This is a genomic window from Anaerococcus sp. C0059F3 (genome assembly GCF_056590475.1).
This window is the reverse complement of record NZ_JBWPWE010000009.1, coordinates 1-57,671: the sequence shown is the minus strand read 5'-3', so window position 1 is coordinate 57,671 and position 57,671 is coordinate 1. Positions and strand designations below refer to the sequence as shown.

Sequence of the window (57,671 nt, the reverse complement as noted above, 5' to 3'; positions counted from 1 at the left end):
CTATCTCAAAATCAACCCACATGCTTTATATAAATGGGTCTATGTTTGCTAGGTTTTCTGAAGCGACAGGCCTGACCTATGATGATTTAAAAACTTGGGATGGATTTTTTGAAGTAGCTGAGAAATTCTACGAATGGTCTGATGGCAAGGCTTTTTGTGCCATGGACTATATTCTAAGGGAAATAGAATTGTCCGCTCTTTCTGAAGATCCTAACCTAAGTCTTCATAATGATGGGGGTTGGTATGATAAGGATAATTTATCTTTTAAAAAGAACTTTGATAAGTTTATGAAATCATTGGTAGAGGGACATATAATTGTATCTGATCTTTATGCCAATACCCAGATGATGACAGGAGAGGTCCCGGCAGGAATCAGTTCATCTGCTGCTGTTTTGTATTATAACGATATAGTAACCTATCCAGATAATACATCTGAGGATATGGACCTTAAGGTCTTGCCTTTGCCAGTAAATAAAAATGAAAATAAATTTGACACCCTAGCAGGGACAGGACTTTGTGCCTATAAGACAAGTGAGGATAAGGCTAAGGCTTGTGCTATATTTGCTAAGTGGATTACAGAAAGCGAAAGAAACCTAGATTTTGTTACAAAAACTGGTTATATGCCAGTAAGACCTGATGCCTTTAAAAAAATTTCATCAATGGATTTTGAAAACAATGACTATAAAGAACTTTATAATAGCCTTTCAAAGATGCAAGAGAACTATAATTTTCTAAGTGAATCTTATGATTATAATAAGGTCTCAAGTTTTTATGGCAAATTAAGGGACAGGCAAAAATCCTTTGTAGAAAGGTACAATAAGGGTGAAGATTTGGATAAACTTATAGAAGAATGTTGGCAAATGCTTATAGGATGATTTAGGAGAAGGTCTTGTTTGGTATATTTAATAAATATCAAAAAAATTCCATGTATAGGAAATTATTTGCCTACATGATAATACTTGCAGGTCTTTTATTGTTTTTTATCGTCATAGCCATGGTCTTATTCGACCAGTATAAAAATGTCAGAAAAACTTATATAAAAAGTCTTGATATACAAATGTCTATGCTAGATAAAGAAATCAATAGTTATTTTGATAAATCAGCCATATCTGCCATGCATTTATCCCAAGAATCAAGGGATTATCTAGAAAATCTATTAGAAGAAGAAGGAGTAAGTTTTGAGGATTTAAGGGATAATCAAAAACTTTTAACCAAGCTTCAAGACAGGATTTTTGAAAATTTAAAAAGCTCTATGCTTTATGCGGATGTTTCAGGTGCCTTCGTCTTGTGGAATACAACTGTAAATTCCCATAATGATGGAGCCCAAAATTCTAGGTCTGGCCTGTATTTGAAACTAGATTCTAGGAGTTTGAATGAGTCTTCTGTTACAGTTTATAGGGGAGACGCTGATGTAGGTAGGAAACATAAGGCCATGCCTCATAGAAAATGGAAATTAGAATATGATATATCTAGGATTCCTAGCTATGCTAAGCTTGCTGAAAATGTAAACAATTCCTTGTATGAGTCATATATGATTAGCAAGGTCTTTGAGCTTGCAGGAACCAACCAAAAAGTAATGCTGATAAGTTTGCCTATAATAGGTGAGGATGGGACAATTTATGGAACATGCGGTTTTGAAGTAGAAGAGATGTTTTTTAAAGAAAAAATAGCCCAGCCAAGTAATTTAAAAAAATTAACTTCAATTTTTTTGCCGGTCGTTGATAAAAATATAGATACTAAAAAGGCTTTAAGTAGCGGAACTGAAGATGGGTATTATTATCTGCCAGAAGATATTCTAGAAATTAAAGATTATTCGAGAGGTTTAAAGGAATTTGCTGGCAAGAAGTCTACCTATATTGGTCTTGAAAGGGAAATATCCTTGATAGAAAATGGTGAAAAATCTATGATTGTTTGTATGATTCCCATGGAAGATTATCGTAAGGATGTCATTAGGAATATTACAAACCTCACTATATCAGTAGTTTTATTTTTATTCTTTGCAATAGTTATAAGTTGGACTTTTACTCGTAGATACATAAGGCCTATTACTGATGGCCTTGCCCTTATTGAAAACCAGGGAAAAATCCTAGATGAGAAATATATGCGTGAAATATCTGAGTCTGGTTTTTATGAAATAAATCAATTTATTAAAACCATCAGGGAAAAAATGCAGGGTAAGCCTATCAAAGGCCTACCAAATTACTTGGAATATAAGTTTAAAAAATTCATTGAAGCAACATCAAGTCTCACTCCTGCAGAGCTAAATGTCTTAGTTCTTTTGATAAAGGGTTATGACGTAGACCAGCTACCTGAAATACTCTACATTAGCAAGAGTACTGCCAAACACCATATTTTAAAAATTTATAAAAAACTAAATGTATCATCCAGGGGAGAATTGCTCCTCTACCTTGACCTAATCAAGGGCTGCGGCATGGTTGATCAGATAATAGGCAATACCAATGAAGAAAAGACCGGGCCAATGAAAAAATAGAATAAAAAAATTAATTAACCAGGTCTTATTTTTACTAGAATGGTAAAGATAGGGGCTGGTTTTTTTGCCTTTATTAGGTTTTTTTCATATAGACCAAAGGTCTATCTTTGTAAAATTCAACAAAGATTGCCTTTTGGTCTATTTATTTTACTAATTTAATGTGATTTAATAAAACTAAGAACAAGGTAAATTAATAAAATTTACTTAAAATAAGAAAAAAATTAGGAGGTAAAAATGGGATTTATAAAGGCATTTACAGGAGCGCTCGGAGGGACTTTTGCAGACCAATGGCTAGATTTTTATAAACCTATGCCAGGGATTTCTGCCACAGCAGGAATATTTCCAGCCCAAGGTCAAGCAACAAACCAAGGTAGAGGTTCAAACACAAGGGCAAGTGAAAATATTATTTCTAATGGATCTAAAATAATTGTTCCAGAAGGCACAGCCCTAATCACTATAGAAGATGGTAAGATAACAGGCATAGTTGCTGAGCCAGGGGGCTTTATTTATTCAAGTGATGAGGCAAATTCTCAATCGATTTTTGCCGGTGATGGGATCATGGGATCTCTTATCCAGTCTACTTGGGAGAAAATTAAATTTGGTGGTCAGCCAGGAGCTGAACAACTTGCATTTTATGTTAACTTAAAGGAAATACCAAACAACCGCTTCGGCACCCAAAGTGAAATCTATTGGGATGATGCCTACTTTGGCACCCAAGTAGGGGCAGTAACCAGGGGAACTTACACAATAAAGATTGTTGATCCTCTATTATTTGTCAAAAACTTCGTCCCACAAAAATACCTAATCAGTGATAAAGAAGTTTTCGATTTTAACGATATGGATAATGGAGCTGTCGAACAGCTATTTAATGAAGTTGTAGGAAGTCTTTCTGCTGCATTTTCTAATTATACAAATGACCCATCCAGAGGAAATAGGATGAGCAAAATCCAAGGCGATCAGATTGGTTTTGCCAAATCCTTAACCCAGGCAGTAGAAGATGCCTACCAATGGAAGACCGATAGGGGCCTTGAAATAATAAAAACTGCTATCCTTGCTATCGAATATGACGAGGATACCAAGAAACTCCTATCCGATGTGAAAAAAGCGGATGCCCTTTCAGGAAGTCGTGGAAATTCTTTCTTCCAACAATCTGTTGCCAGGGGCATGCAAGGAGCTGGGGAAAATGGAGGTGGTGCTGGTATGGCCTTTATGGGTATGGGCATGAATGCTGCAGGTTCTATGGCAGGCGGACTTAACCAGCCAGAAGGATCTAATTCTTACCAACCTAATTTTGGAGTAGGACAAAATATTCCAAACCAAAATCAACAAAACCAACAAACGTCAAATAACGCACAAGTCGATCCAACAGAAAAATTAATTCAAATGAAAAAACTTTTAGATGCAGGAGTTATTAGCCAGGAAGAATTTGATAAGGTTAAATCTAATCTTTTAGGATTCTAAGGAGGAGGCTATGGTAGGCGAAAGAGATAAAAATGAAAACATAAACATTATTAAAGATACAGACCAAGCAAAAGATGGCCAGGTTAAGTGTCCAAAGTGTGGGTCAACTGATATTTCTACAAATACCAAAACTGGAAAGCTTAGGTGCAATTTTTGTAGGCATGAATTTGACCTAGATATGGCAGAGGCAGATGATGAAATATCTAGCCTTGAAGGAAGCAAGTCCCGTAGTGGTGCAGCAGATATAGACCTAGAAGCTAGTAATATCATTACCCTAAAATGTGAAAGTTGTGGGGCTGAGGTAGTTATCGATACAGCAACTTCTACCCAAGCCAGGTGTCATTGGTGCAGAAATACACTTTCAATAAATTCTAAAATTGCTAATGGAGCTGTACCTGACGTAATTTTGCCATTTTCTGTGACTAAGAATGAAGCAAAAGAAGAGATTGAAAATTTTGTTGGTCAAAGAAAGACCTTTGCTCACCCACAATTTATTAAGGAATTTAATGCCGAAAATATATGTGGGGTATATTTTCCATATATGCTTGTTGATATAAACGGCCATATGAAACTTAGCGGCAAGGGAGAAATTTTAACCAATACTAGGACAGTAAAAGATGGTGATGATGAAAAAACCATTTATGATGCTGATCTTTACAGGGTAGGCAGGGACTTTGACATAAGCATTGATGATTTATCAATAGAATCAAGTTTGGATAAACTTGACTATTCTTCAAAGGAAAAGACAACAAATATCATAAATTCAATCATGCCTTTTGATACAGAAAATTGTGTCAAATACAATGCCAACTACCTTAAGGGCTATACATCCGAAAAGAGAGATACCAATATATCTGACCTTAAAAAAATTACAGACGTGTGGGGCTCAGATGTAGCTAGATTTGCCATCAAAGATACCATCGAAGAATATGACAGAGGAGTTAACTGGGAAGAAGAAGAATTTATTGTAAAAGGAGATTCTTGGAAGGCTTCCTATTTGCCGGTTTGGCTTTACTCCTATATGGAAAATAAGGACGATAAACACGTTTTACACTATGTTGCAGTAAATGCAAGGACTAAGGAAACCATGGGATCAGTGCCTATAAATTTCAAAAAACTTTTTATGGCATCAGTCCTTGTGGAAGTTATAAGCTTCTTAATAGCCCTTGTCCTATGGTTCGTTGCAGTTTTTGATATATTTGATGATACAAAGTTTCAAGATTCCAGAAACTTTTTCTGGTTACTCTTAGTTGCTGGCTTCATATATTATTTTAATGTCTACAGCAAATATAGGAACCAGGATGCAAGGCACTCCTATGAGGTTGAAAACAAACACGAAGTGACTAATCTTATAAGCCATGATGAATTTATAAGGCATGAATACGGCCTTAAAAACTCTTGTATTGATGGAGAAAATAGCTGTGAAATCAAGGGAGATAAGATCAAATTTAAGTAAGGAGGGGGCTTATGATAGGCAAAAGGCAAAAAGTTCTTCTTATTTTTCTAGCCTTGGCTTTAGTAGGCTGTGGTAAAGAAAAGCTTGATGAAGAACCTACAAAGATAAGCGAAGAAGAAGGGGAAGAAAAAGCAAAGGATTTGGCAGAAAAATCTGAAGATGAAAATGAAAATCCTAAAGAAAAAACCCTAGCCAAGGAAGAAAGCAATGAAGATTTAAAATTAGTAAAAGAAATAAATTTTAAAAGAAAACCAATAAAGGCTCAGGCCCTAGAAGGAGCAAAGGCAGGTAGTAAGTCAACCCTAGTAGAAGATAGGCAAGTCTTTAAGGATTTTGTAGATGAAAAACAAATGGAAAAGGCCAAGGGTCTCCGCTTTGGTATCCACCTACCAAAAATTTTGCTGGATTCAAAGGATGCGGAACAAGCCAATGAGGAAATAGAAAAGGACCTTGAAGAGTTAAAATCCATGTACAAGGATGCGGACGATTATTCTAAAGATAGCGATGAACCCTTTGTTCATGCAGAGTTTTCAACCTACCAAGACGAAGAAATCCTAAGTGTTTTCATCCATCTCTACAATAATATTGATTCAGGTTTTCAAGTATATAGGGCCTATAATTTTTCAATTAAAGATGGCAAGCGTCTTACAGATGATGAGCTCTTATCCTATTTTGCTATTAGTCCTGACCAGAAATTAGACTTAATGGAAAAAAGCCTAGCGGACTACTATAGTCACATAATTGACCATTATGACAGTTATTTATCAAATCCTTCCTACCAGTATGACATGGGAAATAAAGAAGGTTTTGCCATCAAAGACTTGTGGCAAGATAATTCTAATATATTTTATGTAAATGAAGTAGGTAGACTAATGTTTTTTAGCAAAATCTATTCAGATGCAGGCATAGGGGAAGCAATAGAAATCCAAACCCTAGCTGGACCTAATTATAAAACTAACCGATACTCAGATGACTTTGTAAGGATGGCTACAAAGCTTGGTATAGACCCAGATGATAAAAATGTAAGTGCCTTTATAATCTATATGGGCAGGGCCAATGCAGAAGATACTCTACCTAATGTAATGAGCAAACTATTTGCCTGGCAAGCTTGCTTTGCAGACTATAAAGACCCAAGACTCATCTTAGAAGGCCAGAGAGATCCTTATGATGATAATAGTGCATTTTTAACTGGTAATGACTTTTACCTAGTTGTACCAAAATGGGAGAATGCAGTAGTAAGTCTAAGGTCTGTTGATAAGGGTAATGATGGCAAGGTCACCGAAAAAGATAATGACTTTCTTGATGGGATTTGCCAAAGGTCAACCGTCCTCATTTGCCAGAGCCAAGAAAAAGATATGCCAAGTGTGAAAATCAAAATCGCCTACAGGGATAAGGAAATAGAAAACCTTGTAAGTTTAGATAAAAATGGCCAAATGACTGGTCTTAACCCAGAGATAATAGATGCAAATAAGATTTTAGATTGGGATAAAACAGTCGTAGAATATTCATTCTCAGGACCACTCTACGAAAAAGTCCTATCAATAATGGGAAGAGGATAAGGAGATATTATGAAAATTAAAAAAGTATTTATAGCAAGTATCGCTCTAGCTTCTTTGGTTGCCTGTGGCGATAAAAAAGTTGATGAGAAAGCAAAAGAAGAAACAAAGCTAGAAGAAAAAGAAAGTCAAAATGAAGAAGAAAATTCTACTGAAGACGAAAGCTCAGATGGTGAGATAGCCAAGCTTAAAGAAGGCGAGGAATGGGTCGTGGATGGCCAGTGGAAGCTTGTGGTTAATTCTGTAAAAGTCCTTGAAGGAAGAAATGAATTTGTAGACAAGGACCCAGCAGAAGTCATATGTGTCGACTACTCCTATGAAAATTTAGGATTTGACAATAAAATTCAAGATTTATATCTCTTCCCATCTTCTGTAATTGATGAAAAGGGAGAGATGGCTGAAACATATTCGGCAGTTGAAGACTTAAAATACGCACAAGAAACACCAATAGGAGCAAAAACCGTGGGGGCCCAAGAAGCCTACGCCCTAAACAATGTGAGCGATGCTGTAAAAATCAACTTTGAACAATATGTAGAAACAGAAACAGGCGAGCTAATAAATTACAAGGCCACTATAGAAGCTAAGGTTCAAAAATAAAGGCAAGGCAAAGAAGGAGGAAAGTAGAATACTCTTTAAAACTTTGATATAAAATTGACTAGGTTTTAACCTTAAATAAAAAAATCATCGCCTTATTCAAGTAAGGTGATGATTTTTTTCTATTTATAAGGCCTTAATTATTTCAAAAAGTTCCTTGGCTGATTTTAGTGGGCCATCTGTTTCCATGCCCTCTACTCCAAGTTGGGTTTTGATTTGGCCAACTTTTTTATTGTTTTCATAAAGTTTGTTAAAGTAGGTTTCGATTAGCTTATCGCAAGTATCTTGCTTTTGATAAGGGCCAAATGGGTTGGCAAAGTAGGATTCTACTAGGCCTGTTTCTGTAGTTGTACCCTTGGCAAATCTAGCTCCTCTTTTAAAGATCTTTATTGCTTCTTTTTCGTCATCTAGGATTGAAATTGAGTCTTCACCCTTCTTTAGCTTATCGTAGTTATTTGCATAGAGGAAGAAGTCAACTTCGTAGCCTGCCATAATTTGGCTGTAGTCCGCAACTGGCATGATTAGCCTTGCATTTATCTTATCAGGGTTCATGAAGATGGACCTATCTATTTGCTTAAAGGCATAGCCAGCGTCTAGGTCGTCAAGCCTTACAAAGGCACCGATTTCAGTACCATAGGCCATTACCTTGTCGTCTTTTAGCCTAAATGTTCCCATGTCGTCGAAGATTACAGTCATGTCTTTGATGTAGTCTTTGGCGAGTGTTCTGAAAGCTTCGATAGATTCACTCTTTCCAGCACCAGAGTCACCTAGGATTACAACATTGGCTGATTTTCCATTTTGTAAAACTACATTCACTCCTGCTCCGTGGATTGGAAGGTAGGATTTTTTCATAGAGATGATATTTGAAAGTGTGAGGCACATCTTTTTTAGATAACCAAAGTAGTCTTTCTTGTCTGTATAGTTTACATAGCCAATTAATAGGCCGTTTTTATTTTCATAGAAAACATTTTGGTCCTTAGAATTTTCTCCACCAAATAAGTAAATTGCGTCTGGCCTCTTGGATTGGATTTCCTCCTCATCTGCTAAATCAAATAAGTTTGAAGCAGAGATGCCGTGGGTGATTAGGTCGTGGTGGAAGTAGATATATACTAGGTTGTCACCTACTTTTGCAGGATAACACAAAAATTCATCTGTATCTATATCTAGATCCTTTATTGGATTTTCGAAAACTTCTTCAAAGAAACCATCCCTTTTGTTGGACTTGGTGTAGGTTATATAAGGAGTTTCAATCATTACCTTGGTTATAAATGGAATTTCATTTAAAAACTGTAGGTCTTCTGGATAATCAATTTCAAAATTTTTGACAATTATTGAAGCGTTGGCTCCTGCTGGTACTTGCCTAAAGACCTTTGGAGTCTTGCCTGTGACAGAAAATTCTGCCTTTCTATATATATCAAGGATAAGGTCCTTGAAGTTGATGTTTGAAGAAAGGAAATTTTCAACTTCTATCCCCCTGTCATAGTCGGATTGCTCGATTATAGAATATCTTTCAAGTTTTCTCCAATAATCGTAGATGTCTTCAACAATTCTTATTAGGGCATCTCTTTCCTTGTCTAAATCATGGTACTTGTTAATCTTTTCAGAAATCTCATCAAGGCTCATTACAGTTAAGATTTTGGTAATATCCCTAATCTCTCCTGCAAGGATTTCTATATCGCTTGCCCTAAAAAATTTTTCTAGGTAGGTATAGATTCTTGTTTGGTTTTCCTTGTGGTAGGCTACAAAGGAGCAGATTACATCAAAGAATCCTTGGCTCCTTAATAAGTCATCTGTGTCATTAAAAAAGGCCTTTGAAAAGTTAATCACGGCCTTATTGTTTGATATACTTATATCTTTTTTCATATTAACCTCATTTTATTAATTCTTTTCTATAATAATACTTTACTACAATTTTAGACAAAAACTAATTGAATGAGGACCATATATATAAAAGTTCCAAAAGAAATTGAAAGAAATAGCTTTTTAAATTTTGCATGAAGGATAATAACCGTTGCGCTGGCTATTATTTCAGGAAGCCCATAGGGATAGACCATTAGGTTTATATTTCTGAGGGCAAAGACCACCAAGAGTGGCATGAGGGCAAAAGGAAGGTATTTTCCAAAGTATTTAACTAGGTCAGGAAGTTCTTTTCTAGAGAAAAAGAAAAATGGGGTGGACCTTATTAAAAAAGTTGTAAGTGATGATGCAAGCACGCATAGTAAAATCTTAGTCATTTTTTTCCTCGATTCTATTTCTTAGGCCATAGAGGCTAAGGGCGATTAATAGTAGGGCTGGGATCATAAAATTATTTGGCTTAAAGATTAATAGGGCAATGATTGATAGGGCAAGTCCTAATTTGAGCGGTTTGTGGTTTGGAGTTGAGAAATATTGCTCAACCAAAAGCACAAGGAAAAGTGCTGTAAGGACAAAATCCATTCCCATTGTATTAAAGCTAATTAGGCCTCCAAGGAGGGCGCCAATATAAGAAGCTAGGGCCCAAACCAGGTAATTAATAATTCCAATTGCAAGGAAAAAATCCGCCTTATTCACATCTGATGGTGGTTTTATAGATGTGTCAAGAGCAAAGGTTTCATCAGAAAGGGTTAGGATAAAAAGAAATTTTGATCTGGAATTTTTGTACTCCTTTAATAAACTTACCCCATAAAACATCATTCTGATATTAACCGATAAGGTTAAGATAATAATTGCAATAATAGATACATCAGATTTAAGCAGGGGGAGGATTACAAATTGCATGCTGCCAGCGTACATGGTAAGTGACATTATTGGTGCGAAAAGTGGATTAAAACCAGCTTGGCTAACCATAATGCCGTAGGTGATTCCCAAAAACATATAACCGATTATAACGGGTATAGTATAGGGGAAGGCTTTTTTAAATGCTTTTTTCATTGGCTTTCCTTTCTAACTGAATTTTTTTTGATTTGTATGTAGTATTTACATATACTTTACTTAGCACTTACAAGTGATTCAATAAATTACATATATTTTAACATATATTTTCAAAATGTAAAGGATAGTTTGAAATTAGGCATTTAACTTGTATAATATAGCAGGTTAAATTAGAAAAATGTCCCAAATTTTTATTAAATTGGATAGGAGAAATCATGAAAAACTATGACATTATTGTAGTAGGAGCAGGGGCTGCTGGAGCTTTTCTTGCTTATGAGCTTACAAAATTAGAAACTAAGAAAAAGGTCCTTGTAATTGATGGAGGCCGTAAGGTTCAAAATAGGACTTGCCCTATCACAGAAGGTAAGGTTGACCATTGTATAGGATGTAAACCATGTAATATCATGTACGGCTTTGGTGGTGCAGGTACCCTATCTGATGGTAAATACAATATCACAACTAATTTTGGTGGAGATCTTCACCGCTATGTTGGCGAGAAAAAAGCCATGGAACTTATGGAATATGTTGATAGCGTCCTAATGAGTTTTGATGGTGGGGACGATTTGGAATTATATAGCACAGATAAAAACGACCTTAAGACCAAATGTTTACGCCATGACCTCCATTTATTAGATGCAAAAGTCCGTCATTTTGGTACAGACAGAAACAAGATAATCTTACAAAAAATCTATGATTATGTGAAAGATACAGTAGATTTTGAATTTTCTACTATGGTGGAAGACGTTGATTATGAAAATGGAAAGTACATAGTTAAAACCAATAAGGGCGAGGAATTTTCTGCTGATGATTTAGTTCTTGCGGCAGGAAGGTCTGGATCTAAGTGGATAGGTGATGTTTGCGATAAGTTTGGCATCGAATCTAAGAGAAATAGGGTTGATATTGGGCTTAGGATAGAAGTGCCAGCTGAAGTCTTTAAACACATAACAGATGATGTTTATGAAGCTAAAATAATGTATCAAACCAAGCAATACAACGATATTGTAAGAACATTTTGCATGAATCCTTATGGCCACGTTGTAACAGAAAATACCAATGGAATTTTGACAGTAAATGGCCATTCCTTTACAGATCCAAAACTCCAATCACAAAATACCAACTTTGCTCTTTTGGTTACAAATAGGTTTACAGAGCCATTTAAAGATTCAAATGAATATGGTGAATCAATTGCAAAACTATCTAATATGCTGGGCGGAGGAGTCTTGATGCAAAGATTTGGTGACCTTGTAAAAGGCCGTCGTTCATCAGAAAGAAGGATGGAAAAATCTTTCACCAAGCCAACTATGAATGCAACTCCTGGTGACCTTTCTCTTGTTATGCCAAAAAGGCAGCTTGACGATATAATCGAGATGATCTACCAACTAGACAAGATTGCTCCAGGTATGGCAAATGACGATACACTTTTATACGGAATTGAAGTTAAGTTCTACAATTCAGAAATAGAAGTAGATGAAAAATTCGAATCAAAACAAAAGGGACTTTACTGCGTAGGCGACGGTTCAGGTGCGACTCACTCCTTATCCCAAGCCTCTGCGTGCGGTATTGAAGTTGCGAGGGTACTTGCTTAATGAAATACTTTTATGAACAGATAAAAAAAGAAGATGACATAGTTATGAGGGGTGTGATAAACACCCCAGATGACTTTGACGAAAATAAAAAATATCCAAGTGTAATAATTTTTCACGGTTTTGGTGGAGATAGGAATGGTAGTGTAAATTTCAGGATAAACCACGCCAAATACCTCACAGAAAGGGGCTATGTGGTCTTTAGGTTTGATTTTTCAGGTTCTGGTGAATCAGACGGGTCTTTTTATGACATGACTGTAAGTCGTGAAGAAAAAGAACTTGAAATGATCCATGACTTTGCTAAGATGAAATATTATGTAGATAAGGATAGGCTTTATTGGATTGGTCACTCTTTAGGCGGAGTTCTAGCAAGCCTTATGGCATACAAATTAAAACCAAGAGCCATGGCACTTTTAGCCCCTGCTAGCGATATGAATAACAAAGATTATTTGAAGGTCATGGCTAAAACTGTTTTTGAAGGAGAAGTTTCAGGCAAAACCAAGATAGAAAGCAACATGCCCTATGAAAGCTTAATTTCAAAAGTTAAAGAAGCGGATATAGGGGGAGTTAAAATTCATATAAATTTCCTAATAGATTTTATTGTAAAAGATATATATGGGTCAGCAAGCAAATATGAAGGAAATGTTTTAATCATAAGGGGTACAGATGATACTTTAGTATTTAGGGACTCTAATGAAAAACTAAGAGATTCCTATAAAAATGCCAGATATTTTGAAATTGAAGGGGCTGATCACTCCTTTACTAACGAAGATCAGAGGAAAATTCTTTACGAAATGTCCTATAAATTTTTTGAAGAAAATTAATTGCCACGAAAGTGGCTTTTCCTTTGCAAAAAAAGATGAAAAGAGTCAAAAATCAGTTATAATATCAGTATGGAAAAAATACTAATTACCACAAGCTTTGGTCTAGAAAGCCTGGTCAAGTTCCAACTAAGGGATATGGGATATAAAGACTATGAAGTAAGTGATGGATTGATTAGCCTAAAGGGCGATTTATCCGACTTAGCAAAATTAAATATAAACCTAAAACACGCTGATAGGGTCTATTTGGAAGTCGCAAGTTTTAAGGCCATGGAATTTGAAGAGCTTTTTGAAAATGTAAATAAAATTCCTTGGCAGGATATTTTAAATGAAGATAGCAACTTTACTGTAAATGCCAGATCTTATAAGTCAAAATTATTTTCACTAAGGTCGATTCAGTCCATAAGCGAAAAGGCTCTTATAGATAAGTTGAAAAATTACTATAAAAAAACTTTTTTTGAAAAATCAGCTGAGAGAGTTAATATCGAAATAATGATAGAGAAAAATATTGTCAAGGTCTGTTTAGACACATCTGGGGATGGCCTTCACAAAAGAGGCTACAGGGAAGGAACTGTCAAAGCTCCTCTTAGAGAAAACTTGGCAGCAGCTCTTGTTGACCTTTCTTTTTATAATCCAGACAGGTTTTTATTTGACGGATTTTGCGGGTCTGGGACAATTCTCATAGAAGCTGCAAGAATCGCTCGTAATATTGCACCTGGCATCGATAGGGACTTTGATTTTACAAGCTTTAAATTTATGGATCCCAAATATTTTAAGGATGCCAAAAAAGAAGCAATGGAGAGAATCGACTATTCCAAAAAGTTAAATATCCTAGGTTCAGATATATCAGGCAGGGCCATTTCGCTAGCCAAGCAAAACGCTATAAATGCGGGAGTTGGGGAAGATATTTCTTTCATAACCAGAGATTTTGGCTCAGTTGCCCTTGCTGATGACTATGGGGTTTTTATTTCAAACCCACCCTATGGAATGAGGCTATCAGACAATGATCTAGTTGATATTTATAAAAAAATCAACAATAAATTGGCAGGCCTTGATACCTGGTCACTTTATTTTATAACAGCTGACGAGAAATTTGATAGGACCTTTAAGAGAAAAATATCTAAGAAAAGAAAATTATACAATGGTGGCCAAAAGGTAGATTTTTACCAATATTTTGGCAAGAGACCAGATTGAGGAGGACGTCATAACAGAAGCAAACAACAAAAAGAAATCTAGGGCCCTAACCCTATTTATTCTTGTAATAATAGCACTTTATTTAATAGTTACAGTAATATTTACTTTTATAGCCCTACCAAATACCAAGGTAAACGGCAGGGATATTTCCTATGCCTCAAAAGATGAGGCTCTTAGAAAACCTGCTGAACCTTTTACAATCACTGTAGTAGGCAGGGATGAAAGAAAGGCAACAATTGACCTAAGGGAAATTGACTATAGTGCGAGTATTCCAAAATCTGCATCTATAGACCAAAATCCATTTAAATGGCCGCTTGCCTTTGCAAAAATAGCAAACGACGATTTTACATTTGATTATAATGTTAAATACGATGAAGCAAAGCTTGATAAAAACCTAAAAGGGCAGGCCTTATTGACCAATGTGAAAGAACCAGAAAATGCTAGGCTTAAGTACGAAAATGGAGCCTTTAAAATTTTTCCAGAAGTGATGGGAAATAAGGTTGACTTTGGAAAACTCTCAGCAAAAATTAAGGATGCAATCTATAACCACAAAGATGAAATTGTCCTTGATGACAATGATTATATAAATCCAACAGTTAAGAACAATTCCAAGGAACTTGCAGCCCTTCTTGAGGATGGCAAAACCATAGAAGGGATGAAAATAGGTTTTAACTTCAATGGTTTTGACTTTAAACTTGAAGGCGAAAAGCTAATTGATATGTTTGATACAGATAAGGGAAGTTTTGAGCTTAATTACGACAAGTTAACTTCCTATGTCAAAGAAATTGCAGATCAAACTGATACCTACGGAACAAATAGGACTTTTAATGCCACAGGCATTGGCAAAATCACTGTAAACCCAGGAGTTTACGGCTTTATACTTGATGTGCCAGGAACAGTTGATGCTGTATATGAATTAGTTAATGAAAGAAAATCTGGAAATATAGAGCCAGTTTACGAGAGAACTGGATTTAGGAGAGAAGCTGACGGATCTGATATAGGAAACACCTATGTAGAAGTGGACCTTTCCCGTCAATATATGTGGTTTTATTTGGATGGAGAAGTTGTTCTTGAAACTAATATTGTATCAGGTATGCCAAATACTACCAAGTGGGCAACCAATGTTGGAGTTGGTTCAATCCTTTCTAAAGCAGCTAACCAAACCCTAAGGGGAGATGGTTTTGATGGGTCAAGATATGAAACCCCTGTAAAATACTGGATGCCAATAGGTTGGGACGGAGAAGGCTTCCACGATGCACCTTGGAGAGGGGCTTTTGGTGGAGGAATTTATTTCTCAAACGGTAGCCACGGATGTTTAAATATGCCACCAGCTATGGCAGGAAGATTATTTGAACTTGCTCCTCACGGAACTCCAGTAGTAGTTTATGAATCAAGCACAAATTACAGCCCAGCAATGAGCTATTAGGATAAAAAATGATAAAAATAAAAAATGTAACTTATACCTATCCTGGTATAGACGAGGGTAGCCAGGGCAAGACTGCCCTTGATAATCTATCAATAGATATAAATAAGGGGGACTTTGTGGCAGTTTTAGGCCACAATGGTTCCGGAAAATCGACTTTGGGTAAGCTTTTAAATGCCCAAATCAAACCTACAAGTGGGGAAATTCTTGTAGATGATATTTCTTCTTCTACTGAAGGAAGTGAATGGGATATTAGGAAGAAATGTTCCATGGTTTTCCAAAACCCTGACAACCAGATGGTTGCAACTACAGTTGAAGAAGAAGTAGCCTTTGGTCCTGAAAACCTAAGGGTAGAACACCCTGAGTTAAGACAAAGAGTTGATAGGGCAATCGAACAGGTAGGCATGTCTAACTTTAAGCACAGAAACCCATCAAACCTATCAGGTGGACAAAAACAAAGAGTGTCAATAGCAGGTGTAATTGCCATGCTATCAGACTATATAATTTTTGACGAGCCGACAGCCATGCTAGATCCACAAGGTAGGAAGGATGTTATTGAGCTAATTAAAAGCTTAAACAAGGACTATGGCAAAACCATAATCTACATCACCCACTACATGGAAGAGGCTGTTCTTGCTGATAAAATTGTAGTTTTAGACAGAGGCAAGAAGGCTCTCGAAGGTAATAGTAGGGAAGTTTTTTCCCAAGTTAAGAAAATGAAAGAACTAGGCCTTACAGTTCCTCAAGTTACAGAAGTAGCCTACGGCCTAAGCCAAAAGGGAATAAAATTTGACAGGCTTCCTTTGACTGTCGAGGAGTTTTTAGAAAGCTTATGAAAATAGAGATAAAAAACGTTGACTATATCTACAACCAGGGCCTACCCAACGAGGTTTATGCCCTAAAAGATATAAATTTAGAAATAAATAGCAGGGAGATAATTGGTCTTATAGGTCAAACGGGATCTGGTAAATCAACACTAGTTCAGCTTTTAAATGGTCTTTTGATTCCAACAAATGGTGATGTTATAATTGACGGTATAAATTCTAAGGAAAAATCTAAGAGAAAGGCAGCCAGATTTAAGGTTGGTCTTGTTTTCCAATATCCAGAAAACCAATTATTTGAAGAAACCATTGCCAAGGACATTGCCTTTGGTCCAAAAAATATGGGCTTAAAGGAAGATGAAATTCACGCAAGAGTAAAGTCGGCCATGGAAAAAGTTGGCCTTGATTATGAAACCTATAAGGATGTTTCACCATTTGAAATTTCTGGTGGCCAGCAAAGAAGGGTGGCTGTAGCGGGGATTTTATCTATGAATCCAAAAGTTTTAGTCCTTGATGAACTAACAGCAGGCCTTGACCCAATAGGGCGCCAGGAAATTTTTAAGGAACTTATGAAAATCTACGAAGCTGATGATGAGCTAAGTATTGTCCTTGTTAGCCACTCTATGGAAGACGTGGCAGAATATGTGGACAGGGTCATAGTTATGAATGGCGGCAAGGTTTATTCAGATAAGTCTACCTTTGATACTTTCACATCAGTAGACCTTGATACTATTGGCCTTGATGTGCCACAGATAACTAAATTTATGAGAGCCTACAAAAAGAAAAATCCAGATGTGGATGAAAAAATCTACACAGTGGACGTTGCTATTAATGAATTATACAAACATTTAGGAGGCAAAAATGACTAATATATCCATAGGTCAATACCTTCCTTTTGATAGTTTTGTCCATAGGCTAGACCCAAGAGTTAAAATCATAGGGGTATTTTTATATATAATTACAATATTTTTTGTAAAAGATTTTATCACTTATATACCTTTTATAGTCCTCTTGATTGCCCTATTGGCCATAGCCAAGATTCCTTTTAAGGCTATTGTAAAGTCTTTAAAACCCTTGATATTTATTATTGTCTTGACAGGTGTAATTAACTTAGTCACAACACCAGGTAAGGAAATTTTCACAATTTGGAAATTTTCCATAACTGAAGAAGGTGTATTTAGGACTGCTTTCACAATCCTAAGGCTGGTTTTAATTATCCTTTCAACATCAGTTCTAACCTACACCACAAGCCCAATGGAATTAACATATGGTCTTGAAAAACTTTTCTCACCAATGAAAAGATTTGGTTTTCCAGCAGGGGAACTTGCAATGATGATTTCAATTTCCCTAAGATTTATACCAACCCTTTTTGATGAGGCAAACAAGATTAAGATGGCCCAAATGGCAAGGGGAGCGGACTTTGAATCTGGAAATATCTTTGATAGGGCAATGTCTATGATCCCACTTTTGGTACCACTTTTTATAAATGCCTTAAAAAGGTCTGGAGATCTTGCAACTGCTATGGAAGCGAGACTTTACAGGATTGGTGAAGAAAGAACAAAACTCAACGAGATTTACATGCACAGGACTGATTGGATTTCTATTATTGGTTTTACAATCTTTTGTGCCATTATAATTGTTTTATACTTCCTATGATAAAAAATGTATTGGTAAATTTGTGTTTTGACGGTAGGGACTTTAAGGGTTACCAATACCAGATAGACCAAAGAACAGTAGAAGAAGAGCTAAAGAAAGCTATCCAAGAGGTGACAGGCGAAGATAATAGGATTATAGCTTGCGGAAGGACAGATGCGGGAGTCCATGCGAGAAGTTTTTATGTAAATTTTCTCACAGCTTCTCATGTAAATCCAAAAGGTTTTGCCTACCATATCCAGCCATATCTTCCAGATGATATTTTGGCCTTATCTTCAGAAGAAGTAGGCCTTGGTTTTCATGCCAGGTTTTCTTGTAAGTCAAAAACTTATAAGTATGTAATCAACCAGGAAAAAAATCCACATCCTATTTATAGGACCTATATGGAAAATATAACCTACAAGCTTGATTATGATAAGCTAAACCAGGGGCTTCAGGTCCTTAAGGGTGACCATGATTTTAGGCTTTTTATGAAGGAAGATAAGGAACTTGAGATAAACACAAATAGAAGGATAGACGATTGTTATTTCAAAAGAGAAGAGAATACGCTAGAGATTTTCTTTAAGGCAGAATCCTTTCTCCATAATCAGGTGAGGATTATGACGGGAAGCTTGATTGAACTTGCCAGAGGGAAAATTTCTCTAGAAGATTTCAAGGCTTATTTTGACCCAGAGTCAAATGTGAGGGCAAATCCAGCCTTAAGTCCAGTTGGGCTTTACCTATGGGAGGTTGAATATTGATTGTAATAGATATTTTTAAGGAGCTAAAGGCTCTTATAATCTTAATATTTTGTGTTTTGTCAGTATTTCTTGTAAAAGAATCCTACATGACAATCCTCTTTGGGGTAATTTCTGTATTTCTTTTTGGACTTAGTTTTTACATCAGGGCCAATGATCTTTTAATAAGTAGAAATATTTTTTACCTAATAATTGCAAGTCTTAATGTATTTACTTTGCTTTTTGTGATACAATATTTAATACAAGGAGATGTATCTTCTAAACTTTTAGAAAAAGTTTTTAGTGTTTTCATAAAGAAAGACCAAACTATTTTATATATAGGATGGCTATTTGCCTTGACATCAGGACTTATAATATTAGAGAAACTAGGCGGTGGTAAGAGTGGACGATAAGAAAATAAAAATAGATGAAGAATTAATCGAAGAAAAACAAGAAAATAAGGAAAAGGCTAATAAGGAAAGCGAAAAGCCAAATCCTTTTAAGTGGCTTGAGGGAGTAAATAAGAGGAATTTGATTTTTGGCTTAGTTGGACTCGTCTTAATTATCCTTGTGATTTTTATGATTTCTTCAAAGAAAAATGCTTCAATCCAAAATGCAGCTACAACTAGTCAAATTGATGAAAACTCTTACAACCAGTCCCGTATTATGAGGGTTGATTTAAACAAGATAAAGTCAATTGACTTTGACCTTGGTTCATCAGATGTTAGAATCCAAAGATCCAATACCAATCCTTATATAGAATACACAGAGCTTTTTAGGGGCGAAGATAATGCCTACAGGCTTGATGTGAGCTTTGAGGAAGGAGTCCTTAAGCTTAAAAACAAGGTTGAGGGCAAGGAACTTTACATGAAGGATAAAATTCCGATAGTTAGGATTTTCCTTCCATCTGAGGGAGGTATAGAAGAAATCAAGGGCACCATAGGTGCTGGCGATGTCAAGATCGATGACCTTGAGGTGAAAAACTTTGACCTAAGGATTAAAAGCGGCAATATCAGTCTTAATAATGGATTTTTCCAAGGTTCTATCAGAAATGAATCAGGATCTATAAATCTAAACAAAAGTGAATTATCAAATACTAAGCTATCAACAGTCGCAGGTGATATTATTATCAAGGAATCAAAGCTAGGCAATAGGCTTGATTTTACCACATCTACAGGTGATATTTTGATTGATGCCAAGGATACCATTGATAATTACAATATAAACGCCTATCTTGAAGTTGGTAATTTTGTCCTAGGAAATATTTCTTACAGGAATATCACAGATGGTTACCTTTCAGACAATAAGGCCAAAAATAACATTGATCTTAGGACAAAAATTGGTGACATTGTCTTTAATAAGGGCGAAGGAGCCAAGGTTGAAAATCAGGAATACCTCACAAATGACTCTAAAGTCAAAGACGATGAAGAAAACGCCCTAGAGAGAAATGTAAAAAAGACTGAAAAAGAGAATAAGAAGCGCAAAGAAAAAGAAAAAGCAGAAGATGAAGAGGATTCAGAAAATATAGATGAAGAATCAGACGAATCTTCAGAAGAGGAAGAAGAAAATAATTAGGTCCTAGGGCTTAATTATTTTTTTTAGGAAAAATATGACAGAAAAAATTACGAGTAATTTAAAAAAATATTTCGGTTTTGACTCTTTTAGGAAGGGGCAAAGGGAAATTATAGAAAAAATCCTAGAGGGAAGAGATGTATTGGGAGTTTTGCCAACAGGAGGAGGCAAGTCTATTTGCTATCAGCTGCCAGCCCTTATGAAAGATGGGATTACTCTTGTAATCTCGCCCTTAATCAGCCTCATGAAAGACCAGGTCGATGCCCTAAGGGAAGATGGAATTGAGGCAAGTTTTATTAATTCAAGCCTTGATTTTGAAACTTATATCGATACTCTAAATGATGTGAGAATGGGAAAAATCAAACTTCTTTATATTTCTCCAGAAAGGCTAGATAATGAGTTTTTTAGGGACTTTTTGAGGGATATTAACCTATCTTTTGTGGCAGTTGATGAGGCCCATTGTATTTCCCAATGGGGCCACGACTTTAGGCCTTCCTATAAATTAATTGCTGACCTTTATAATATTATTGGACCTCATGTTCAAATAGCAGCCTTTACAGCCACAGCCACCAAAGAAGTTAGGGAAGATATCATAAATAATCTGGCCCTTAAAGATCCTTTTGTGAAAGTGACTGGTTTTGACAGGCCAAACTTAAAATTTATTGTAAGAAAACCAAAGGATAAGCTTAGATTTTTAAAAGCCTACCTGGAAGACCGCCAGGGAAAGTCAGGTATAATTTACGCTTCAACCAGAAATAGGGTTGACAAGCTCCAAAGGTATTTGGCAGCCGCAGGCTTTAGTGTGACCAAATACCACGCTGGTCTTAGTGAAGCTGAAAGGAAAAAGGCCCAGGAAGATTTTATTTTTGATAAAAAAGACCTAGTTGTAGCTACAAATGCCTTTGGTATGGGGATTGATAAGTCAAATGTGAACTTTGTTATCCATTATAATATGCCAAAAGATATGGAATCCTACTACCAGGAGGCAGGCCGTTCTGGCAGGGACGGAGAAGATTCTGATTGTATCCTTCTTTATTCTGCCCAAGATATTATTATAAATAAACACCTGATAAACCAAAGCAGTAACCTTGCCTACAGGAAAATCCAACTTGAAAAGCTTCAGACAATTATAAATTACGTCAACACCAATAAGTGCCTTAGGGCTTTTATCCTTGAATATTTTGGCCAAGATTATAAGGGGGACTGCGATTTTTGTTCCAATTGTTTGGATGATATTAAAAAAGAAGATAAGACTATCGATGCTCAAAAAATCCTATCCTGTATCTTTAGGCTCGACCAAAAGTACGGGATAAGTACAGTAGTTGACTGTCTTAAGGGGTCAAAAAATAAAAATGCCAGGGAGAAGGGACTTGAAAATATCTCTACCTATGGCATCATGAAAGAAAAATCCGCCGAAGAGATTAAAGACTTGATTGGAGTCTTGATTGCAGATGGCTATATCAAAGTCGTTGGCCTCGATTATCCAGTCCTTGCTCTTACAGAAAAATCCAAGGATATTTTATTTTCCAAGGTAAGGTTTTATGCAAGAAAGACCGAAGTTAAAAAATCCGTCAAACATAAAGAGCAAGATTTAGCCAGCCAAGCCGACCAAGCTCTGTTTGATAGGCTTAAGAAAGTTAGGCTTGATCTTTCAAAACTAAGAAAAATCCCACCTTTTATAATTTTTTCTGATCAATCCCTAAAGGACATGGCTATAAATAAGCCAAAAAACGAAGAAGAATTCCTGAGAATCAAGGGAGTCGGAGAGAAAAAACTCATCCAATATGGGGATATTTTCATAGCAGAAATCAAGGAATACCTCAGAGATAATTAAAAAATTAAACTTATAAAAATTTTCAAAGAAAAAGTGAGAAAAATTTTTAACTGCCAATAAGTTATTTTTATTTAACTATTGGAGCTGGTAATTTTCTCACTTTTTTTTTATTTTATAAGAGTTGGATTCCCTTGTTTGCAAGGGTTCTTCTTTGGTCGTCTGGCCAGTAGGATACTTGGACTTCACCGATGTGGGCTTTTTGTAAAAAGAACATACAAAGTCTTGATTGGCCTATACCACCACCTATGGTTTGTGGGAGCTTATCGTCAAGGAGCATCCTGTGGTAGTCGTATTTTAGTCTATCAAGGTTGCCAGATTGCTTTAATTGCTCATTTAGCCTAAAGCTATCGACTCTGATACCCATTGAGGAAAGCTCTAGGGCATCATCAAGGACTGGATTGTAGACGATTATATCACCATTTAAAAGCCAGTCATCATAGTCTGGAGCTCTGCCATCGTGTTTTTCACCATTTGATAAGAGGTCGCCAATTTGTAATAAGAATATTGAACCAAATTCTTTTACTGCAAGTCTTTCTCTTTCCTTGGCATCCTTATCTGGATACATATCAAGGAGTTCTTGACTGGTAATAAACCTAATTTGATCTTTTAAGAGTTTACTCCTTGTAGGTATAAGTCCGCAAAGATATTCATCAAGACTTTTCATTGTTCTGTAGATTGTTTCTACAGTTTGTTTAAGGTAGGTTTCGTTTCTATCGTACTTATCGATTATTTTTTCCCAATCCCATTGGTCTACATAAAATGAATGAGTATTGTCAGGCTCTTCGCAAGCTCTGATGGCATTCATATCTGTATATAAACCTTCATGGACTTTGAATTTATATTCCATAAGGGCATATCTCTTCCACTTGGCTAAGGAATGGACAATCTCCATTTCTTCATTATCAGCCTCTGGGAGATTGAAGGAAACAGGTTTCTCCACGCCATTTAGGTTGTCGTTAAGACCTGATTTTTTTGATACAAAAAGAGGTGCAGATACCCTTTTTAAATTTAAATTGTTGGCAAGGTTGATTTGAAAATAATCTTTTATTTCCTTTATTAAAACCTGAGTCCTGTAAAGGTCCTCATTTGACTTGTAAGCTTCTGGTATTACTAATTTCATTATTAATTCTCCATCTTCTATTTTTCGCTATTATTCTTCTATTTTACTTCTTTTATAGAAAAATAAAAATTGTATAAAACTAAAATTTTCTTTTGAAATTACCATAAAAAATAAGGCTTAGAAATAACTTGACTTAAGGGATTTTAACTGTATAACTTATCTAGAAATGGTAGAAATAAATTTTGGATTTATACATACTTATACTAGCCATTTCAAAAAGAACTAGGATAAATGAATAAGCTTGTCACCTGTAGGTGGCTTTTTCTTTGTCCAAAATAAAAAATAGGAGAGATAATGGAAAGTAAATTTAAAGAATTGTTTCAATTTGAAGGCAAAGTTTCTTTCAAAGAAGCCTTCCCACTAGCTTTACAACACGTAATCGCCATGATTGCCGGTTGTGTAGCTCCAGCTTTGATCTTTGCTGATGCAGCAGGCCTTAGCCACGCTGATAGCATTATCCTTGTCCAGATGGCGCTCATAGGTTCAGCCCTTACTTCATTTTTGATGCTTTATCCAATAGGGATTTTGGGTAGTAGATTACCTATGATTTATGGTGTAGCCTTCCCATATGTGCCAACCATGATTGCCCTTTGTGGTCAATTTGAATCACTAGGTCCTGCTGGTATTGTGGCCGTAGTTTTAGGAAGTCAATTAATAGGAGCTATTGTTTCTATAGTATTCGGCCTTGCACTTAAATACATAACACCATTTTTCCCACCACTTGTATCAGGAACTGTAGTTTTGGCTATAGGCCTTACCCTATATCCAGTTGCTATTACAAATATGGGTGGAGCAGGATCAGTTATGGCCCCAGGTTGGGGAGCATGGCAATATTGGCTTGTAGGTATAATCACCCTTCTTGTAAATGTTGGTCTTAACCATTTTGGCAAGGGCATTACCAAACTTGCTTCAGTATTATTTGCCATGGTTGTTGGCTATATCATAGCATTTTTCTTTGATATGGTAGACCTATCACCAGTTAGGGAAGCAGGTTGGTTATCAGTAGCAGCTCCACTTCACTTTGGCATAAAATTTGAACCATCAGCCATAATTTCCTTTGTAATCATCTTTATGGTTACATGTATAGAAGGAATTGGCGATATGTCATCAACCACCATCGGAGGAATGGATAGAAACCCAACAGATGATGAGCTCAGGGGAGGAATTGTAGGTTTTGGTGTGGCAAATGTTATAGGTGCCTTTATAGGATGTCTTCCAACAGCTACATTCTCACAAAACGTTGGCATCGTATCAGTAAATAAGGTTATTAATAGGAGAGTGTTTTTCCAAGCAGGTTTGATTATTCTAGTGGCAGGCTTTATGCCAAAAATATCTTCATTACTAACAACCATCCCAGCACCTGTAGTAGGTGGTGCAACCCTTTCAGTATTTGCAGCCATAACTATGAACGGAATTAGGATGATAACTGAACAGCCACTCACAGTGAGAAATACTTCTATAGTAGGAATCGCCATTGCTATTGGTTTTGGTTTTACAACTATAGTTACAACTGCTGAATCTGCAGGCATAACTTTTATGCCAGAAGCTCTTAAAAATGCAATCGGTGTATCACCAGTAGTCCTTGCGGCTCTCACATCAATTTTGATGAATGTAATGATTCCAGAAACAGATGCCGATAAGAGACAAGAAACAGTCCTTGATGAAGTAATAGCTGATTAAGAAAAATAATATTTTTTAGGCGAGGAAAACCTCGCCTTTTTTATGCTTTATTTTACATAAGTTTTACAAAGATTTAAAATCTTTTGAATAATGACCTAGTATCATAGACTTAAGTTAAAAAACTTAAGGAGATTAAAATGAAAATAACTAATAAGAAGATACTAGCAGCAACACTTTCACTTGGACTTATCCTTGCAGGATGTGGTAAAGATCAAAAGGCCGAAGAAAAGGAAGCTGAAACAACACAAACAGCAGAGGCACCAGCAGAAAAAGAGGCATCAACTGAAACAGCAAATCAAGAAGATTATGATTTCACAGTTGTATCTAGAGAAGAAGGTTCAGGTACAAGAGGTGCTTTCATAGAACTTGTTGGTCTTGAAGAAGAAGTTGATGGCTCTAAGGAAGATATGACAACCCAAGAAGCTATCGTACAAAACTCAACTAACGCTGTTATGCAAACAGTAAGCCAAGATGCTGAAGCTATAGGCTATATTTCCCTAGGATCCCTAAATGATACTGTAAAAGCTCTTAAAATCGAAGGCGTGGAAGCCACCGAAGAAAATATAGTAAATGGCACTTACAAAATTTCTCGCCCATTTAACCTAGCTTTCAAAGAAGCTGAAATAAATGACCTAGCCAAAGACTTTTTAAAATTCTGCCTATCAGAAGAAGCCCAAGCCCTCACCTTAGAAGAAGGCTATGTTCCACTAAAGGATACAGAGAAATATGAACCAGCTAAAGTATCTGGTACCCTCACAGTAGCTGGTTCTACATCTGTAACCCCACTTATGCAAAAAATGGCAGAAAAATACCAGGAACTTAACCCAGACGCCAAGATTGAAATCCAATCAACAGGTTCATCTGCTGGTATAGAAGCAGTAATCGACGGGGCAGCTGATATAGCTATGGCCTCAAGAGAATTAAAAGATGAAGAAAAAGACAAACTTGCCGTAGAAGTAATAGCAACTGACGGTATCGCAGTAGTTGTAAATCCAGCAAGCAAGGTAGAAGACCTAACAATGGACCAACTTAAACAAATCTTTAAGGGCGAGCTAAAAAGTACAAGCGAACTAGGAAAGTAAAATGGGAAAGATAAGAGAAAAAGTTGGCGAAATAATTTTTCTCTTGTCTGCAGTAATGTCCGTATTTCTGATACTACTTATAATCTTCTTCATATTTTCTGAAGGTGTAAAGTTTGTAAATGAATACGGACTTTTAAAATTCGTAACCGGCAAGGTTTGGAAACCAACTGCAGGCAATCCGAGATTTGGAATATATCCAATGATCATAGGATCTTTAATAGTAACCAGCTTATCAACATTAATAGCACTTCCATTTGGCCTTGCAATTTCAATATTTATGGCCTACTATGCAAAAAAATCCTACAAAGGCCTTAAAGCTCTGATGAACCTTATGGCAGCAATTCCATCAGTTGTATATGGCTTTTTTGCAATGATGGTCCTTGTGTCCCTAGTAAAAGATATTTTTCATGTAAAATCAGGTATGAATATGCTAACAGCTTCAATCCTCCTAGCCTTTATGATTTTGCCAACCATGGTAAATATTTCTGAAAACTCCTTAAGGCAAGTCCCTAAGACCTTCATGACAGGGTCTCTCGCCCTTGGGGCAACAAAGGAAGAAACTATCAGGAAAATCCTAGTGCCTTATGCCAGATCTGGTATATTTTCATCAATAATCCTTGCCATAGGTAGGGCCATAGGCGAGACCATGGCAGTTTATCTTGTAATAGGTAACCAACCAGTCATGCCATCTTCAATCTTAAAAGGCGCAAGGACCCTAACTACTAATATCGTCCTAGAAATGGGATATGCATCAGGTACCCATAGACAAGCCCTAATTGCCACAGGCATGGTTTTATTTGTCTTTATCCTAATAATAAATATTGGATTTAATATTATAAGATCTAAAACCGAAGAAAGATTATAGGAGATTTTTATGAGTAAATTTTATAAGGGGCTAATAATGGTTCTAACCCTCCTTGGCTATGCTATGGCGGGGATTATTATTGCCTATATTTTAATCAAGGGCATACCAAATATTAGCCCATCCTTATTTGAAATGAAATATACTACAGAAAATGTTTCCCTCATGCCTGCTCTTATAACAACCTTGATAACCATAGTTTTAACCTTGATAATTGCCCTTCCTGTAGGAATATTTACTGCAATTTATCTTTCAAACTATGCGAAAAATAAATTTCTTATAAAGTCCGTTAGGTTTTCAACTGAAATCCTATCATCAATTCCCTCTATTGTTTATGGTCTTTTTGGTTATTTGTTTTTTGTATCAGGGACAGGCTACGGCCTTGGTATGAAGTATTCCCTCCTAGCAGGATGTTTGACAGTGGCAATCATGGTCCTTCCAACCATAATAAGGACAACTGAGGAGGCGATTTTGACAGTTAACCCTCTACAAGCCCACGCCTCCCTTGCCCTTGGTGCCACAAAGATTCAAACGATTTTTAAGGTCATAATCCCTGATGCCATGGACGGGATTCTTGGAGGAATATTTTTATCAACAGGTAGGATTGTAGGCGAATCAGCCGCCCTAATTTTCACCATGGGGTCAAATACCGATATACCAAAGGGCTTATTTAAGTCTGCAAGGACTATGGCAGTTCACATGTACGTCCTTTCCTCAGAAGGTTTCCATGTTAATGAAGCCTACGCCACAGCAGTCCTCCTCCTAGTCTTTGTTGTCGTAATAAACTTTGTCTCAGCAAAGATTAGTAAAAAAATTGTAAAAGCTTAGGAGAAATAATGGATAATATAAAAGATAAGGGACATTTAGGAGACGACATCTTCAAAAAGGCCCAGCAAATAAATAAGAAAAATAAATCAATAATTGCCCAAAGAAATGTAGAAGATAAGGGTACTGCCATTCTTGTCAAAGACTTAGACCTATGGTATGGAGATTTCAAGGCCCTTAAGAAAATAAATATGGATATTAAAAAGGGCAAGGTGACTGCCTTCATAGGACCTTCTGGTTGTGGTAAGTCTACAACACTTAAGTGTTTTAATAGGATGAATGACCTTGTTGATTCGTGTAAAATAGAAGGTTTAATAGAAATAGAAGGAGCTGACATTTATAAAAAAGACGTGGATGTCGTAAGTCTACGTAGAAATGTCGGCATGGTCTTTCAAGCACCAAACCCTTTCTCTAAGTCAGTTTATGACAATATAACCTATGGGCCAAAACTTTCCGGTATCAAGGATAAGGACACCCTAGATGGGATTGTAGAAAATTCTCTAAAGGCTGCTGCAATTTGGGATGAGGTCAAGGATAAACTAAACCAAAACGCCTTGTCATTTTCAGGTGGCCAGCAACAAAGGATTTGTATAGCGAGAACCCTTTCAGTAAACCCAGAAATAATCTTAATGGACGAGCCTACAAGTGCCCTTGACCCTATATCCACATCTGCCATAGAGGATTTGATGGATCAATTAAAGGAAAAATACACCATTGTAATTGTAACCCACAATATGCAACAGGCAGCGAGGATTTCAGACGAAACAGCCTTCTTCCTTACAGGAGAGGTAATAGAGATGGATCAAACCAAAAAGATTTTTGAAGATCCAGCTGATAAGAGGACTGAAGATTACATTACAGGAAGGTTTGGATAATGAGAACTAGGTTTAATAGTGATTTGGGATCAATCAAGGATATGAGTAAGGAAGTAAGCCAATTAATCCTTATTTCCTATGACAGGATTGACCTATATCTTGATAATAAAAACGATGAAAATTTGGACCATGTCATAGAACTCTATGACGATATAAGAAGGGGAGCATCTGGGATAGAGAGGTTTTGCTTTGAGCTTTTGGCCCTCCAACAACCAGTAGCTAAAGATTTGAGATTATTGCAAATGGAAATAAAACTTGCCTCAACTTTCAAGAGAATAGCAAGCCACTTAAATTCCGTAGCAGAGATTTTAAAATCCTATGGTCTTTCTGAAAAAGAAATAGTTTTTCTTAAAAAATTTATCGAAAATGAAAAAAATATGCTAGAAGATGGTATAGAGGCCTTTATGACCAACAATAAGGATTTAGCCCTTACCACAATAGAAAAAGACCAAATAAATAACGACCTATTTATAGATGCCATTAACTTTGCGGCAGACGAAAATAAAAATGATATGATAGGTCCATTAGAATTATCGAATAAAATTTTACTTTTTAAATATTTTGAAAGGCTTGGCGATAGGCTCGCCAGGGTGGCAGACTTAGCAACGAGGTTATAATGATATATGTAGTTGAAGATGATAGGTCAATTAGAAATTTAGTATCCTATGCACTCACAGAAAAAGGCTATCAAGTAAAGACTTTTGAGGATGGTAGGTCAATAGTAAAGGAAATTAGGGAAAATCCCTGCGAACTTTTACTCTTAGACCTCATGCTTCCAGGCAAAGACGGAGTCACAATCCTAAAAGACCTTAGGGAATTTTCTGATATTCCTGTTATAATTCTTACAGCAAAAACTGATGAATTTGACAAGGTTTTGGGCCTTGAAAGTGGGGCTGATGATTATATAACTAAACCATTTTCTATCCTTGAACTCTTATCAAGGGTCAAGGCTATTTTGCGCCGAGTAAGCAAGGTTGATGCCGATCATCTTACCTACAAAAACCTAAGTATTAATACCAAAAAACGAACAGTCAAGGTTGATGGAGAAAAAATCGACCTTACTTACAAAGAATTTGAAATGCTAAACTTATTTATGGCTAACCTTGGCAATGTCATAACCAGGGAAGATTTCCTCCTAAAAATCTGGGGTTATGACTACCAGGGCGAAACCAGGACAGTTGACGTTCACATAGCAAGCCTAAGATCAAAGCTTAAAGAAGCTGGTTCTTACATTTCAACAGTAAGAAATCTAGGTTATAAATTTGGAGAGATATGAAAAAGCTAACTAAAAAATCATTGATTATTACAACAACCATAGCGACAATCCTTGCTGTGGTTGTTGGTTTTTATACAAGTGAATATAAACTTTGCCTTTTATTTTGGGCGTTTGTAATGGTTTTGTTGGTATCTTCTCACCTTTATATCGACAAAAGATTAGATACCTATGCCAAAGAGATTTCAAAATTTGATAAATACTACGACTTTGACCACATTGGCGAAGATTTTGAAGATGTCGGCAAGATTTACGGCAAGCTCCTTAACAAAAATATCAAACTTGAGAAAAATATTTCAATCCTAAAAAGGCAAATCAAAGAGCTAAAAAATATCACTTCCAATATGGAAGAAGGCTTTATAGTTTTTGATCCAAAGGGCGGGGTAGAACTCATGAATGATTCTGCCAAGGTTTTTCTAAATAAAGACGAGAAGGTTAGGCTTGATAAGCTTATTGACGATAAGGAATATAGGCTCGCCCTTAGGGAAGCTAGGATTTTATCCAGGTCAAAAAGCCTGGCCCTTGATGTAAATTCCTACCACCTAAAGATTTTCATCGATCCAATCTATGACGATGGCAACATGGGCTTTGTAGTAATTATCATTGATTATTCTGAAACTAGGAAGGCAGAGCTTATGAGAAGGGAATTTTCTGCCAATGTAACCCACGAACTAAAAAGCCCACTCACATCTATAAATGGCTATGCAGAGCTCATTGCTACAGGAATTGCAAAAAAAGAAGACGTTAAAAAATTTGCCCAGATAATTTTTGATGAGGGAAATAGGCTCCTTGAAATAATTGACGACATCCTAAGACTATCAAAACTTGATGAAAAAGGACTTGATATAGCCAAATCTTATCTTGATATTAAGGAAGAGATGGATATTATTATCGATAAGTTTAAGCATAATTCAGATAAGAAAAATATAAAAGTCGAAAATAATTTAGCTTCTTTCAGAGTTCACACAGTCAAATCTCTTTTTGTGGATCTTTTATCAAATATTTATGAAAATGCCATTAAATACAACAAGGAAGGCGGCTCTATTGAAATTTCTTCGATTCTTATAGATAGGTCGCTTAGGATTTTTATAAAAGATACTGGCATAGGAATTGCAAGTGCAGACATAAAAAGAGTCTTTGAGAGATTTTTTGTTGTTGATAAATCAAGAGACAGGAAGGTAAAATCAACAGGTCTTGGTCTTTCTATAGTAAAACACATCGCCGATACCCTTGGCTTTAAATTAGACATAGAAAGCAAGCTAGGAGAGGGTTCTACTTTTATAATAGAAGTACCAGTAGATGATTATATATAATTCATATTGAAATATTTCGTTATATTTGATACAATCATAGTAAGAATATAAAAAGGAGACTGAGATGAAGGTAACTATATGTTCATGTGCAAGATGTACAGCCCACGGTAATGAATACTTACACGATTCCGCTGAGCTTGTAAAGAAAGATGTTGAAATTGCTTATGAAGTAGATGGTCTTGGCGACGCGCCAGAAATCGAAATAGTTTATAAGAACATAATGGATGAAGTAGAAAATTCAAAAAGATTATCACCTATTTTAAAAATAGATGACGAGTACATAACCAAAGCTAAACCAGAAGTTCTTATGGAAAAAATGTATGCAACTATCAAAGTTGATAGGGATAAGAGAAGGCAAGAAGCCAATAAATAAGAAAAGATAAAGTTAGTTGAGGTTTTAAATGAAAGAATCGTACATAGATATTTTAAACATAAGAAGGATGGCCTTCGAGGCAATTGCGAAAATTGCCTATGAGAATAGGCCACTGACAGATATAGGCTTAGAAGTATATAATATCCTCCCTGGAGAAGAAGCATCTTACAGGGAAAATATCTTCAGGGAAAGAGCTGTAATGGGCGAAAGACTAAGGATGTGTATAGGTCTTGACGCAAGAACAGCTGACAAAACCGAAGCCATTACACAAGGTCTTGCTGATATGGATGCTGATAGGAGAATCTACCATCCACCATTAGTATCAGTTATCAAAATTGCCTGTGAGGCTTGCCCAGAAAATAAGGTTACAGTTACAGACCAATGCCACGCTTGTATTGGCCACCCATGTGTGAATGTCTGCCCAAAAAACGCAGTAGAATACACAGCTAAGGGTGCTATAATTGATCAAGAAAAATGTATCAAATGTGGCAAGTGCGTTGAAGCTTGCCCATACAATGCTATAAACCATCAAAAAAGACCTTGTGCCGAATCTTGTGGTGTAAAGGCGATTAAATCAGATGAATTAGGTCGTGCATCAATAGATGAAGATAAGTGTGTAGCTTGTGGTAGGTGTATAATAACCTGTCCATTTGGAGCTATATCAGACAAGGGAGAAATTTACCAATTAATCAAGTCTCTCCAATCAGATAGGAAGGTTTATGCTATAGTAGCCCCATCTTTTGTAGGCCAATTTGGTGCAAATGTAAGCCCAAAACAAATCAGGGAAGCTGTCAAAATGCTGGGCTTTGATGATATGATTGAAGTAGGTTTAGGTGCTGACCTTACTACAATGAATGAAGCACATGAATTCTTAGAATCTGTGCCAACAGGCAAAATACCATTTATGGGTACATCTTGCTGCTTCTCATGGAAATCAATGGTTAGAAAGAATTTCCCAGAAATCAACGACAAGATTTCAGAGTCATCTACACCTATGATTTACTCAGGCAAGCAAATGAAAAAACGTGATCCAAACTGCGAAGTAGTGTTCATAGGACCATGTATTTCTAAAAAGCTTGAAGCCCTTGAACCAGAAGTTGCAGAAGTTATTGACTTTGTAATTACCTACGAAGAGCTTTTAGGCATGCTCCTTGCTAAGGGTATAGAGCCAGCTGAAATAGAAGTAGAAGACGATATTATGGATGCTTCTCAAACTGGAAGGTACTACGCTGTAAGTGGTGGTGTTGCCCAAGCGGTTGAAAAGAGAATCCACGAAATCGACCCTGATGTAGTAGTAAATATGGAAAATGCAGAAGGCCTAGCTGACTGTGTGAAACTAGCTAGAATGGCAAAACTTGGCAAGATGAACGGCAAGCTAATCGAGGGAATGGCTTGTATGGGGGGCTGCGTTGGAGGCCCTGGTACAGTTGTTGATATTAGAAAATCAGCCAAGGCTGTAAAGGACTTTTCATCAGCATCAATCTTCAAATCACCAGCAGACAATACAAATATCCCAACAGAAGATAGACCAAACGACAGCGTTTTACAAAAATAAATAATATAGGGGAGCTATAAGCTCCTCTTTTTTGTGTGAAAATGTCCGAGTTTTTTTATATATTTGAAGTATCCTTGATACTGAAAATCGATTGCACAGTTTTATTTCGTATGATAAAATAAAATTAATATATTATTAACAATATTAGAATAAAAATGAGGTAAGTATGGTAAATAAAAAACTTCTAGCAATGCTTGAGGGATCAAAAAAATATTTGTATGTAAATTTACTTTTTCGCTATGTGTCCCTCTTTATGCAAATTGGAATAGTTTGCATATTTAGTCAGGTTATTTCCTTAGTATTTAGACAAAAGATAGGGGAGATTTCCCTAGTGAAAATCATCCTTTATGGGATTTTATTTTTGGCTATAAAACTTTTTTGCCAATATATGGTAACAAGAATTTCTTTTCACTCTACAAAATTTATTAAGGAAAAAATGAGAAAAATCATCTTTGAAAAACTCATGGACGATAGGATAGACTTTGAGGAAAAATTGCCAACATCTGCTATTTTGCAATTAGCTGTGGAGGGAGTAGACCAGTTGGAGATTTATTTCACATCCTATCTACCACAACTTTACTATTCCCTATCATCAGCCCTAATACTTTTTGCCTGTATTTCCTATATAAGCAAAACTGCGGCAATTACCCTTCTAATTTGCCTACCCCTAATCCCAGTTTCTATAATCCTAATCCAAAAAATTGCCAAAAAACTTTTGGGTTCTTATTGGACATCCTATATGAGCCTTGCTGATATATTTCTAGAAAATCTTGAGGGCCTTAATGAATTAAAATCTTACGGAGCTGATTCTTATAGGCAAGACTTGATGGATGATTTTGCCGAAAAATTTAGAAAAGCGACTATGAGAGTCCTAGTCATGCAGCTAAATTCAACATCCGTCATGGATATAATAGCCTATGGTGGAGCTGCCGCTGGTATCGGGGTTGCCCTTGTGGAATTTAGCCAAAGAGATATAAATATTTTTGGCCTTGTTTTTATAAGTCTTTTAGCTGCGGAATTTTTCCTTCCATTAAGACTTCTCGGATCATATTTCCATATAGCTATGAATGGTATTGCAGCTTCAAACAAACTCATGGTCCTAATTGATAGCCTTGATAGGGACTTGGGAAGAGAAAGCTTAGAAGGTGAAAAAATTGATCTTAGCTTTGATAATTTGAATTTCTCCTATGATGGTGGGAGACAAATCCTAGATAATATTAATATTGAAATAAAAAATGGAGAACTCGTTAGTCTTGTCGGCCTAAGTGGGTCTGGAAAATCAACAATAGCTAAGTTAATCAAGGACCCAGGCCTTTCCTTTGATGGAAAAATCCTCATAAATGGGCTTGAAAAAAATTCCTACGATCCAAAAAGCCTTAACAAAAAAATTATAAATGTAGATTTTGATGGCAAGGTCTTTAAGGGAAGCGTCAGGGAAAATTTGAAAATTGCAGGAGAAAATTTGACTGACGAGCAAATGCTAGATGCCTTAAAAAAGGTCAATTTATATGAATATTTCAAAGACCAGGCAAGCCTTGATACAGAGATTTTAGAAAATGCGTCAAACCTTTCTGGAGGTCAAAGACAGCGACTTGTCCTCGCCAGGGCCTTTTTGTTTGATGGGCTTTTGTATATTTTTGATGAGGCGACAAGCAATATTGACGGGCCAAACGAGGCAAAAATTATGGATATAATCCAAAAACTCGCCAAGAAAAAGGCAGTTTTAATCATTTCCCATAAGCTAATAAATTTAGTTAATAGCGATAGGATTTATTTCTTAGAAGACGGCAAAATTCAAATATCCGGCACCCACGCCTACCTATATGAAAATTCTAAGTCTTATAAAAACATCTTTGATAAACAAGAAGAGCTTTGCTCTTATGCAAAGGGGGTAAGCTATGAAAACTAGGAGATCTGGTCTTACAATAATGAAAAATATGATAGGCCTTGTTGGCGAATTAAAACCAGTTATGGCCATAGCCATCATTATAGGCAGCCTTGGCCACCTTTGTGCAAGTTTTGTAACAATTCTTGCAGGCTACGGGATTTTGTCGAATTATCAAAACGACGGAAAAACTATTTTTATAATCAAATTAATGGTGGTTTTTGCCATTCTAAGAGGGATTTTCCACTATATCGAGCAATATGCCAACCACTATTTGGCCTTCAAAATTTTAGCCAAAATCAGACACCTTGTCTTTAAAAAAATGAGGAGCCTCGCCCCAGCTAAACTAGCTGGCAAGGACAAGGGCAATCTCATAAGCTTGATTACATCAGATATAGAATTGCTAGAAGTTTTCTACGCCCACACAATTTCACCAATCGGAATTGCCATAACTTACTTAATTATAATGGAAATATTCCTAGGAAGTTTTTCTATCTACCAAGCCATCTTAGCCCTTTTAGCCTATGTTGCAATTGGCCTAATAAGCTCTATGATAATAGGCAGGAAAAATTCTAGCCTGGGCCTTGATCTTAGGAATAAAACTGGAGATTTAAACTCTTTTGTCCTTGAAACTATAAGAAATATGGATGAGGTTAAGCAATTTGACCTAAAAGATAGGCAGGTTTCTATCCTTAGGAAAAAATCTAGGAAATTAAGAACAACTGCCAACAAACTTGATCAAATAAGAGCAGGTTCCGAAGCCTTAATTGGAGGCCTTATCCTAGGATTTTCCTTTGCAATGCTTCTTTTATCACTCTTACTTTATAAAAATAATATCGTTGATCTAAAGGGCTTTATAATTCCAACCATAGCCATGTTTTCAAGCTTTGGTCCATTCGTTGCCCTTTCTAACCTTGGCAACATCCTCTCCCACACCCTTGCAAGTGGGGACAGGGTCCTAGATCTTTTAGAAGAAGAACCGATTGTTGACGAAGTTTTGGGAGATAATAACAAGGAAGATTTTGAATCTGCAGAAATAGACAAGATTTCCTTTGCCTATGAAAATGAAAAAATCCTCGAAGATTTTTCTTTGAATTTTGCAAAGGGCAAGATTTTTGGACTTTATGGCAAAAGTGGGTCTGGAAAATCAACTCTACTAAGACTTTTGATAAGATTTTGGGATGTGGACCAGGGAGAGATAAGAATAAATAACGAAAATATCAAGGAAATCCCAAGCGAAAAACTAAGAAAAATGCAAAGTCTTCTTGGCCAAGACACCTATATTTTCAATATCAGCCTAAAGGATAATATAAGACTTGCAAAACTTGATGCAACAGATACAGAAATAATAGAGGCGGCAAAAAAAGCTTCTATCCACGATTTTATAAGTTCCCTAAAAGACGGTTATGAAACCAGGGCTGGAGAATTAGGATCGACCTTATCAGCTGGGGAGAGACAGAGAATTGGCATAGCTAGAGCCTTTCTTCATGACTCTGACCTCATGCTTTTTGATGAACCAACAAGTAATCTCGATATTCTAAACGAAGCAAGCATCCTAAAATCAATCAAAAAAGAGAGCCAGGATAAGACAGTTATTCTCGTAAGCCACTCCCTATCAAGCTTATCTATAGCCGATGAGAAAATTCAAATCAAAGGAAAGAGAAATTCCTAAAACCATATATTTGTAAATGGGACATTTTTTAGATATAATATAGGAAAGTCTTTATAAGAGAGGAAATTTATGGGTCAAACTACTTTGATGCTCATGATAATAACCATCATCTCAAAGGTCTTCGGATTTTTAAGAGAAGGGGTGATGGCTTATTACATTGGAGCAGGTGATCTAAAAAGTGTATATACAACAGCCAACACCCTGCCTGTAGTTGTATCAAACTTCGTGGCAATGGGTATTATTTCAGGTTTTATACCTATATATAACAAAGCAAAAAACGAAGAGGGCGAGGAAGCCGCAGAGGAATTTACTTCAAATGTATTTAATATTTTGATGCGCTTTGCCCTTGGTGCGGTAATTTTTGGTATAGTTTTTGCAAGACCTTTTTCTAAAATCCTAAGCCCTGACCTTGAGGGGGAATGGCTAGACCTTGCGACAAACTACACAAGAATAATGATGTTTGCAGTCTTTGCCTATCTTTATTCTGCGATTTTTAGGGGATATCTAAACTTAAAGGGCAATTTCTTTGATCCTGCTATAACTGGGATCTTGATGAATATTGTCATTATAATTTTCACAGTCCTTACAGGTATCACAGGCAATCCTTATTTGTTGATTGTAGGAGCTCTTTTGGGAAATGTTTTGCAATACATCCTATTTCCAAAAGCCGTAAGACAAGCAGGCTATGAACACAAAAGAATTGTAGATATCCATAACAAGTATGTCAAAAGCCTGATGATTGTGGCAGTGCCAATAATTATCTCATCTGCCGCTGGCGAACTTTCTATAATTGCAGACAACTCTATGGCGTCTTACTTTTTCGGCAAGGCTGCCATTTCAAAATTGTTTTATTCAAAAACCATGCTCACCCTAATCACAGGAGTAATTACAGTTTCTGTCACAACAGCTATTTTCCCCAAAATTGCCCACCTGGGCCAGGCGGGAGAGATAGGAAAGATGAAATCATCAATCTCATCTGCTATTGTCACATCCATGAGCCTTGTAATTCCTGCCACCATCGGCATGATGGTCCTATCAGGACCAATAATTGAGCTTGTTTTTGAAAGAAGGGCCTTCACAAGCGAAGATACAATAATCGTTGCGAGCCTCTTGTCAGCCTACGCTCCTTATATCATTTTCCAATCCATTACAGATGTTGTGGATAGGGGATTCTATGCGGTTGGCGATAGCAAAACTCCAGTTATTATCGTTGTAATCCAACAAGTTTTGAATATCGTCTTAAACTTTGTTTTGATCAAGTATTTTGACATCAAGGGTCTAGCTTATGCAACAGTTGTCTCAACTGCCATTGGGTCAATGATGATGATTTATAAATTTAGGGATAATTTTGGGTCTTTTAATTTCAAATCGACCTTAATATCCCTAGGGAAAATCGCCCTAGCAACAGGTCTTATGGCCTTTTTGGCAGATGTCACATACACCATGCTCGCTGGTAAAATTTCCCATATAATCGCTCTTTTCGGAGCCATTATTGTGGCAGGCCTTGTTTATATTTTGCTAATTTTACTAGCCAGGATTCCAGAAGTCATGGACCTAGTTAACCAAATCTACCACAAGTTTTTTGACAAAAAAGAGGAATCAAAGAGGGTAGCAAAGAGAAATAGAAAAAATAGATACTAAAAAAGATGGCGAGAAATCTTGCCATCTTTTTATATTTTCATAATGGTATTTTTCATAAAAATCGAAACAATTTTGGAGAAATTTTCTAGACTCGTAATCCTACAAAAATCAGCCCCATAAATCAGTTTGCCATTTTCTATATCTTCATCTTCTCCTGTAAAGACACCCAATACAGAGATTTCCTCGTTTTTTATATTCCTAATCTCCTTGGCAGTATCCTTCACAGCCACATCCCCGACATACTGTTCCTTCTCAAGGAGTTTTACCGTATTTATATTGGCCTTTTCGTCATTTGGTCTCCCGTCTGAAAGGATTATTACAATGTGTTTTTCATTGTCCTTAGTCTTGTCAATTAATTCATTTAAAACCTTAAAGGCAAGTCCGTCCCTGTTTGATCCAGAGGCAAAATATTTGAAAATCTCCTTGTTGTTGTGTTTTTCGTTGTAATCCCTAAAAAGATTGAAAACAGTATGATCACGTAGAGTCGAAAAGGACATGACCCTAATAGGTATGCCCACTTCATCCATGGCATTTTCTATGATGTAGGCTTGGTTTGCGATAATTTCCTGCCTATTTCTCTGGCTGGCTGAGGAATCCAGAAGCAGATCGACCTTGAAAGTCGAAACGTCGTCATTTTCTACATTATCAAAAATATTAAAATCCTTAAGGACGCTGGCCTTCCGAGCCTTTGTAGAGTCTACAATCCCGTAGGCCTTAGATACTTCAGAAAAATCTTCGTAATTTGCTATAGAATTTTTAATAGTCTGGGCAAGTTCCTTGATGGAACGATTGTTGATGGCGAGATTTTTTTCAATATAATCCTTATTTTTCTCAAAAACCTCGTCCCTATTTTTCTTATAAAATTTTGCATTTGGACTATCTGTGTAAACTCCCTTGGTAAAATACAAAAATTTCCCAGAATGAACCCCGGTTGCGAGTTTTTTCTCAAGGGACTTGACCCTCATTTCCGGAAAAACCGACTTGCCATAGAAGTCTTCAATAAATTCATTTGTTCCATGGTAGCCTTCCTTATCAGCATTTAAGAGGATTAGGTGCCTATCCATATCCTTATTTTTTTCTTCTAGGTAGATATTTCCCGTAAACTCAGCCGAACCAATGTTAAACTGGTCCTTTATAAAGTCATCAGAAAAGTCGAAATCCTTGGCATCCTTCTTTGAATTTTTAAAGTCCTTGGGTTTTTTATCCTTAATCATCTCTTTAAGGAGGGATTCATTTTCCCTAGACTTTTCAAAAGTGAAATAGGTCTTAAAAACCCCGTTTAATTTCTCAATGAGTTTGCCTGTATCAAGTTCATAAATCTTAAAAATATCCCTATAAATTGTCCTGAAAAACGGACCCTCAGTGATAGGTTTGCCTAAGATTTGCCCATAATAGGCCTTTTCGATTTGCTCTTTTAAGTCGTCCGCCTCGTGGAAATTGTATTTTCTTAGGGCTTTTTTTGCAAAATCTTTCCTCAAAGAATCTATAACCAGATTGTCCTTGGCAAGACTCTTGTAGGCAATATCTTCCATCAAGAGATTGGCAATAAAGGAAAATTCTGGGAAAAAGGGACTTTCGGACCTCAAATATTCAAAATATGAATCCAAAACATCAAAATCAAAGGTCTTAATTACAAAACCCCTGGTCATATTTTTATAAACTTGGTCCATGGGATAGGATTTTTGGGGAAGAAAGTCGTATTTTTCCGCAAAATCCCAGATGATGTTATATTCTCTTATCTTGTCAAAATTCTCACTCATCAAAGACACTCTCGTCTATTTTTTCAGGAATTTTTGTCTTTATCAAATCAAGGACAAGGTCTCTTTCAAACTGGTCAAAAGACTTATTCACCAGACCCATTTTGATAGCGTCAAATGGATTAAGGCCGATTTTCATAGTTTCAATAGCCCCGATTAGGCCCCTAAGGTCCACAGATTTTGTTGAAATTTCATTGTTTTCGCTTTTTAATTGTAGAGAAATAAACATATCAATCAAAGCTTGTCTATATTTTTCCTTGAGGGTTGGGAAATTATCCTTAAGGAGCAAATCAAGATTGGCTTTGGTAATATTTGGCACATTTATAATCATAAACCTTGATGCCAAAGCCTCGTTAAGCTCACGAGTGCCAACATAACCGTAGTTCATAGTTCCAATAAATCTGGTGTTTGGATCGAGATTTATCTTGTCAAAACCAGATATATCAATAATTCTCCTGTGGTCAAGACTTGCGTGTAGGACAGAAATCGCCTCGTTTTTTGCCATATTGATCTCATCTAAAATCGCAAAACCACCATTAATAGCAGCTTCATAAATTGGCCCCTTCCTAAAAGTCACCTCACCATTTTTGAAAGTATCAGCTCCTATTAGGGAAGCAAAGTCAGTATTGACATGGAAGGAAACATTGTAAGTTGGTCTTTTAAAAAGATAGGAAAGGTTTGAAGCAAGGACGTTTTTGCCAGTCGCCTTAGCCCCTGTAAGGAGGATATTCTTCCCCGCCAAAAGGGCGGCAATTGCCTGTTCTAAGACATCTTTCCCATAGTATTTATACTCTGGCCTTATAATCCTGTCGTTATTTTCAAGGCCATTTTTTTGTCTATATTCTTCTAAAAGGGCAATCAAATTCTCATTAATGCCCTGGTCTTTTAAATAATTAATCATTTTTCACCTCGACCTTATTATACATTTTGGATAAAAAAATTCATTAAGGAGAAAAACCAATAATTTATAAAATTTTGTAAAAGCTTGCAATATACTTGAAATATCAAAGAAAAGTCTTCCTTTTATCCGCTTTATGATGTATAATTAAATAAGAAATGTCTATCTATAATAGTGAAATAAATAATTATAAATCTGATGTGAAAAAAAGGAGGATAAAATGAAAAAAATGAGAAAGTTTATGGCACTTTTGATAGCCACAGTCATGATGGCATCAAATATTGCCCCGGCTTTTGCGACTGGTCTAAGTGTAGATACAAGAGGAGATTATATAAATTCTCCACAACCAGTAGAACCAGCCAAGCCTAAGGAAAATGAAACATCAGCAGATCTTATAAAGAATCCTGACCAACCAAAGATATACACAATCAGGACAGATTTTAAGGTTAAACGTGGGGATGATTTAATCACAAGTTACCAGCCTTACATCGCTTCTGTTGGTGATGAAGATTACACCTACAAAAATGAAGAAGGCGATAAAAGAAAAACACTAACTGTTGAGGAAAAGGACAAAGTAAATAAGTCTGTGTATTATCCAGAACTTGATGGTTATACTAGTGCTACAACAATATCCCCTATCACTTATGACTTTATAAAAGATAAGGCTAAAAATAAGACTATCGAAGGTAGAAAGAAAGCAAGAAACCCTGAAAGCAATGGATATGAATATAAGGCAAATTGGGATTATATTTATAAACCAACTGAAAGTATAGTTAAAGTTAGACACCTCTTCCAAGACATAAAAGACAAAACAAAGTTTGGTCCTAAAGAAGGTGAGACTGAAATTAGGGAAACTTATCAAAAAGGCCTAACTGGAACTAGCTTAAAAATCCAACCCCTACCAGCAGACGATATAAAAGGATATGAGCCAGAAAGAATAAATGTTACAACCCAAGTTCCTGAAAATTCTAAAGATTTTTATGTTGAATTAAGGTATAAAATTGCTCATTATAATATAAATTTCGACACTGGTGAAGGTACACCTATACCAGCTCGTACTGTTTTTTATAATCAGGTAATTCCAAGTATCTTGCAATCAGAAATACCTAAGAAGGACGGAGGAATATTCCAAGGCTGGAAGCCATCTGTTGATTTAAAAACAAAGGCTGGAAAAGAATTTAAGGCAAATGAAATAATTACAGTTGGAACGGGCGGGGCTAACGAAAAACTTGATAATGATTTAATCATGCCAGCAAGTAATCTTACCTTCACAGCAGTTTGGAAGGACAAAGAAAAGGCAGACTACGCTGTCCAATTCTGGGCAGAAAAGGCAGACCACGCCGATGATGCAGGACTAGAAAAATACGACTATATCGGCACTCGTGTCTATAAACAAAAAGACACAGGTTCGAGACCGGACTTGGACAATGAACCTGTAAAAGACATCGTCTTTCCAGACCTAGACCAAGCTCGTCTAAATAAGATATGGGGCGGCGCAAGATTTAATCGTGGGAATGATCTTTATCTAAACAAGTTCTATGTTTACAATAAAGATTTAACAGGCAAAGAAAATGCGGACCCTGGAGATCCAAGTTTAGTTAAGTCTGTTGATTCAACAGGTAAGACTGTTTACAATATCTATTACGATAGACAAGTCTATGACCTATACTTCACGAAGTCTAATGCTCAACCTGCTGCAAATACCTTCTACCCTGAAATTTGGGGATATGATGAAGCTAAAGGCGAGGTAGTGAAGAAGGGCGGTCCCGGCAATCCTTACCACTACAAAGCGAGATTCAACCAGCTAATGCTTGGCTGGCCAAACGACGCAATGCAAACTAAGGGCTTTACCCCTGGCTATCAATCCTTTGGCTGGGGACCAAACTATAATACACCAAATTGGCCAGGTTACTTAGATACACCTCCTTATAGGTTAAATGCCGATGAGTTCTTAGACATGCCAAACTACATTAGGTGGGGCGGCTATACGAAAAAGATAGATAAGGGTGATGGATCAAGCATAGATTTAAATTGGTCCGATTATAAAATTCTTTCCTTTGGTATAAATCAGGCCGAAGGCTCTATGCCTCACCACATGGACTTTTGGATGGACGGCTTTAAGCCGGGTGAAACAATTATTCGCTACGACCTATACAGGTTTAAGGCAGATACCAATTCTGAATCTTATAGGCCTAAATACCCTAAGGTTCAAGGTTTTACTGGTAAGGGAGATAAAGAACCAGCGGAATTTCTTGATTCGGATGGCGTAGATGATAAAAACGACGAGCGTGCAGAAGTAACCCCATTCCCTACTAAGACCTATACAGCGTTGGGGGATGAACTTCCTCTAGGCAAGATGAAATTTATTAATTTCTTCTTTAGCGATATTGATGAATTTGGCGATCCATTGACTGATGAAGATGGTGAACCTTTAGTTAAACCATTTGAAAAAAATGGCTACCTTAAGTTTGAATACACTCGTAACAAGTATCAACTAAGGTTTAACAACGACCCATCAGTGATTAAGGGCGATAGTGAATTTAATAAAACAAACTCAATAGATACTTTCTACGAATTTCCACTAAAGGCCCTAAGCCCTGATGTGGATACGAAAGAAAGTTACAATACAGACAAACCTGCCAACTTATTGGATAATCCAGAAAAGCTACAAGAATTAAAGCTTACTGATTTAATATTTACAGATCCAAAAGATGGCAAATTAAAAGTTAAGAGACCAGACAATCTTTCAGACCAAATGGTCTTTAAGGGCTGGGCACTAGACCCTGCCGGTTCAAAGCTTATTTGGGAGAACCCAGGCGAGAAAATGCCTAACCACCCAGTCAACCTCTTTGCTAAGTGGGGCGAACCAGACTACAAGTGGAAGGTAACTTTCGACCCGAACGGTGGAAAGCTAAGCTCAATTGACGAAACAAAAGTAACTCAAAAACGCAAAACAATACAAGAAGGAGACATAGGTAAAGAAGAAAAAAATACCTATGCTAAAAAAGAAGCCAATGATGGCGACAAGCAAAACTTTACCGTTATCCAAAGGCAAAAGCTTGTAGAACCTATAGCACCTACAAAAAAAGGATACGACTTCCTCGGATGGGAATTTGTAAGGTATAAAAAAGATTCAAATGGAATAGAAACTAATGAAGTTGACACAACTTACTATGATAAATACAAAGTTCCAGAACTTTACGCCTTTGGAAATGATGTTGTATCAAATCTTTACCTTAAAGCCATCTGGATACCAGCTGAAACAACCGATGTGAAATCCTACCACCATTTCCTAGATGAAAATTATAAAGAATTAGATAACGAAGAAAAGGTATTGGATATTCAAACTTTAGAAGAAAAAAGAATAGGCTCTTACCTAGCAGTAGTAGGCAGCAGGCAAAATGCTGAAAGAATACTTGTTCCTAGAGATGAATGGGATGCACTTAAGAAACTAAACACTACTGAAATAGAAGGTTCTATGACCTATGAGGAATATACCGAACTTGATAAGGATAATCCTAGGGTAAACTCATACAGACAACAAATAAAAGTTGAGCCAGAAAAAATCAAGGATTCCAGCGGAAACCTAGTTGATAATCCTAAGGTTAAAAACAATGTCTTCCATTTCTTCTACAGACCTTTTAGGACTAGAAAGTACAAGGTTAATTATGTAAATGAGAAATATAAGAAAGATGTTGAGAAAAAATTAGCTACTATTAAAAATGAAACCCAAGGGAAATATAATAGTGTTAATGGCCGTGATGACCTTAATAATTATGAAAAAACAGAAGAATATAAAAATATACAAAAATCTAATAGAGAAGCTTTCCAAAAATTTATAGAACCTTATTCTATAATAAGCAAGGATAACGTAGAAAACGGCAAGCGTGATTTTGATGCTAGAAACTTTGTAGAAATACCTGGATGGAAACTTGTATCAAAACCTCAACAACAACTATTCTTTGATCATGATGATAAGACAGGCGCCTTCTTAGGTATCAATGAAAGTAATTTTGATGAGATTGTTTTCTATTATAAGGACGTAAGGGTAATTGAAGTTGATGTAAAGAAAGAACCACCAAAAGGTTATGTGAGAGTAACCTATAAGGCAGAAAAGGGTGGATCCTTTACTGATAAGGACGGAAAATCTGTAAAAGAACTCCACTACGATGTAATCAAGGGACTAAAATCGGATTACCTACCTGAACCAAAAGCTCTACAAGAAAACGAAACTAAAGAAGAAGGCAAGTACTACATCACTCCAGATGATGGTAAAAACTTCATAAAATGGGACGATGAACCTACTTTAAACCTAAACACCATAATAGATAAGGCGCATACCTTCAAAGCCTACTTTGATTGGTCAGGCTTGGTAGTTAAAGAACTTGTTAGAACAGAAGCCTTTAAAGATCCTCAAGGTAAATGGACAAATGACTTTGCACCTACAATTGAAGAACTTAAAAAACAAATTAAGTGGGTAAATAAAAACAATGAAGAAGTAGACCTACCTGCTGGCACTAAAGTTAAAATTGTAGATGAAAACGACCCTTCAAAAGAATTAACACAAGATGATATTGATAAAAAATTAGAGGAACTTAATAAGTCTGATACAGATGAACTAGTAAGGACAGTTAAATTTAAGGCCTTAGTTAAGTTTAAGGATGAAAAAGATACTAAGGAACTTGACATACCTGTGAAGGTTTATAAAAACGTCTACGAAGCCCTAACTGGCACCGAAAAACCACTATTCTTAAAAGAAGCTGAAAAGCTAGACGCTAAAGATGGAGGTTTAAAGGATATTACAGGGTCCTATGTAAAAGTAACAGTAAATCCGTCAGGCAAGCCTGGCAATAAGGATTCTAAAGTCTACTATGTAAATCCAAAGGCATGGGTGAATATACCAAAGATAGATATATCTAAAGATGCTAAAAAACTAGGCTTTACAAATTGGACAGCTGATAAGGAAGCACAAAATGAAGAAAGCAAAGAAAAAGGTAAGTTTGACTTTGCTAAACGTCATAAGTTTATAGAAGATACTGTCATATCCCCAAGCTTTTCTGAAGATGTAGTAGAACAAACAGATCCAAGTAAGAAACCAGATGTACCAGCAAACTTTGTTAAAGTAATTGTAACAACAAAAGAGGACGGTACTGAAAAAGCTAGCAATGAAAGTAAATTTGAAAGAACTTTCTGGGTCAACCCAGAAATCGAAGTAAGCCTACCTATTGTAAATCCAACAGGCAAGACTGAGATAGTTGACGGTAAACAAAAAGCCTGGACCTTTAATGGATGGAAATCAGATGAAAATCCAGAAAGAACTTGGACAGATTCAATCAAGGCACAATTTATAAATGAAACAACAATTTCAGCTAAATATGACCAAGTTAAATATATAATTCCATATGATCCAGATGAGCCAATTACAAGACCAGAAGGTTATGTGAGGGTTAAATTTGAAGCGGAAAAGGGTCTAACTTTAGAAAAGCCTAAGTACTACTATGTCAAGAAAAACTCAGGTGTAAAACTTTCTGATATTAAATCTGATCCTAAGATGGGATATCCTGAAGTTGTACCAAGCACTGGCTATAAATTTGCTAAGTGGGATAAGGGAGATGATACTCCTATAGATCAAGCTGATATAACAGTAACAGCTAAAGCTACAGGGCTTGGAAATGTTATTCCAGAGAAAAAAGAAGATGGAACTCCAAATGAAAAACCAGAAGGCTACAAGGAAGTTACATTTGTAGTTAAAACTGGTGACGAAGCCAAGGGATCTATAGATGGAGTTGTAAAATTCTATGTAAACCCAACTGAGTATGTCAAAATCAATCCACCAGCAACAAAGGCCAACACAGGTTTTGAATTTGGTGCTTGGGATAAGGATGCAACAATCCCTACAGTCTATGATAAGGATACAACAATCACAGGATCCTTTAATGGACTCAAAGATGTAGTTCCAAAGACAAATCCAGATGGTACAGAAAATAAAAAACCAGCTGGATACAAGAAAGTCGAATTTGTAATTGATCCAGCCACAGGCGGCAAGATTGTAGATAAAGAAGTTACAGTCTACTATGTAAATCCAGCTAAAGAAGTAACAATCCCACAACCAAAAACCAAAGCTGACACAGGCTACGTCTTTGAAAAGTGGGATCAAGATACTGTTACAACTCCTAAGAAATATGTTGATGACACTACAGTTAAAGGAAACTTCAAAAATCTTGAAGATATTATCCCATCAAATGATGGCAGTGGTAATAAAAATCCTAAACCAGAAGGCTATGTCACAGTCACTTTTGACAAGGGAGACTATGGTAAATCTATAACTGGACAAACTGTTTACTATGTAAATCCAAAGGCTAATAAAACATTAGCTGATATTACAGAAAAACCAATAGTTACTCCTACTACAGGTCATGAATTTGAAAAATGGGATAAGGTTGATAGTGAAGCTATAATAGAAGACATAACAGTTACTGCAAAATATAAAAACTTTGACGATGTTATTCCTGAAAAAAATGACCAAGGCCAACTCAATACGGTACCACTAGATTACATTAGGGTTATCTTTGATACAACTACTGAGGGAAAAATAAAAGGTACAAGTGAAACACAAAAGGTTGTTTTTGTAAAACCAAATACAGCTGTTGTATTAAAGGGATATGAACCAAAAGTTGAAGGAAATGCAGGAAATGTATTCTCTGGCTGGGACGTAAACTTAAGTAAATCTACTATTTACGATAATGGTGATAAAATCACAGCTCTGTATAATGACTTAGAAGATATTAGCACAACAGAAAAACCAGACTATGTCAAAGTTGAATTTAGAACAGATGATACAAAAGGAACCCTAAAAGGAAATACAAATCTTTGGGTTAAACCTGGTAAAGATATAACTTTACCAACCCCTGATGTTACACCTAAACCTGGTCATAAATTTAAAGAATGGGATAAGCCATTATCAGTTAAATTTAATGCTGGTGCTACAACATATGTAATAAATGCACAATATGATGATGCAAATAATATTATTCCAGAAAAAAATGATAACGGAACTACAAATCAAAAACCAGCAGGCTATGTGAAAGTTACCTTTAGAGCAGATGCTAATGGCAAGCTCGAAGGCAATAAAGAAGTAATAACATACTTTGTAAATCCTGATGCAGGAGTTAAGATTGTTGATACAGTAAAAGACCGTGATAAAGAGATTGCGGTTCCTAAGACTATTCCAGATTCAAACTATGTATTTGATAAGTGGTATGAAAGACTCGATAAAACAAATCCAATTAAGACTGAAAAAGAGTATGTAGCTAGATTCAAATCAGGAAAAATTACTCTAACCTATGATGCTAATGGAGGAAGTGGAACACCACCAGAACCTATCGAAGTGAGCTATGGCACAAAGGTAAGACTTGCATCTGCAGCTGGATTAAGTAAAAAAGATGCTAGCTTTAAAGGCTGGAAACTAGATGGAGATGATAAGATATATCAACCTGGTGACCTAGTAGAACTTAAAAAAGCTAGGACTGCCACAGCCCAATGGACAGATGATAAAAATATAATTCCATACAATCCAGATGAACCTATATCAAGACCAGATGACACTTATGTGAGGGTAAGCTTTAAGGCAGAAGATGGATTAAAATTAGAAAATGTCAAATATTACTATGTCAAGAAAAATGCAGGTATAAAACTTGGAAATCCTGCCCTTAAAAAACCAAAAATTAAAGAAGAAACTGGTTATAAGTTTGACAAATGGGATAAGGAAGATAGCCTTGAAATCGAAGCTGATGATATTGTAGTGACAGCAAAGGCAACAAAGCTTGACAATGTTATTCCAGAAAAAGATAAAAATGGAAATAACAATACTAAGCCAGAAGGCTACAAGGAAGTTACATTTGTAGTTAAAACTGAAGATGCAGCCAAGGGAGAAATTCAAGGGGTTGCAAAATTCTACGTAAAACCAAATGAATACCTAACAATAAACCCACCAAAAACAAAGGCAAACACAGGTTTTAAATTTGGAGCTTGGGATAAGGATGCAACAATCCCTACAGTCTATGATAAGGATATAACAATCACAGGATCCTTTAATGGACTCAAAGATGTAATTCCAAAGACAAAGACAGATGAATCTGAAAAACCAGCTGGCTATGTGACAGTTACATTTGAGATAAAACCAGCCACAGGCGGCAAAATTGTTGATGGGGAAACTAAGACTTACTTTGTAAAACCAAGTACAGAAGTAACTATTTCTCAACCAAAAACCCAAGCTGAGACAGGCTATGAATTTGAATCTTGGAATAAAGATACTACTAAGCCAAATATCTATACAGAGGACACAATAGTTAAGGGTTCTTTCAAAACTCTTAAAGATATTATCCCAGCAACAAAGAATGATGGAACAACAAACGCCAAACCAGAAGGCTATGTAAGAGTCACTTTTGACAAGGGCGACCATGGTAAATCTATAACTGGACAAACTGTTTATTATGTAAATCCAAAAGCTGGCAAGACTTTAGCTGACATTACAGAGAAGCCAATAGTAACACCAGATACTGGTTGGAAAGCTGATGGTTGGAATAAGGCAGAAAATGCTGAAATAAAAACTGACTTAAGTGTAAGTGCCAAATATACACCTATTGATGATGTAATCCAAAAGACAGCTGACGATGATAGGCAAAAGCCAGATGGTTATATCAAGGTCACCTTTGATACTACTAATAAGGGTAAGATTAAGAATACATCTATGATTACCAAAGCAGTATTCTTTGTAAATCCAAATAAGGCTATAGTATTAAAGGATAAGGCCCCTAAAGTAGTTGAAAAGACAGGATATACATTTGCTAGATGGGATACATCTATCGACCAGGCTATCCAGTATCAAGACGAAACAATTATTACAGCCCTTTATAACGAGCCAGGAGACATATCTACTACAGAAGTAGATGGTTTTGTGAAAGTTATATTTGATAAAGGTGCTAATGGGGACTTAGATGGAACCAAAGAATATTGGATTAGACCAGGAAAAGATATAAATATTCCTGCTCCAAAGGTAATTCCAAATGTGGGATATAAGCAAAATCCTGATAATCCTTGGGATAGATCATTAACAGTAAATGCTAGTAAAGGACAAGATCCTATAACAATTACTGCTAAATATGAAGCTCTTCATGATATCATTCCTCAAAAAAATACCGATGGTTCTGACAAACCAAATGGTTATGTAAAAGTAACTCTTGACTCAGACCACGGCAAGTTAGAAGGAGAAACAGTCTACTATGTAAACCCAACTAAAAAAGTAAAATTATATCCTAATATAAGCTTTAAGCCAGACCTGGGTTATACTACCAAAGGCGGAACTTGGAACGATGATAGAATAGATAAAGAAGCTATATATGATCAAGATGCAACTTTAAAATTCACATTCAAAGAACTTGATGATGTGATTCCATCTGTTGATGTTAATGGTGAGAATGTTCCAAAGCCAGATGGCTATGTACAAGTAAAACTTATACCAACAAACAATGCAACAGAAGAGACTAGGGAAGAGAAAGTTTATTGGGTTAATCCAACCAAGGAAGTTACCCTACCTAGCACTAATCCAACCGGCAAAGAAGTTGAATATAAAGGAAAAAATTATACATTTAATTTCAAGGGTTGGCAAGTAACAACGGGTGAAATCACTCCATTTATCGAAAAAGATAAACCTATCAAAAAGACCTTTACTCAAGATACAGAGATCACAGCTAAGTACAATGTCAATTACGAGAATTTGATAGCAGCTCCAAAGCCTAAAAAAGATGTGATTACTCCGATTGATACTGTTCCAGAAGCAAAGGATTTAATCGAAAATATACCAGAAAGTGCTAACGATCCACTACCAGATGGCACAAAGATAAAATATACAGATGATGGAGAGCCAAAGGTAAATAAGGAAGGCGAAACCATTGCCAAGGTTAAAATCGAATATCCAGGTGGAAAGACTGTTGTAGTTGAAGTGCCAATCACAGTTACTGACAATATCGTTGAGCAGTATGGTAAGGAAAAACCACCTGTGCCAGGTGATTATGTCGAAGTAATTGTAGATGCAACTAAAGATGCTACTAGCAACACCTACTTTAAGAGAACTTTCTGGGTGAAGAAGGGTGCTAAAGTTACTATTCCAGTACAAAAACCAAATGGAAAGACAAAGATAGATAATAATGGAGTAAAAACCTCTTACAGTTTTGATAAGTGGGTAGATGAAGAAAATAAAAAGTCATATGATAATGAAATCACAGATAAATTTACAAACAATGTAACTACAATAAAAGCCACCTATAAGGCTGGAGAAAACATTAAACCAGAACCTAAAAAGGTTATATATGTAGATAAGGGTAAGTATTCAGAACCAAATCCTAAAGATTTTATCAAAAATCACTATGATGATAATGATCCAAACAATAAGAAGAACCTTCCACCAGGAACTATGTATGGATTTAAGGAAGGAACAGAGCCTAAAACTGACCAAGTCGGAGACGGCAAAACAATTGTAGTTGTGACCTACCCTAACGGAGAAAAGAAGGAAGTAGAAGTTTCTTATAAGGTGATAGACGACGTAGTTGAGCAAGAACCAGGACAAGAAAGACCAAATGTTCCTGATAAGTATGTTGAGGTAAAGGTAGTAGCAACCGATAAGTCAAATGAAAACTACACCAGGACATTCTGGGTAAATCCTGATAATAAAGTTACCCTACCTATAGAAGAAAAAGACTATCCAACAGGTGCTGTTATAGAAAAAGGTGTAAGCAAATGGGTATTTACTGGATGGGATAGACCTTTAGATGGTAGATTTGTAGAAGAAACCACTATCGAAGCCAAGTACATTAAATATCAAAGCCCAGCCCCATTTGGAGTTAGCGATACTATTGTAACCTACCAAGGCAAAAAATTTGATAAGGTTGATTACAAAGACTACATCACAGCTATAACTGTTAAAGATGGCTCAGGTAATGAACAAAAGATTGAAAAAACTGACTTTGAAATCGATGATGTTCCAGATGGAATAACTGGAGAAGAAGAAATTGACGAAGGTCAAAACTTTAAAGAAAAAACTGTGACTGTCAAAATAAGGTTGACAGATGGCTCTAATATAGTGAAAGAAGTACCAGTTAATGTTAGGATTTACAGAAACCTAATCAAAGTTACTGATGATAGTGAGAGACCAGATGCTCCAGCAAATTATGTCCAAGTAGTAGTTGACCCTACTGATAGGAATGAAAATCCTAATAAGGAAATTTACTATGTAAACCCAGAAGTACAAGTTCAAATACCTGGTATGGAAATTAAACCAAATTCAGGCGTATTTAAGAACTGGACTGAGGGAAATAAGGTATTTGATTTCACTAAAAAATATCTATTTAGTGATGCCCTAACCTATATCAAGGCAAACTACTATGATGATGTGATTGAACAAGTTGGAGATAAGGTACCTGAAAAACCAGATGATTATGTAAAAGTGATTGTAAGGCGAGATGAAGGTTCAGATAATCCAAAAGAGGACATCTACTGGGTAGTTCCGAATAAGGAAGTAAAACTCCCAGAAGCTGACAGGGCAAGCAAAAAAGACAATGAATTTAATGGCTGGAAGTATGAAGAAGGTGAAGATAAAGATCATCTAACAGAAGATAAGGCCAAAAACTTTAAATTCTTTGATGCAAGCAGTCAGGTAAGTCATATATTTACTAATAAATTGACTGTAATCACTGCAAAATACAAACCATGTGGAACTTGTCCAAATCCAGGAGTAAATCCTCCAGGACCAGTTGACCCAGGCACTATCGTCCCAGATCCTGGCACACCAAATCCTAATGATCCAGATAATAATGACAATCCTGATAATAAGGATAATCCAGACAATAAGGACAATCCGGACAATAAGGATAATCCAAACAATAAGGACAATCCGGACAATAAGGATAATCCGGACAATAAGGATAAGCCAAGCAATAAGGATAACCCAACACAGGGCGATAAGACTGTAAGTATAATTCCAGAAATAAACCAGGAAAAGATTAAAGATACTTTAAATCAAACTGGCGTAAAAATTGGACAGACAGCAGAAAAAGTCTTCGATGCTGTTGGAGTGAAAGTATCCAGCGGAATAGCTTCTACAAAAGCTATAGTAAAAGAAGCTTTCAACCCTAGGACAGGAGTATTCACAAACTACGAAATCTACCTAGGATTGATGGCAGCATCAAGCGTCGGACTATTCTTTACAAGAGAAAAAAAGAATAAAGACGAAGACTAAGACTAAAAGATCGTAAGCTAAGGCTTGCGGTCTTTTTTTGTCTATGTAAGTTAAGACGAGCCTGGGGGGAGATAACTGGTAAATGAGAGGTCATTTATTCATAAGGCCTCTCGTCAAAGCTTCTCTCGCTACGCTTCGAGGTGGTCTGCCGCTCTCGGCCGCTTGGGCAATATTGCCCTCCAAGAGCCGTGCAGGCTTGCTTTTTCTGTCGAGACGGCGGCTGGGGGATTAGGAATATATTTCTTCCTTGACATAGTCCTAAATAAGACTATAATATTAATTACAAATAATTGTTTATTTATTTTAGAGAAAGAGGATTTATGAATTTTGAACTTGATCCAATGGTCTCTATTTTTTCTTTGCTGAGGTGTGCAAATGGCCTTAATAGGGAAAGGGCAAAGTTTTATGGTCTAAGTGATCTTGAGACTATTATCCTTATCCACATTGGCCATATGGCAAATCCTAACCAAAAAGATATTGCAGAAAAACTTGGGGCTCCCAAGCAGACTGTAAATAATATTATCAATAATCTCAAGGAAGATGGCCTGATTGACCTTATTCCAGACGAAAATGATAAGAGGATGAGGATTTTAAGCCTGACCGACAAGGGAGAAAAAATTAGGGATGAGAGATTAAAACCGATTAGCCAATCAAATAAGAGGATGTACGAGAAATTGGGCGATGAGAAGGCAAGGGAGATTAAAAATGCCCTTAAACTTCTTAACGACACAATTAGAGAAGATTTTATGAAGGAGGATGAATGGAAAGTATAAAGGAATTTTACAAGTCCTTTACCTATATCAAAAGGTACTTGGGAGAATTTAAAAAAAATAGAAATATTTCGAGGATTTATACCAGCCTTGAAACCATCTTAGAGCTTGCTATTCCAGCCATTATGGGCATGACCCTTAATGAAGCTGTCAAGGGCCAAGATCTGGGTCTTGCAATCAAATATGGACTATTGATGGTTGTATTATCATTAATTACCATGTTTTGTGGTATGCAGGCAACTAAGAATGCTGGTATTGCCTCATCTGGTATGGGCCGTAATGCAAGGCTTGCCCAGTTTGAAAATATCCAGCGCTTTTCTTTTGAAGATATAGATTATTTTGGGGTCCCTTCGCTTTTGACAAGGTTGTCGTCTGATACCCAACAGATTACTTTTTCAATGTTTGTTTCAACCAGATTTGTAATTAAGACAGTTGCAATGGCTATAGTGGCCTTTGTTTTGGCTCTTAAGTCGAGCCTAAAATTGTCTCTTATATTTTTGATAGCAGTGCCAATTTTGTTTGCCCTTTTGATGGGACTAACAACCTATGCTATCCCAAAATTTAGGAAGGCCCGCTACCAATATGACAAGCTCAACCTAGTTGTAGAGGAAAATCTTAAAAATATGCGTGTGATCAAAGCATTTTTTAGGAAAAAATACGAACTAGACAAGTTTGGCATCCAAAACCAAAAGATGTTTGAATACGCAGATGGATCTCAGGGGCCAATGTCTCTTGTATTTCCCCTTGCCAATGTAGTTTTATTTGCAACTTTTGTGGGCATCACCTATTTTGGTGGGATTGAAATCATCGAAGGCAGGCTCCAAGTTGGAGACCTTGTGGCATTTAATATGTACGCAACCATGCTTCTAGGCGCCTTTATCGGTATGTCCATGGTTTTAACCATGTTTATGTCAGCTTCGCCTGGTATTACTAGGGTTGTTGAAGTAATTAGCAGAAAGCCTTCTATGGATAATGATAAGAAAATCGAAGGCCTAAAATTAGAAGACGGATCAATTGATTTTGACAATGTTTCCTTTAAATATGAGGAAGATTCAGATTCCTACCAGCTTGAAGACATTAATCTTCACATCAAAAGTGGGGAGTCGATTGGTATTTTGGGACCAACAGGATCATCAAAATCAACACTTGTCCAGCTTATTCCAAGACTCTATGATATAAGCGAAGGGTCTCTAAAAGTAGGTGGACATTCGGTAGAAAAATATGACCTAAAAACCTTAAGAGATGATGTGGCAATTGTCCTTCAAAAAAATACCCTATTTTCAGGATCTATTGCAGATAACCTCAAGTGGGGAGATGATGAGGCTTCTATGGAAGAAATTGAGCTTGCAAGTAAGATTTCTCAGGCAGATGATTTTGTAAGAAATCGCCATGATGGCTATGAATCAGTCCTTGGCCAGGGCGGAACAGGCGTTTCTGGTGGGCAAAAACAAAGGCTAACTATTGCCAGAGCACTACTTAAAAAGCCAAAAATCCTTATTATGGATAACTCCACATCTGCAGTTGATACCAAGACAGAAACAGCCATTATCGATGGCATTAACAAATACAACAAGGATTTGACAAAGATAATTATTTCCCAGAGAGTATCTTCATTTAAATATGTGGACAGAATTATAGTTATGAACGAGGGCAAAATCGAAGCGATCGGATCTCACGACGAGCTTTATAAGACCAACAGGGTCTACAGGGAAACCGTTGATATACAAGAGCAAGGAGGTGGAGATAATGAATAATTCTTACAAAATGAATGACAAATCATATAGGAGAAAAGTTTCATTTTCGTCTATAGTAAGGTTCTTATCCTATCTTTTTGCTTATAGGTGGCAGATGATTTTGATTGTAGTCTGCGTAATAGTGTCAGCCCTCACCCAGATTTGGGGAGTAAATATGCTCCAGCCAATTATTGATAACTACATCTTAAAATCTGATGTGGGAGGCTTAAAGAGGGCAAGTCTACAAATGGGGGCAATTTACGCAGTTTCCGCCCTTACTTCCTTTATATATTCAAGGCTCATGGTCAGGGTTGGAGAAAGATCTATTAGGAATATCAGGGTAGAACTTTTTGACAAAGTACAAAAAATGCCAATAGGATTTTTTGACACCAACAAGCACGGTGAGATTATGTCAAGGTTTACTAACGACACAGACGTCCTAAGCCAGGCCTTGGCAAATACAGTCCCAACCATTGTAAGGGCCACAATCATGCTTGTGGGAACAATACTTGTCATGTTTAAATTAAGTTTTAATCTGACACTTACAATGCTTCTTGGTCTATTAATCTTAATTCCAATCCTATCTAGGATTATCTACAAGTCTTCGACATCCTTCAGGGAAGGCCAGGGATATATTTCAAGTTTGCAAGGATTTTCTGAGGAAACTTTGTCTGGACAAAAAGTTGTAAAAGTTTTTTCAAGAGAAGAAAAAATCCTCGACACTTTTAGAAATAAGACTGAAGAGGTGAGGATTGCCTTCACCCGTGCCAATACCTATGCTGGTAGGATGATGCCATTCTTGCTAAATATGGTAAATATTCTCTATGCTGCTATTACAGTTTATGGAGTCTATTTGACAATCCAGGGAGATATGACTGTGGGAGTTTTGGCAGCCTTTTTATCAAATATTAGGCAAATTCAAAATCCTATTGTGAATGTTAGCCAACAGGCCAACGCAGTTTTCCAAGCTATGGCAGGGGCTGATAGGATTTTTGAAATAATTGATATGCCAATACAAAAAGACACTGGTTTTATCGAACTAGTCCACGCTGTGGAAAATGCCGATGGATCTGTGACAGAATGTGACGCCCTAACAGGCCGCTATGCTTGGATGTGGGATGATGGCGATAGGAAACACTACAAGATGCTTGAAGGTAGACTTGAGTTTAAGAATGTAGACTTTTCTTATGACGGCAAAAACCAAATATTAAAGGATATATCATTCTACGCTAATCCTGGCGAAAAGATTGCCTTTGTTGGTTCAACCGGAGCAGGAAAGACTACAATTACCAACGTCATCACCAGGTTTTATGAAATTGACAATGGTTCTATAATGGTCGACGGAATTGACATAAGAGATATTAAAAAAGATGCCCTAAGGCGTGCTTTTGGTATGGTTCTCCAAGAAGTAAACCTCTTTACAGACACAATTGAGGGCAATATCAAGTATGGCAGACTAAGGGCAAGCGATGAAGAAGTCAAGGCTGCAGCTAGGCTTTCTGGTGCAGATTCCTTTATAAAAAGACTGCCAGAAAAATATGACACCGAAATCCACGGTGATGGCTCAAGCCTATCAGATGGACAAAACCAGCTGATTTCAATATCAAGGGCTGCTATCGCAGAACCTCCAATGCTTATACTTGACGAAGCGACCTCGTCCATTGATACTGCCACAGAAAAAGATGTTACAGAAGCGATGGATAAGCTAATGACAGGGTCAACTTCGATTGTAATAGCCCACAGGCTTTCAACTATCCAAAACTCTGACGTAATCATGGTTATGGAAGACGGCAGGATAATAGAACGTGGCAACCACGACAAATTAATAAAAGAAAAAGGCACCTACTGGCAACTTTATACCGGTAAGTTGGAACTAGATTAAATTACAACCTCTCATTCCTATTGTACTGACCCCCAAAAGTTGGACTTAAAAATCAACTAATGGAGGTCAGTTTTTTAATGGCAAAATACAGCACAGAA

At 36.5% G+C, this 57,671-nt stretch carries 40 protein-coding genes (1 of these 40 running past the window's edge); 34 read left to right on the top strand and 6 right to left on the bottom strand.

Going from position 1 to position 57,671, the window contains the following annotated elements; genetic code table 11:
• The 6 genes from AC1EJ5_RS07000 to AC1EJ5_RS06975 form a co-directional block, all read left to right on the top strand.
• Nucleotides 1-875: the 3' portion of an ABC transporter substrate-binding protein gene (locus AC1EJ5_RS07000; RefSeq protein WP_223417815.1), read on the top strand. 445 nt of this gene lie to the left of the window's left edge; the window shows 875 of its 1,320 coding nt (coding positions 446-1,320); its start codon lies off the left edge, out of view; the stop codon is at nt 873-875.
• Between the two features lie 14 nt (nt 876-889).
• Nucleotides 890-2,491, top strand: coding sequence for a helix-turn-helix transcriptional regulator (locus tag AC1EJ5_RS06995; RefSeq protein WP_479815387.1), 1,602 nt, complete (start codon nt 890-892; stop codon nt 2,489-2,491).
• A 234-nt stretch (nt 2,492-2,725) separates the two neighbouring features.
• The gene (locus AC1EJ5_RS06990) at nt 2,726-3,952 is read left to right on the top strand and encodes an SPFH domain-containing protein (protein WP_479815385.1); all 1,227 of its coding nucleotides are present in this window, start codon (nt 2,726-2,728) and stop codon (nt 3,950-3,952) included.
• Between the two features lie 10 nt (nt 3,953-3,962).
• Complete coding sequence (locus tag AC1EJ5_RS06985) at nt 3,963-5,408, top strand: TFIIB-type zinc ribbon-containing protein (RefSeq protein WP_479815383.1); 1,446 nt, start codon at nt 3,963-3,965, stop codon at nt 5,406-5,408.
• A gap of 11 nt (nt 5,409-5,419) precedes the next feature.
• A complete protein-coding gene (locus AC1EJ5_RS06980; protein WP_479815381.1) occupies nt 5,420-6,967 on the top strand; it encodes a hypothetical protein in 1,548 nt (515 codons plus the stop codon).
• Between the two features lie 9 nt (nt 6,968-6,976).
• Complete coding sequence (locus AC1EJ5_RS06975) at nt 6,977-7,561, top strand: hypothetical protein (protein WP_479815379.1); 585 nt, start codon at nt 6,977-6,979, stop codon at nt 7,559-7,561.
• Nucleotides 7,562-7,684: 123 nt separating this feature from the next.
• On the opposite strand, the gene AC1EJ5_RS06970 is transcribed toward AC1EJ5_RS06975, so the two are convergent.
• The 3 genes from AC1EJ5_RS06970 to AC1EJ5_RS06960 are packed head-to-tail and all read right to left on the bottom strand — an operon-like array spanning nt 7,685 to nt 10,468.
• A complete protein-coding gene (locus tag AC1EJ5_RS06970; RefSeq protein WP_479815377.1) occupies nt 7,685-9,421 on the bottom strand; it encodes a phosphoenolpyruvate carboxykinase in 1,737 nt (578 codons plus the stop codon).
• Nucleotides 9,422-9,471: 50 nt separating this feature from the next.
• Nucleotides 9,472-9,792: a branched-chain amino acid transporter permease gene (locus AC1EJ5_RS06965; protein ID WP_223417806.1), complete on the bottom strand. Its 321-nt coding sequence runs from the start codon at nt 9,790-9,792 to the stop codon at nt 9,472-9,474.
• On the bottom strand, nt 9,785-10,468 hold the full coding sequence (locus AC1EJ5_RS06960; RefSeq protein ID WP_308748908.1) for an AzlC family ABC transporter permease: 684 nt from the start codon (nt 10,466-10,468) through the stop codon (nt 9,785-9,787). The genes AC1EJ5_RS06965 and AC1EJ5_RS06960 overlap by 8 nt, the downstream gene beginning before the upstream one ends.
• 215 nt (nt 10,469-10,683) lie before the next feature.
• Here AC1EJ5_RS06960 and AC1EJ5_RS06955 point away from each other — a divergent pair, with 215 nt between their 5' ends.
• The 11 genes from AC1EJ5_RS06955 (at nt 10,684) to recQ (ending at nt 22,085) form a co-directional block, all read left to right on the top strand.
• Entirely contained in the window at nt 10,684-12,054 is a 1,371-nt protein-coding gene (locus AC1EJ5_RS06955; RefSeq protein WP_311479772.1) for an NAD(P)/FAD-dependent oxidoreductase, read from the top strand.
• The gene (locus tag AC1EJ5_RS06950; RefSeq protein WP_223417803.1) at nt 12,054-12,875 is read left to right on the top strand and encodes an alpha/beta hydrolase family protein; all 822 of its coding nucleotides are present in this window, start codon (nt 12,054-12,056) and stop codon (nt 12,873-12,875) included. The genes AC1EJ5_RS06955 and AC1EJ5_RS06950 overlap by 1 nt, the downstream gene beginning before the upstream one ends.
• A 69-nt stretch (nt 12,876-12,944) precedes the next feature.
• Complete coding sequence (locus AC1EJ5_RS06945; RefSeq protein WP_223417801.1) at nt 12,945-14,066, top strand: THUMP domain-containing class I SAM-dependent RNA methyltransferase; 1,122 nt, start codon at nt 12,945-12,947, stop codon at nt 14,064-14,066.
• The gene (locus AC1EJ5_RS06940) at nt 14,047-15,492 is read left to right on the top strand and encodes a L,D-transpeptidase family protein (RefSeq protein WP_223417799.1); all 1,446 of its coding nucleotides are present in this window, start codon (nt 14,047-14,049) and stop codon (nt 15,490-15,492) included. The genes AC1EJ5_RS06945 and AC1EJ5_RS06940 overlap by 20 nt, the downstream gene beginning before the upstream one ends.
• 8 nt (nt 15,493-15,500) lie before the next feature.
• On the top strand, nt 15,501-16,325 hold the full coding sequence (locus tag AC1EJ5_RS06935; protein ID WP_223417797.1) for an energy-coupling factor transporter ATPase: 825 nt from the start codon (nt 15,501-15,503) through the stop codon (nt 16,323-16,325).
• On the top strand, nt 16,322-17,179 hold the full coding sequence (locus tag AC1EJ5_RS06930; RefSeq protein WP_223417795.1) for an energy-coupling factor transporter ATPase: 858 nt from the start codon (nt 16,322-16,324) through the stop codon (nt 17,177-17,179). Before AC1EJ5_RS06935 ends, AC1EJ5_RS06930 begins: the two co-directional genes overlap by 4 nt.
• Nucleotides 17,172-17,966, top strand: coding sequence for an energy-coupling factor transporter transmembrane component T family protein (locus tag AC1EJ5_RS06925; RefSeq protein WP_223417793.1), 795 nt, complete (start codon nt 17,172-17,174; stop codon nt 17,964-17,966). The genes AC1EJ5_RS06930 and AC1EJ5_RS06925 overlap by 8 nt, the downstream gene beginning before the upstream one ends.
• 11 nt (nt 17,967-17,977) lie before the next feature.
• A complete protein-coding gene (truA, locus tag AC1EJ5_RS06920; RefSeq protein ID WP_479815373.1) occupies nt 17,978-18,703 on the top strand; it encodes a tRNA pseudouridine(38-40) synthase TruA in 726 nt (241 codons plus the stop codon).
• A complete protein-coding gene (locus tag AC1EJ5_RS06915) occupies nt 18,700-19,092 on the top strand; it encodes a hypothetical protein (RefSeq protein WP_223417791.1) in 393 nt (130 codons plus the stop codon). The genes truA and AC1EJ5_RS06915 overlap by 4 nt, the downstream gene beginning before the upstream one ends.
• Nucleotides 19,082-20,254 carry a DUF4097 family beta strand repeat-containing protein gene (locus tag AC1EJ5_RS06910; RefSeq protein ID WP_479815371.1) on the top strand — a complete coding sequence of 391 codons (1,173 nt, stop codon included), beginning with the start codon at nt 19,082-19,084 and terminating at the stop codon, nt 20,252-20,254. Before AC1EJ5_RS06915 ends, AC1EJ5_RS06910 begins: the two co-directional genes overlap by 11 nt.
• A 34-nt stretch (nt 20,255-20,288) precedes the next feature.
• Nucleotides 20,289-22,085 (top strand): DNA helicase RecQ, encoded by a 1,797-nt coding sequence (recQ, locus tag AC1EJ5_RS06905; protein WP_479815369.1) that lies wholly within the window; start codon nt 20,289-20,291, stop codon nt 22,083-22,085.
• Between the two features lie 112 nt (nt 22,086-22,197).
• Here the strand turns inward: recQ and asnA are convergent, their stop codons facing one another.
• Nucleotides 22,198-23,205, bottom strand: coding sequence for an aspartate--ammonia ligase (gene asnA, locus AC1EJ5_RS06900; RefSeq protein ID WP_479815367.1), 1,008 nt, complete (start codon nt 23,203-23,205; stop codon nt 22,198-22,200).
• A 294-nt stretch (nt 23,206-23,499) separates the two neighbouring features.
• Between asnA and AC1EJ5_RS06895 the strand changes: the two genes are divergently transcribed.
• From AC1EJ5_RS06895 to murJ, 13 genes are all read left to right on the top strand, one after another.
• The gene (locus tag AC1EJ5_RS06895) at nt 23,500-24,885 is read left to right on the top strand and encodes a uracil-xanthine permease family protein (protein WP_479815365.1); all 1,386 of its coding nucleotides are present in this window, start codon (nt 23,500-23,502) and stop codon (nt 24,883-24,885) included.
• 137 nt (nt 24,886-25,022) lie between these two features.
• On the top strand, nt 25,023-25,967 hold the full coding sequence (locus AC1EJ5_RS06890; RefSeq protein ID WP_479815363.1) for a substrate-binding domain-containing protein: 945 nt from the start codon (nt 25,023-25,025) through the stop codon (nt 25,965-25,967).
• 1 nt (nt 25,968) lies between these two features.
• Nucleotides 25,969-26,832 carry a phosphate ABC transporter permease subunit PstC gene (gene pstC, locus AC1EJ5_RS06885; RefSeq protein WP_479815361.1) on the top strand — a complete coding sequence of 288 codons (864 nt, stop codon included), beginning with the start codon at nt 25,969-25,971 and terminating at the stop codon, nt 26,830-26,832.
• 9 nt (nt 26,833-26,841) lie between these two features.
• A complete protein-coding gene (gene pstA, locus AC1EJ5_RS06880; RefSeq protein ID WP_308748920.1) occupies nt 26,842-27,657 on the top strand; it encodes a phosphate ABC transporter permease PstA in 816 nt (271 codons plus the stop codon).
• A gap of 8 nt (nt 27,658-27,665) precedes the next feature.
• Nucleotides 27,666-28,529: a phosphate ABC transporter ATP-binding protein PstB gene (gene pstB, locus AC1EJ5_RS06875; protein ID WP_479815359.1), complete on the top strand. Its 864-nt coding sequence runs from the start codon at nt 27,666-27,668 to the stop codon at nt 28,527-28,529.
• Nucleotides 28,529-29,146: a PhoU domain-containing protein gene (locus AC1EJ5_RS06870; RefSeq protein ID WP_348937596.1), complete on the top strand. Its 618-nt coding sequence runs from the start codon at nt 28,529-28,531 to the stop codon at nt 29,144-29,146. Before pstB ends, AC1EJ5_RS06870 begins: the two co-directional genes overlap by 1 nt.
• Nucleotides 29,146-29,805 carry a response regulator transcription factor gene (locus tag AC1EJ5_RS06865; protein ID WP_223417778.1) on the top strand — a complete coding sequence of 220 codons (660 nt, stop codon included), beginning with the start codon at nt 29,146-29,148 and terminating at the stop codon, nt 29,803-29,805. Before AC1EJ5_RS06870 ends, AC1EJ5_RS06865 begins: the two co-directional genes overlap by 1 nt.
• Entirely contained in the window at nt 29,802-31,115 is a 1,314-nt protein-coding gene (locus AC1EJ5_RS06860) for a sensor histidine kinase (RefSeq protein WP_308748923.1), read from the top strand. Before AC1EJ5_RS06865 ends, AC1EJ5_RS06860 begins: the two co-directional genes overlap by 4 nt.
• A gap of 64 nt (nt 31,116-31,179) precedes the next feature.
• Complete coding sequence (locus tag AC1EJ5_RS06855; RefSeq protein WP_308748924.1) at nt 31,180-31,488, top strand: hypothetical protein; 309 nt, start codon at nt 31,180-31,182, stop codon at nt 31,486-31,488.
• Nucleotides 31,489-31,516: 28 nt separating this feature from the next.
• On the top strand, nt 31,517-33,043 hold the full coding sequence (locus tag AC1EJ5_RS06850) for a 4Fe-4S dicluster domain-containing protein (protein ID WP_479815356.1): 1,527 nt from the start codon (nt 31,517-31,519) through the stop codon (nt 33,041-33,043).
• 166 nt (nt 33,044-33,209) lie between these two features.
• Nucleotides 33,210-34,952, top strand: a complete 1,743-nt coding sequence (locus AC1EJ5_RS06845) for an ABC transporter ATP-binding protein/permease (protein WP_479815354.1) — start codon at nt 33,210-33,212, stop codon at nt 34,950-34,952.
• Nucleotides 34,942-36,600 carry an amino acid ABC transporter ATP-binding/permease protein gene (locus tag AC1EJ5_RS06840; protein ID WP_479815352.1) on the top strand — a complete coding sequence of 553 codons (1,659 nt, stop codon included), beginning with the start codon at nt 34,942-34,944 and terminating at the stop codon, nt 36,598-36,600. Before AC1EJ5_RS06845 ends, AC1EJ5_RS06840 begins: the two co-directional genes overlap by 11 nt.
• A 69-nt stretch (nt 36,601-36,669) precedes the next feature.
• Nucleotides 36,670-38,241: a murein biosynthesis integral membrane protein MurJ gene (murJ, locus tag AC1EJ5_RS06835; RefSeq protein ID WP_479815350.1), complete on the top strand. Its 1,572-nt coding sequence runs from the start codon at nt 36,670-36,672 to the stop codon at nt 38,239-38,241.
• Between the two features lie 29 nt (nt 38,242-38,270).
• On the opposite strand, the gene AC1EJ5_RS06830 is transcribed toward murJ, so the two are convergent.
• Together AC1EJ5_RS06830 and AC1EJ5_RS06825 are read right to left on the bottom strand one after the other, a co-directional pair.
• On the bottom strand, nt 38,271-40,001 hold the full coding sequence (locus AC1EJ5_RS06830; protein WP_308748929.1) for a vWA domain-containing protein: 1,731 nt from the start codon (nt 39,999-40,001) through the stop codon (nt 38,271-38,273).
• On the bottom strand, nt 39,994-40,899 hold the full coding sequence (locus AC1EJ5_RS06825) for an AAA family ATPase (protein ID WP_223417768.1): 906 nt from the start codon (nt 40,897-40,899) through the stop codon (nt 39,994-39,996). The genes AC1EJ5_RS06830 and AC1EJ5_RS06825 overlap by 8 nt, the downstream gene beginning before the upstream one ends.
• 217 nt (nt 40,900-41,116) lie before the next feature.
• Here AC1EJ5_RS06825 and AC1EJ5_RS06820 point away from each other — a divergent pair, with 217 nt between their 5' ends.
• The 4 genes from AC1EJ5_RS06820 to AC1EJ5_RS06805 all read left to right on the top strand — a co-directional run bounded on the left by AC1EJ5_RS06820 (nt 41,117) and on the right by AC1EJ5_RS06805 (nt 57,573).
• Complete coding sequence (locus tag AC1EJ5_RS06820) at nt 41,117-53,188, top strand: InlB B-repeat-containing protein (protein WP_479815347.1); 12,072 nt, start codon at nt 41,117-41,119, stop codon at nt 53,186-53,188.
• 320 nt (nt 53,189-53,508) lie between these two features.
• Complete coding sequence (locus AC1EJ5_RS06815; RefSeq protein ID WP_479815345.1) at nt 53,509-53,961, top strand: MarR family winged helix-turn-helix transcriptional regulator; 453 nt, start codon at nt 53,509-53,511, stop codon at nt 53,959-53,961.
• Entirely contained in the window at nt 53,949-55,712 is a 1,764-nt protein-coding gene (locus AC1EJ5_RS06810; RefSeq protein WP_348937613.1) for an ABC transporter ATP-binding protein, read from the top strand. Before AC1EJ5_RS06815 ends, AC1EJ5_RS06810 begins: the two co-directional genes overlap by 13 nt.
• Nucleotides 55,705-57,573 (top strand): ABC transporter ATP-binding protein, encoded by a 1,869-nt coding sequence (locus AC1EJ5_RS06805; RefSeq protein ID WP_479815342.1) that lies wholly within the window; start codon nt 55,705-55,707, stop codon nt 57,571-57,573. Before AC1EJ5_RS06810 ends, AC1EJ5_RS06805 begins: the two co-directional genes overlap by 8 nt.
• Nucleotides 57,574-57,671 lie beyond the last annotated feature (98 nt).

Excerpts from the sequence above, each read along its gene's own strand:
- AC1EJ5_RS06990 (WP_479815385.1), top strand. The coding sequence starts at position 2,726 with ATGGGATTTATAAAGGCATTTACAGGAGCGCTCGGAGGGACTTTTGCA.
- AC1EJ5_RS06985 (WP_479815383.1), top strand. The coding sequence starts at position 3,963 with ATGGTAGGCGAAAGAGATAAAAATGAAAACATAAACATTATTAAAGAT.
- AC1EJ5_RS06980 (WP_479815381.1), top strand. The coding sequence starts at position 5,420 with ATGATAGGCAAAAGGCAAAAAGTTCTTCTTATTTTTCTAGCCTTGGCT.
- AC1EJ5_RS06975 (WP_479815379.1), top strand. The coding sequence starts at position 6,977 with ATGAAAATTAAAAAAGTATTTATAGCAAGTATCGCTCTAGCTTCTTTG.
- AC1EJ5_RS06970 (WP_479815377.1), bottom strand. The coding sequence starts at position 9,421 with ATGAAAAAAGATATAAGTATATCAAACAATAAGGCCGTGATTAACTTT.
- AC1EJ5_RS06965 (WP_223417806.1), bottom strand. The coding sequence starts at position 9,792 with ATGACTAAGATTTTACTATGCGTGCTTGCATCATCACTTACAACTTTT.
- AC1EJ5_RS06960 (WP_308748908.1), bottom strand. The coding sequence starts at position 10,468 with ATGAAAAAAGCATTTAAAAAAGCCTTCCCCTATACTATACCCGTTATA.
- AC1EJ5_RS06955 (WP_311479772.1), top strand. The coding sequence starts at position 10,684 with ATGAAAAACTATGACATTATTGTAGTAGGAGCAGGGGCTGCTGGAGCT.
- AC1EJ5_RS06950 (WP_223417803.1), top strand. The coding sequence starts at position 12,054 with ATGAAATACTTTTATGAACAGATAAAAAAAGAAGATGACATAGTTATG.
- AC1EJ5_RS06945 (WP_223417801.1), top strand. The coding sequence starts at position 12,945 with ATGGAAAAAATACTAATTACCACAAGCTTTGGTCTAGAAAGCCTGGTC.
- AC1EJ5_RS06935 (WP_223417797.1), top strand. The coding sequence starts at position 15,501 with ATGATAAAAATAAAAAATGTAACTTATACCTATCCTGGTATAGACGAG.
- AC1EJ5_RS06930 (WP_223417795.1), top strand. The coding sequence starts at position 16,322 with ATGAAAATAGAGATAAAAAACGTTGACTATATCTACAACCAGGGCCTA.
- AC1EJ5_RS06925 (WP_223417793.1), top strand. The coding sequence starts at position 17,172 with ATGACTAATATATCCATAGGTCAATACCTTCCTTTTGATAGTTTTGTC.
- recQ (WP_479815369.1), top strand. The coding sequence starts at position 20,289 with ATGACAGAAAAAATTACGAGTAATTTAAAAAAATATTTCGGTTTTGAC.
- asnA (WP_479815367.1), bottom strand. The coding sequence starts at position 23,205 with ATGAAATTAGTAATACCAGAAGCTTACAAGTCAAATGAGGACCTTTAC.
- AC1EJ5_RS06895 (WP_479815365.1), top strand. The coding sequence starts at position 23,500 with ATGGAAAGTAAATTTAAAGAATTGTTTCAATTTGAAGGCAAAGTTTCT.
- AC1EJ5_RS06890 (WP_479815363.1), top strand. The coding sequence starts at position 25,023 with ATGAAAATAACTAATAAGAAGATACTAGCAGCAACACTTTCACTTGGA.
- pstC (WP_479815361.1), top strand. The coding sequence starts at position 25,969 with ATGGGAAAGATAAGAGAAAAAGTTGGCGAAATAATTTTTCTCTTGTCT.
- pstA (WP_308748920.1), top strand. The coding sequence starts at position 26,842 with ATGAGTAAATTTTATAAGGGGCTAATAATGGTTCTAACCCTCCTTGGC.
- pstB (WP_479815359.1), top strand. The coding sequence starts at position 27,666 with ATGGATAATATAAAAGATAAGGGACATTTAGGAGACGACATCTTCAAA.
- AC1EJ5_RS06870 (WP_348937596.1), top strand. The coding sequence starts at position 28,529 with ATGAGAACTAGGTTTAATAGTGATTTGGGATCAATCAAGGATATGAGT.
- AC1EJ5_RS06865 (WP_223417778.1), top strand. The coding sequence starts at position 29,146 with ATGATATATGTAGTTGAAGATGATAGGTCAATTAGAAATTTAGTATCC.
- AC1EJ5_RS06860 (WP_308748923.1), top strand. The coding sequence starts at position 29,802 with ATGAAAAAGCTAACTAAAAAATCATTGATTATTACAACAACCATAGCG.
- AC1EJ5_RS06855 (WP_308748924.1), top strand. The coding sequence starts at position 31,180 with ATGAAGGTAACTATATGTTCATGTGCAAGATGTACAGCCCACGGTAAT.
- AC1EJ5_RS06850 (WP_479815356.1), top strand. The coding sequence starts at position 31,517 with ATGAAAGAATCGTACATAGATATTTTAAACATAAGAAGGATGGCCTTC.
- AC1EJ5_RS06845 (WP_479815354.1), top strand. The coding sequence starts at position 33,210 with ATGGTAAATAAAAAACTTCTAGCAATGCTTGAGGGATCAAAAAAATAT.
- AC1EJ5_RS06840 (WP_479815352.1), top strand. The coding sequence starts at position 34,942 with ATGAAAACTAGGAGATCTGGTCTTACAATAATGAAAAATATGATAGGC.
- murJ (WP_479815350.1), top strand. The coding sequence starts at position 36,670 with ATGGGTCAAACTACTTTGATGCTCATGATAATAACCATCATCTCAAAG.
- AC1EJ5_RS06830 (WP_308748929.1), bottom strand. The coding sequence starts at position 40,001 with ATGAGTGAGAATTTTGACAAGATAAGAGAATATAACATCATCTGGGAT.
- AC1EJ5_RS06825 (WP_223417768.1), bottom strand. The coding sequence starts at position 40,899 with ATGATTAATTATTTAAAAGACCAGGGCATTAATGAGAATTTGATTGCC.
- AC1EJ5_RS06820 (WP_479815347.1), top strand. The coding sequence starts at position 41,117 with ATGAAAAAAATGAGAAAGTTTATGGCACTTTTGATAGCCACAGTCATG.
- AC1EJ5_RS06815 (WP_479815345.1), top strand. The coding sequence starts at position 53,509 with ATGAATTTTGAACTTGATCCAATGGTCTCTATTTTTTCTTTGCTGAGG.
- AC1EJ5_RS06810 (WP_348937613.1), top strand. The coding sequence starts at position 53,949 with ATGGAAAGTATAAAGGAATTTTACAAGTCCTTTACCTATATCAAAAGG.
- AC1EJ5_RS06805 (WP_479815342.1), top strand. The coding sequence starts at position 55,705 with ATGAATAATTCTTACAAAATGAATGACAAATCATATAGGAGAAAAGTT.